The organism is Citrobacter sp. wls827 (assembly GCF_005280875.1).
In the GTDB taxonomy this organism is placed as follows: Bacteria; Pseudomonadota; Gammaproteobacteria; order Enterobacterales; family Enterobacteriaceae; genus Citrobacter; species Citrobacter youngae.
Map to the genome: position 1 here is coordinate 3,871 of NZ_SZWR01000024.1, position 57,671 is coordinate 61,541.

The 57,671-nt window shown below is 53.3% G+C and carries 52 protein-coding genes (1 of these 52 running past the window's edge); 29 read left to right on the plus strand and 23 right to left on the minus strand.

The features are described 5' to 3' along the window. Positions 1–1,856 (minus strand): molybdopterin-dependent oxidoreductase (locus FDX03_RS20435; protein ID WP_249357136.1); only part of this gene is annotated, 1,856 nt, incomplete at its 3' end. A 159-nt stretch (positions 1,857–2,015) separates the two neighbouring features. Here FDX03_RS20435 and FDX03_RS20440 point away from each other — a divergent pair. The 6 genes from FDX03_RS20440 (at position 2,016) to ghrB (ending at position 7,976) form a co-directional block, all read left to right on the plus strand. Continuing rightward, the gene (locus FDX03_RS20440; RefSeq protein WP_003024287.1) at positions 2,016–2,678 is read left to right on the plus strand and encodes an OmpA family lipoprotein; all 663 of its coding nucleotides are present in this window, start codon (positions 2,016–2,018) and stop codon (positions 2,676–2,678) included. Between the two features lie 141 nt (positions 2,679–2,819). Further along, positions 2,820–3,836 (plus strand): LacI family DNA-binding transcriptional regulator, encoded by a 1,017-nt coding sequence (locus FDX03_RS20445; protein ID WP_005133828.1) that lies wholly within the window; start codon positions 2,820–2,822, stop codon positions 3,834–3,836. Positions 3,837–3,936: 100 nt separating this feature from the next. Continuing rightward, positions 3,937–4,686 (plus strand): sugar phosphate isomerase/epimerase, encoded by a 750-nt coding sequence (locus tag FDX03_RS20450; RefSeq protein WP_137346500.1) that lies wholly within the window; start codon positions 3,937–3,939, stop codon positions 4,684–4,686. A gap of 3 nt (positions 4,687–4,689) precedes the next feature. After that, on the plus strand, positions 4,690–5,628 hold the full coding sequence (locus tag FDX03_RS20455; protein WP_048213660.1) for a sugar kinase: 939 nt from the start codon (positions 4,690–4,692) through the stop codon (positions 5,626–5,628). Positions 5,629–5,698: 70 nt separating this feature from the next. Next, entirely contained in the window at positions 5,699–6,979 is a 1,281-nt protein-coding gene (locus tag FDX03_RS20460) for an MFS transporter (RefSeq protein ID WP_040231622.1), read from the plus strand. Positions 6,980–7,001: 22 nt separating this feature from the next. Next, positions 7,002–7,976: a glyoxylate/hydroxypyruvate reductase GhrB gene (gene ghrB / locus FDX03_RS20465; RefSeq protein WP_048213662.1), complete on the plus strand. Its 975-nt coding sequence runs from the start codon at positions 7,002–7,004 to the stop codon at positions 7,974–7,976. 61 nt (positions 7,977–8,037) lie between these two features. Here the strand turns inward: ghrB and FDX03_RS20470 are convergent, their stop codons facing one another. Beyond that, positions 8,038–8,748, minus strand: coding sequence for a DUF3053 domain-containing protein (locus FDX03_RS20470; protein ID WP_048213663.1), 711 nt, complete (start codon positions 8,746–8,748; stop codon positions 8,038–8,040). A gap of 380 nt (positions 8,749–9,128) precedes the next feature. Between FDX03_RS20470 and FDX03_RS20475 the strand changes: the two genes are divergently transcribed. The 3 genes from FDX03_RS20475 (at position 9,129) to cueP (ending at position 10,637) form a co-directional block, all read left to right on the plus strand. Further along, entirely contained in the window at positions 9,129–9,419 is a 291-nt protein-coding gene (locus tag FDX03_RS20475; RefSeq protein ID WP_048213664.1) for an HTH-type transcriptional regulator, read from the plus strand. A 278-nt stretch (positions 9,420–9,697) separates the two neighbouring features. After that, positions 9,698–9,910 (plus strand): RNA chaperone/antiterminator CspA, encoded by a 213-nt coding sequence (gene cspA, locus FDX03_RS20480; protein ID WP_000014594.1) that lies wholly within the window; start codon positions 9,698–9,700, stop codon positions 9,908–9,910. A gap of 187 nt (positions 9,911–10,097) precedes the next feature. Next, complete coding sequence (gene cueP, locus FDX03_RS20485; protein WP_137346501.1) at positions 10,098–10,637, plus strand: copper-binding periplasmic metallochaperone CueP; 540 nt, start codon at positions 10,098–10,100, stop codon at positions 10,635–10,637. 66 nt (positions 10,638–10,703) lie between these two features. Here cueP and glyS read toward each other — a convergent pair whose 3' ends face one another. The 3 genes from glyS to FDX03_RS20500 all read right to left on the minus strand — a co-directional run bounded on the left by glyS (position 10,704) and on the right by FDX03_RS20500 (position 14,098). Beyond that, positions 10,704–12,773, minus strand: coding sequence for a glycine--tRNA ligase subunit beta (glyS, locus tag FDX03_RS20490; RefSeq protein ID WP_061066791.1), 2,070 nt, complete (start codon positions 12,771–12,773; stop codon positions 10,704–10,706). Positions 12,774–12,782: 9 nt separating this feature from the next. Continuing rightward, positions 12,783–13,694, minus strand: a complete 912-nt coding sequence (gene glyQ / locus FDX03_RS20495) for a glycine--tRNA ligase subunit alpha (protein WP_001168551.1) — start codon at positions 13,692–13,694, stop codon at positions 12,783–12,785. Positions 13,695–13,789: 95 nt separating this feature from the next. Continuing rightward, positions 13,790–14,098, minus strand: coding sequence for a YsaB family lipoprotein (locus FDX03_RS20500; RefSeq protein ID WP_048213667.1), 309 nt, complete (start codon positions 14,096–14,098; stop codon positions 13,790–13,792). Between the two features lie 171 nt (positions 14,099–14,269). Between FDX03_RS20500 and FDX03_RS20505 the strand changes: the two genes are divergently transcribed. Further along, a complete protein-coding gene (locus FDX03_RS20505) occupies positions 14,270–15,265 on the plus strand; it encodes an acyltransferase (RefSeq protein WP_137346502.1) in 996 nt (331 codons plus the stop codon). Here FDX03_RS20505 and yiaB read toward each other — a convergent pair. The 3 genes from yiaB to xylA all read right to left on the minus strand — a co-directional run bounded on the left by yiaB (position 15,262) and on the right by xylA (position 18,632). Next, on the minus strand, positions 15,262–15,615 hold the full coding sequence (yiaB, locus tag FDX03_RS20510; RefSeq protein WP_137346503.1) for an inner membrane protein YiaB: 354 nt from the start codon (positions 15,613–15,615) through the stop codon (positions 15,262–15,264). The two genes, FDX03_RS20505 and yiaB, sit on opposite strands and share 4 nt — an antisense overlap. A gap of 167 nt (positions 15,616–15,782) precedes the next feature. Next, the gene (gene xylB / locus FDX03_RS20515) at positions 15,783–17,237 is read right to left on the minus strand and encodes a xylulokinase (RefSeq protein ID WP_137346504.1); all 1,455 of its coding nucleotides are present in this window, start codon (positions 17,235–17,237) and stop codon (positions 15,783–15,785) included. A gap of 72 nt (positions 17,238–17,309) precedes the next feature. Beyond that, on the minus strand, positions 17,310–18,632 hold the full coding sequence (xylA, locus tag FDX03_RS20520; protein WP_137346505.1) for a xylose isomerase: 1,323 nt from the start codon (positions 18,630–18,632) through the stop codon (positions 17,310–17,312). A gap of 359 nt (positions 18,633–18,991) precedes the next feature. Here xylA and xylR point away from each other — a divergent pair, with 359 nt between their 5' ends. Continuing rightward, positions 18,992–20,170, plus strand: a complete 1,179-nt coding sequence (gene xylR / locus FDX03_RS20525; RefSeq protein ID WP_048213671.1) for a D-xylose utilization transcriptional activator XylR — start codon at positions 18,992–18,994, stop codon at positions 20,168–20,170. An 89-nt stretch (positions 20,171–20,259) separates the two neighbouring features. Here the strand turns inward: xylR and FDX03_RS20530 are convergent, their stop codons facing one another. After that, positions 20,260–21,084: a protein bax gene (locus FDX03_RS20530; RefSeq protein WP_086523491.1), complete on the minus strand. Its 825-nt coding sequence runs from the start codon at positions 21,082–21,084 to the stop codon at positions 20,260–20,262. Positions 21,085–21,400: 316 nt separating this feature from the next. On the opposite strand from FDX03_RS20530, the gene malS reads away from it, so the two are divergent. Further along, positions 21,401–23,431, plus strand: coding sequence for an alpha-amylase (gene malS / locus FDX03_RS20535; protein ID WP_048213673.1), 2,031 nt, complete (start codon positions 21,401–21,403; stop codon positions 23,429–23,431). 176 nt (positions 23,432–23,607) lie between these two features. Continuing rightward, positions 23,608–24,858: a valine--pyruvate transaminase gene (avtA, locus tag FDX03_RS20540; protein ID WP_048213674.1), complete on the plus strand. Its 1,251-nt coding sequence runs from the start codon at positions 23,608–23,610 to the stop codon at positions 24,856–24,858. Positions 24,859–24,893: 35 nt separating this feature from the next. Here avtA and FDX03_RS20545 read toward each other — a convergent pair whose 3' ends face one another. Then, a complete protein-coding gene (locus FDX03_RS20545) occupies positions 24,894–25,367 on the minus strand; it encodes a 4Fe-4S dicluster domain-containing protein (RefSeq protein ID WP_116360383.1) in 474 nt (157 codons plus the stop codon). Between the two features lie 117 nt (positions 25,368–25,484). After that, positions 25,485–26,300, minus strand: a complete 816-nt coding sequence (gene yiaJ / locus FDX03_RS20550; protein WP_048213806.1) for an IclR family transcriptional regulator YiaJ — start codon at positions 26,298–26,300, stop codon at positions 25,485–25,487. A gap of 217 nt (positions 26,301–26,517) precedes the next feature. Between yiaJ and yiaK the strand changes: the two genes are divergently transcribed. The 8 genes from yiaK (at position 26,518) to araD (ending at position 34,093) form a co-directional block, all read left to right on the plus strand. Beyond that, positions 26,518–27,516, plus strand: coding sequence for a 3-dehydro-L-gulonate 2-dehydrogenase (yiaK, locus tag FDX03_RS20555; RefSeq protein ID WP_137346506.1), 999 nt, complete (start codon positions 26,518–26,520; stop codon positions 27,514–27,516). A gap of 11 nt (positions 27,517–27,527) precedes the next feature. Beyond that, a complete protein-coding gene (locus FDX03_RS20560) occupies positions 27,528–27,992 on the plus strand; it encodes a YhcH/YjgK/YiaL family protein (RefSeq protein WP_137346507.1) in 465 nt (154 codons plus the stop codon). A 13-nt stretch (positions 27,993–28,005) separates the two neighbouring features. Next, the gene (locus FDX03_RS20565) at positions 28,006–28,938 is read left to right on the plus strand and encodes a DUF4862 family protein (protein ID WP_137346508.1); all 933 of its coding nucleotides are present in this window, start codon (positions 28,006–28,008) and stop codon (positions 28,936–28,938) included. 31 nt (positions 28,939–28,969) lie between these two features. After that, positions 28,970–30,289 carry an MFS transporter gene (locus FDX03_RS20570; RefSeq protein ID WP_005120509.1) on the plus strand — a complete coding sequence of 440 codons (1,320 nt, stop codon included), beginning with the start codon at positions 28,970–28,972 and terminating at the stop codon, positions 30,287–30,289. 97 nt (positions 30,290–30,386) lie between these two features. Next, positions 30,387–31,889 (plus strand): FGGY-family carbohydrate kinase, encoded by a 1,503-nt coding sequence (locus FDX03_RS20575; RefSeq protein WP_137346509.1) that lies wholly within the window; start codon positions 30,387–30,389, stop codon positions 31,887–31,889. Further along, entirely contained in the window at positions 31,889–32,551 is a 663-nt protein-coding gene (gene ulaD, locus FDX03_RS20580; protein WP_137346539.1) for a 3-keto-L-gulonate-6-phosphate decarboxylase UlaD, read from the plus strand. Before FDX03_RS20575 ends, ulaD begins: the two co-directional genes overlap by 1 nt. Next, complete coding sequence (locus FDX03_RS20585; RefSeq protein ID WP_048213680.1) at positions 32,544–33,404, plus strand: L-ribulose-5-phosphate 3-epimerase; 861 nt, start codon at positions 32,544–32,546, stop codon at positions 33,402–33,404. The genes ulaD and FDX03_RS20585 overlap by 8 nt, the downstream gene beginning before the upstream one ends. After that, on the plus strand, positions 33,398–34,093 hold the full coding sequence (gene araD, locus FDX03_RS20590; protein WP_061066807.1) for an L-ribulose-5-phosphate 4-epimerase: 696 nt from the start codon (positions 33,398–33,400) through the stop codon (positions 34,091–34,093). The genes FDX03_RS20585 and araD overlap by 7 nt, the downstream gene beginning before the upstream one ends. A gap of 4 nt (positions 34,094–34,097) precedes the next feature. Here the strand turns inward: araD and FDX03_RS20595 are convergent, their stop codons facing one another. After that, positions 34,098–34,913 carry a helix-turn-helix domain-containing protein gene (locus FDX03_RS20595; protein ID WP_137346510.1) on the minus strand — a complete coding sequence of 272 codons (816 nt, stop codon included), beginning with the start codon at positions 34,911–34,913 and terminating at the stop codon, positions 34,098–34,100. Between the two features lie 251 nt (positions 34,914–35,164). Here FDX03_RS20595 and FDX03_RS20600 point away from each other — a divergent pair, with 251 nt between their 5' ends. After that, the gene (locus tag FDX03_RS20600; protein ID WP_137346511.1) at positions 35,165–36,565 is read left to right on the plus strand and encodes an MFS transporter; all 1,401 of its coding nucleotides are present in this window, start codon (positions 35,165–35,167) and stop codon (positions 36,563–36,565) included. A 10-nt stretch (positions 36,566–36,575) separates the two neighbouring features. Further along, on the plus strand, positions 36,576–38,531 hold the full coding sequence (locus tag FDX03_RS20605) for a glycoside hydrolase family 127 protein (RefSeq protein ID WP_137346512.1): 1,956 nt from the start codon (positions 36,576–36,578) through the stop codon (positions 38,529–38,531). 92 nt (positions 38,532–38,623) lie between these two features. On the opposite strand, the gene FDX03_RS20610 is transcribed toward FDX03_RS20605, so the two are convergent. Next, a complete protein-coding gene (locus tag FDX03_RS20610) occupies positions 38,624–39,364 on the minus strand; it encodes a MipA/OmpV family protein (protein ID WP_101743231.1) in 741 nt (246 codons plus the stop codon). 121 nt (positions 39,365–39,485) lie between these two features. Between FDX03_RS20610 and FDX03_RS20615 the strand changes: the two genes are divergently transcribed. Beyond that, positions 39,486–40,430, plus strand: coding sequence for a LysR family transcriptional regulator (locus tag FDX03_RS20615; protein WP_048213686.1), 945 nt, complete (start codon positions 39,486–39,488; stop codon positions 40,428–40,430). Between the two features lie 25 nt (positions 40,431–40,455). Here FDX03_RS20615 and FDX03_RS20620 read toward each other — a convergent pair whose 3' ends face one another. From FDX03_RS20620 to FDX03_RS20660, 9 genes are all read right to left on the minus strand, one after another. Further along, positions 40,456–41,592 (minus strand): HlyD family secretion protein, encoded by a 1,137-nt coding sequence (locus FDX03_RS20620; RefSeq protein ID WP_061066812.1) that lies wholly within the window; start codon positions 41,590–41,592, stop codon positions 40,456–40,458. 5 nt (positions 41,593–41,597) lie between these two features. After that, complete coding sequence (locus tag FDX03_RS20625) at positions 41,598–41,921, minus strand: DUF3302 domain-containing protein (protein ID WP_061066813.1); 324 nt, start codon at positions 41,919–41,921, stop codon at positions 41,598–41,600. A gap of 184 nt (positions 41,922–42,105) precedes the next feature. After that, on the minus strand, positions 42,106–43,644 hold the full coding sequence (gene aldB / locus FDX03_RS20630; protein ID WP_061066814.1) for an aldehyde dehydrogenase AldB: 1,539 nt from the start codon (positions 43,642–43,644) through the stop codon (positions 42,106–42,108). A gap of 92 nt (positions 43,645–43,736) precedes the next feature. Next, on the minus strand, positions 43,737–44,888 hold the full coding sequence (yiaY, locus tag FDX03_RS20635) for an L-threonine dehydrogenase (RefSeq protein WP_048213690.1): 1,152 nt from the start codon (positions 44,886–44,888) through the stop codon (positions 43,737–43,739). A 188-nt stretch (positions 44,889–45,076) separates the two neighbouring features. Beyond that, positions 45,077–46,921 carry a selenocysteine-specific translation elongation factor gene (gene selB / locus FDX03_RS20640; RefSeq protein ID WP_115601306.1) on the minus strand — a complete coding sequence of 615 codons (1,845 nt, stop codon included), beginning with the start codon at positions 46,919–46,921 and terminating at the stop codon, positions 45,077–45,079. Next, positions 46,918–48,309: an L-seryl-tRNA(Sec) selenium transferase gene (gene selA / locus FDX03_RS20645; protein ID WP_137346513.1), complete on the minus strand. Its 1,392-nt coding sequence runs from the start codon at positions 48,307–48,309 to the stop codon at positions 46,918–46,920. Before selA ends, selB begins: the two co-directional genes overlap by 4 nt. Before the next feature lie 98 nt (positions 48,310–48,407). After that, the gene (locus FDX03_RS20650; RefSeq protein ID WP_048213693.1) at positions 48,408–49,016 is read right to left on the minus strand and encodes a glutathione S-transferase; all 609 of its coding nucleotides are present in this window, start codon (positions 49,014–49,016) and stop codon (positions 48,408–48,410) included. A 98-nt stretch (positions 49,017–49,114) separates the two neighbouring features. Continuing rightward, a complete protein-coding gene (locus FDX03_RS20655; protein ID WP_048213694.1) occupies positions 49,115–50,251 on the minus strand; it encodes an HlyD family secretion protein in 1,137 nt (378 codons plus the stop codon). Positions 50,252–50,253: 2 nt separating this feature from the next. Then, on the minus strand, positions 50,254–50,616 hold the full coding sequence (locus FDX03_RS20660; protein WP_061066819.1) for a DUF3302 domain-containing protein: 363 nt from the start codon (positions 50,614–50,616) through the stop codon (positions 50,254–50,256). Between the two features lie 533 nt (positions 50,617–51,149). Here FDX03_RS20660 and mtlA point away from each other — a divergent pair. The 3 genes from mtlA to mtlR all read left to right on the plus strand — a co-directional run bounded on the left by mtlA (position 51,150) and on the right by mtlR (position 55,022). Further along, on the plus strand, positions 51,150–53,066 hold the full coding sequence (gene mtlA, locus FDX03_RS20665) for a PTS mannitol transporter subunit IICBA (RefSeq protein WP_101742500.1): 1,917 nt from the start codon (positions 51,150–51,152) through the stop codon (positions 53,064–53,066). Positions 53,067–53,286: 220 nt separating this feature from the next. Further along, positions 53,287–54,435: a mannitol-1-phosphate 5-dehydrogenase gene (mtlD, locus tag FDX03_RS20670; protein WP_048213697.1), complete on the plus strand. Its 1,149-nt coding sequence runs from the start codon at positions 53,287–53,289 to the stop codon at positions 54,433–54,435. After that, the gene (mtlR, locus tag FDX03_RS20675) at positions 54,432–55,022 is read left to right on the plus strand and encodes a mannitol operon repressor MtlR (protein ID WP_048213698.1); all 591 of its coding nucleotides are present in this window, start codon (positions 54,432–54,434) and stop codon (positions 55,020–55,022) included. Before mtlD ends, mtlR begins: the two co-directional genes overlap by 4 nt. Before the next feature lie 12 nt (positions 55,023–55,034). Here mtlR and FDX03_RS20680 read toward each other — a convergent pair whose 3' ends face one another. Then, positions 55,035–55,241 carry a hypothetical protein gene (locus FDX03_RS20680; RefSeq protein ID WP_048213699.1) on the minus strand — a complete coding sequence of 69 codons (207 nt, stop codon included), beginning with the start codon at positions 55,239–55,241 and terminating at the stop codon, positions 55,035–55,037. A 292-nt stretch (positions 55,242–55,533) separates the two neighbouring features. On the opposite strand from FDX03_RS20680, the gene FDX03_RS20685 reads away from it, so the two are divergent. Next, a complete protein-coding gene (locus tag FDX03_RS20685; RefSeq protein WP_137346514.1) occupies positions 55,534–55,896 on the plus strand; it encodes a YibL family ribosome-associated protein in 363 nt (120 codons plus the stop codon). Between the two features lie 262 nt (positions 55,897–56,158). After that, a protein-coding gene (gene lldP, locus FDX03_RS20690; RefSeq protein ID WP_003837651.1) for an L-lactate permease crosses the window boundary here: on the plus strand, positions 56,159–57,671 show its 5' portion. Its footprint extends 143 nt past the window's final position; 1,513 of the gene's 1,656 nt are visible here — the first part of the coding sequence; it begins with the start codon at positions 56,159–56,161; the stop codon falls past the right edge of the window.

Here is a 57,671-nt window from a genome sequence, read left to right on the forward strand (position 1 = left end):
GGGTGTCCTGCACAATCCACATAGCCGTAACCTGCAATTTTTGCAGAATAGATTTCAATTTTTCCACTGTCCGTTTTCAGCGGATGCGCCTGTGGATCACGGCGAAAATCAGCAAAACGGATAAACTGCGTATTGGCGGCGTTTTCCGGCATTTCGATCAGTGCATTCTTTTGCCAGAACTCAGCGAAGGGCGGCAGTGTAACCTGCTGGCTGGCACCACGCTGCGCGGCAATGTCGTAAAAAGTTTCCAGCCACGCCAGTTCGCTTTTACCTTCGGTGAATCGCTCGTAACCGCCCTGTTCCCAGCGCTCGCTAAGCTCGGCAAAAACATCAAAATCGTTGCGTGCTTCAGCCTGTGGCGGCACGACCTGCTTCATCGGCACCAGGTGCTGATTGCTGTAATCGCCGGTCATGGTCAGATCGTTACGTTCAAAAGAGGTTGTCGCAGGTAACACGATATCGGCATGCTTCGCCGCAGCGGTCCAGAAACACTCAGAGATAACCACCAACTCTGGCTTCTGCCAGGCGCGAATCAAACGATTGGTATCCTGGTGATGGGTGAAGTTGGCGCCGCCCGCCCACCACAGCATGCGGATGTCAGGGAAATGCCGATCCATACCGTTATGCTGATAGAAACCGCCGGGGTTTTCCAGCGCCTCAACGATACGCGCCACCGGGATTTTATCCACCGCGTCGGTGCCGCCTTTGAGGCTACCTTGCATCGAAGCCAGTACCGCTGCACGACGTGTCGGGTTCCCGCCGTTGGCAAAATGGTAAGACAGCCCAAAGCCACCGCCGGGCGTGCCAATTTGACCGAGCATGGCGGCCAGCGTGACGATCATCCAGTGTTTTTGCTCGCCATACTGCTGACGCTGCATCCCCCAGCCGGCCATCAGCATGGTGGTATTTTGGTGAAATATTGCCGCAAGTTCGCGTATTTTCGCTGCCGGAATACCACAAATTTCAGCAGCCCATTCTGCCGTTTTCGCTATCCCATCGGATTCACCCAGTAGGTAGTCGGCGAACGAATCATATCCGGTTGTACAACGGGCGAGAAAATCCTCGTCGTGCCAGTCGTTTTCCACCAGCGTATGCGCGATACCCAGCATCAACGCTACATCGGTTCCCATATGCGGGGCGATCCATTCCATTTTGTCGCCAAAGAACGCCACACTTTCCGATCGCATTGGATCGATGCAGATCAATCGCTTACCGCTATCGCGCAGCGCTTCAAAGTAAGCAATACCCTGTTCGTCAGAAGCATTCCAGGCAATTTTCAGTGTATTCAGTGGGTTAGCACTCCACAGCACCACCACATCGCTATGCTCCAGCACCATCGGCCAACTGGTCTGCTGCTGGTAAACTTCGTTGCCCCCCACCACATACGGCATGATGGCCTGTGCAGCCCCCGTAGAATAATCCCCCAGGTGTCCGGTATACCCCCCCGCCAGCGCCATATAACGCTGTAGCAGGGTTGCCGCTTTGTGTAACACGCCATTAGATCGCCAGCCGTAGGAACCGGCAAAAATCGAGGCCGGGCCGTAGCTGTCACGGATGCGTTTATGCTGCGTATGGATAAGATTCAGCGCGTCGTCCCAACTGACGCGAACAAACTCATCCTGCCCGCGCACGCCTTGCGGATTATCCGGCGAGGCAAGGAATCCTTTACGCACCATGGGAAAACGTACCCGCGTTTTACTGTGAACCTGGTCGCGCACCACGGTTTGCAAGGAGTTGGGATGGGAAGTGGGCAGCGCGCCACGCGAGGAGAAAACCGTCTCACCATCGGTGTCGACGAGAATTGGTCCCCAGTGGGCGGCGGTTAACACCGAGTAATGTGCGGGTGAATTAGCCAAGATGGCGCTCCTGAATGCGATGTGACGGCTTATTTATTATGCCGTTCAATGTTACTTACAAATTTCAGAGTCTTCCCTGGAATTTTCTTCATGTTCACACGTCATAATCAACCGCCACGGTCGCTGTGGCAAAGAAGAAAAAGTCATTAAGGAATTAAGATGAAGAAACGTGTTTTTGTTATTGCTGCCATCGTGAGCGGCGCCCTGGCGGTTTCTGGCTGCACAACAAACCCTTACACCGGCGAACGCGAAGCGGGTAAATCCGGCATTGGCGCGGGTATTGGCTCTCTGGTCGGCGCGGGCATTGGCGCACTCTCTTCTTCGAAGAAAGATCGCGGCAAAGGCGCGTTGATTGGTGCAGCGGCAGGTGCGGCTGTGGGTGGCGGTATCGGTTATTACATGGACGTGCAGGAAGCCAAACTGCGCGAAAAAATGCAGGGAACGGGCGTCAGCGTGACGCGTAGTGGCGATAACATCATTCTGAATATGCCGAATAACGTCACCTTCGACAGCAGCAGCGCCAACCTGAAACCTGCTGGTGCCAACACCCTGACCGGCGTGGCAATGGTACTGAAAGAGTACAATAAAACCGCCGTCAACGTGCTGGGCTTCACCGACAGCACCGGCAGCCAGGATCTGAATATGCGTCTGTCTCAACAACGCGCGGACTCCGTGGCCAGCGCCTTGATCACGCAAGGGGTTGCCGCTAATCGTATCCGCACTCAGGGCATGGGTCCGTCTAATCCGATCGCCAGCAATAGCACGGCGGAAGGTAAAGCGCAGAACCGTCGCGTAGAGATTACGTTGAGTCCTGTGCAGTAATCGTTGAGCCGGGTGGCGGCTTCGCCTTACCCGGCCTACGTTCGACATGTAGGCCCGGTAAGCGCAGCGCCACCGGGCAAATTACTTGCTTCGTCAGATTTTCCCGCTAAGGTATTCACACGAAATTCAGGGAAATCAGCGATGAGCAAATCAACACGGGCAACCATCAGCGATGTGGCAAAGGCCGCAAAAACCGGCAAGACCAGCATTTCACGCTACCTCAACGGTGAAAAGCATCTGCTTTCCGACGCGCTACTGGCCCGCATTGAACAAGCCATTGCCGATCTCGACTACCGTCCCAGCCTGATGGCCAGAGGCCTGAAGCATGGGCGTACCCGCCTGATTGGCCTGATTATCGCCGATATTACCAATCCCTACTCCGTCAACGTGTTAAGCGGCATTGAAGCCGCCTGTCGCGATAAAGGCTTTACTCCACTGGTGTGCAACACCAACAACGAAGTGGATCAGGAACTGCATTATCTCGACCTGCTGCGCAGCTACCAGGTCGAAGGGATTGTGGTCAACGCCGTCGGGATGCGCGAAGAGGGGCTGAACCGCCTGCAACAGTCTGCGCTGCCGATGGTGCTGATTGACCGTAAAATTCCCGATTTCGCCTGTGATATGGTCGGGCTGGATAACACTCAGGCGGCAACAGTTGCCACGGAACATCTGGTCGAACAAGGTTTTGAAGCCATCTTGTTCCTCAGCGAACCGCTGGGCATGGTGAATACCCGCCGCGAGCGCCTGAGCGCTTTTCGCGCCACCCTCGCACAGTACCCCGGCGTTATCGCGCAAAATGCCGAAGTCCCGCTCACGGACAATACGCAACTCGATGACACCCTGCGCCAGTTCCACCAGCAGCACCGGGGAATGCGCAAAGCCGTTATCTCAGCTAATGGCGCTCTCACACTGCAGGTTGCCCGCGCCCTGAAACGCATTGGCCTTAACTGGGGCAGCGACATCGGTCTGCTCGGGTTTGACGAACTGGAATGGGCCGAACTGGCGGGCGTTGGTATTACCACGTTGAAACAACCTACCTGGCAGATTGGCTATACCGCCGTTGAGCAGGTTGTACGCAGGATCGATGGCGGCTCTGCTGCCATTCAGGAACAGGTCTTCTCCGGCGAATTGATCGTTCGCGGCTCTACCGCCCGCTAAATTTCCTTCGTGATGGTGATCATAAATTCAACATCACAGCCTTTTCTTTGGAACCGGTTCCATCTAGCGTTATAGCAAGAACGCTAGTTTTGGAGTTTCCATGAAAAGAAAAATTATGGTGGTCACTGCCGCTTACGGCTACGACCAGGTACGCGCCGCAGGTGGGCAAACAGCCCTGCTGCCCATCATTGCCGAAGCCGGTGCTGACGGGGTTGAAATCCGTCGCGAGATGCTGACCGACGCCGAGCTAAAAACACTGCCAACCATGGCCTCTGCTGTCGAAATCTTCGGCCTGCTGGCCTGTTACTCAGCGCCTGAGCCGTTGTTCCTTGAGGACGGTAGCCTCAATCCCCGACTTCCTGCGCTACTTGAAGAAGCACAGGCCCTGCAGGCGCTGTGGCTAAAAGTCTCCCTCGGCCATTTCTCCCATACCGAACAGTTCAACGTGTTACGTGAATGGCTGGACAACAGCGGAATGGAACTGGTTGTCGAAAACGATCAGACCGCCTGCGGACGCCTGAAGCCGATGCAGCGCTTTAACGAAGCCTGCCAGACGCAAAATCTGCCGATATCTCTGACCTTCGATATGGGCAACTGGCTGTGGGTGGGCGACGTTCCGGAAGAGGCTGCACAGCAGTTGGGCTCAAGCGTTGGATACATCCATGTGAAAGCCGCCACATCACATCGCGACAGTTACCGTGCCGTGCCGCCTGATCACGCGGAACCACGCTGGCTGGCGCTGTTGGACACGTTGCCCGCAGATGTTCCACGCGGCATTGAGTTTCCCCTGGAAGGGCAGGATTTGGCGGCGGTTACCCGTCACTACGTCGCTCTGTTACGCAAGGAGTAACACATGAAAAATTCACTGGATGTGGTCACTATTGGTGAAGCGATGGCGATGTTTGTCGCCACGCAAACCGGTGATTTGGCGGACGTGGAGCAGTTTATTAAACGCGTTGCAGGCGCTGAACTTAATGTCGCAACCGGACTTGCTCGCCTGGGTCTGAACGTAGGCTGGGTAAGCCGCGTGGGTAACGACAGTTTTGGCCGTTTTATTATTAAGTCGCTGGAGAAAGAAGGGATTAATGCGCAGGGAGTTACTCTGGACGGGCGCTACGCTACCGGCTTTCAGCTTAAATCTAAGGTCGAAAATGGAACCGATCCCATTGTGGAATATTTCCGCAAAGGTTCTGCTGCCAGCCATCTCAGCGTTGAGGATTATCACGATGGGTATTTCTCCAGCGCACGCCACCTGCACCTGAGCGGCGTTGCAGCTGCGCTGTCTGCCAGTTCATATGAACTACTGGCGCACACCGCCCGCACGCTAAAAACACAAGGGAAGACCATCTCGTTCGATCCGAATTTGCGCCCGGTGCTGTGGAAAAGCGAAGGCGAGATGGTGGAAAAACTCAACCGACTGGCATTCCAGGCTGACTGGGTACTGCCGGGGTTAAAAGAGGGCATGATTTTAACCGGTCAGCAGACACCAGAAGCCATTGCCGACTTTTATCTGCGCCATGGCGTGAAGGCCGTGATTATCAAAACCGGGGCTGATGGGGCCTGGTACAAAGCAGCGAGCGGCGAGCAAGGCTGCGTCGCACCGGTGAAAGTCGACAATGTGGTCGATACCGTCGGTGCGGGTGATGGCTTTGCCGTCGGCGTTATCAGCGCCCTGCTGGAAGGGCGCTCGCTGCATCAGGCGGTGACCCGGGGCAATAAAATTGGCGCTCTGGCCATTCAGGTCCAGGGCGACAGCGAAGGATTACCCACACGTGAACAATTAGGGGAATAAATTCCCGGCCAACTCTGTCTCTGTACCCTACATTCAGAGGCGGCGTATCAGCATAACCAGAGGGCAGTCTATGAATAGCTCAACCAATGCAGCAAAACGCTGGTGGTACATCATGCCAATCGTGTTTATCACGTACAGCCTGGCGTACCTTGATCGCGCGAACTTCAGCTTCGCTTCCGCAGCCGGCATCAACGAGGATCTCGGTATTACCAAAGGGATCTCTTCCCTGTTGGGGGCTCTGTTTTTTCTTGGCTATTTCTTCTTCCAGATCCCAGGCGCAATTTACGCCGAACGCCGCAGCGTACGTAAACTGATTTTTATCTGCCTGATTCTGTGGGGCGCCTGCGCGTCACTGACCGGGATGGTCAGCAACATTCCAATGCTTGCCGCCATCCGATTTATTCTTGGCGTCGTTGAAGCCGCGGTCATGCCCGCAATGCTGATTTATATCAGTAACTGGTTTACGAAGTCCGAGCGTTCGCGTGCTAATACCTTCCTGATCCTCGGTAACCCCGTCACCGTCCTATGGATGTCCGTCGTGTCCGGATACCTGATTCAGGCGCTGGGCTGGCGTGAAATGTTCATCATTGAAGGTTTTCCGGCCATCATCTGGGCGTTCTGCTGGTGGGTACTGGTAAAAGATAAACCGTCGCAGGTAGGCTGGTTGTCAGAATCCGAAAAAGCCGCGCTGCAGGCCCAGTTAGAAAAAGAACAGCAGGGTATCAAAGCCGTGCGTAACTACGGCGAAGCGTTCCGTTCACGTAACGTTATTCTGCTGTGCATGCAGTACTTTGCCTGGAGTATTGGCGTCTACGGTTTTGTTCTGTGGTTGCCGTCAATTATCCGCAGCGGCGGCGCCAACCTGGGTATGGTAGAGGTCGGCTGGCTTTCGTCCGTTCCGTATCTGGCCGCAACGGCGGCGATGATCCTGGTTTCATGGGCTTCCGATAAACTGCAAAACCGTAAGCTGTTTGTCTGGCCACTGCTGCTGATTGCCGCTTTCGCCTTTATTGGCTCCTGGGCCGTTGGCGCAGACCATTTCTGGATTTCTTACACACTGCTGGTTATCGCCGGTGCGGCCATGTACGCTCCTTATGGCCCCTTCTTCGCCATCATTCCTGAGATGTTGCCGCGCAACGTCGCTGGGGGAGCAATGGCATTAATCAACAGCATGGGCGCATTAGGCTCATTCTTTGGTTCCTGGTTTGTCGGCTACCTCAATGGCACCACCGGCAGCCCGTCCGCCTCATACATTTTTATGGGGGTAGCGCTTTTTGTCTCAGTATGGCTAACTCTGATCGTTAAGCCTGCTAATAATCAACAGCTACCTATTGGCGCACGCCACGCTTAAATTTTAACTTACGGAGATTCGCATGAAGCCGTCCATTATTCTCTATAAAGCGTTACCTGACGATTTACTGCATCGCCTGGAAGAGCATTTTACTGTCACTCAGGTGCCTAACCTGCGTTCAGAAACCGTAGCACAGCACGCCGAAGCCTTTGCCAGCGCGGAAGGCCTGCTGGGCTCCAGTGAAGCCGTCAATACCGCCCTGCTGGAGAAAATGCCGAAACTGCGCGCGACCTCCACCATTTCCGTAGGCTATGACAACTTCGATGTCGATGCCCTTAACGCACGTAAGGTGCTGCTGATGCACACGCCAACGGTGCTGACAGAAACCGTGGCAGACACGGTAATGGCGCTGGTGTTAAGCACCGCTCGCCGCGTGGTGGAAGTCGCCGAGCGCGTGAAGGCAGGCGAATGGACAAAAAGCATCGGAGCCGACTGGTTTGGTACCGATGTTCACCACAAGACGCTGGGCATTGTCGGCATGGGACGCATTGGGCTGGCGCTGGCGCAACGCGCGCATTTCGGCTTTAGCATGCCGATTCTCTACAACGCGCGTCGTCACCATCAGGAAGCGGAAGAACGTTTCAACGCGCGCTACTGCGACCTGGATACGCTGCTGCAGGAAGCGGATTTTGTTTGCCTGATTCTGCCGTTAACGGACGAAACCCACCATCTGTTCAGTACCGAACAGTTTGCCAAAATGAAGTCTTCTGCCATTTTCATTAACGCCGGACGTGGGCCGGTGGTGGATGAAAACGCACTGATCGCCGCACTGCAAAGCGGGGAGATTCATGCCGCGGGCCTGGATGTGTTTGAACAAGAGCCGTTGCCGTCAGACTCACCGCTGCTGTCGTTGCCGAATGTGGTGGCGGTACCGCATATTGGTTCAGCCACGCATGAAACGCGCTATAACATGGCGGCTTGTGCTGTGGATAACTTAATTGACGCACTGCAGGGGAAAGTTGAGAAGAACTGCGTGAATCCGCAAGTGGCCAAATAACACAAAAGGCCGGGTAGCATTGATGCTCACCCGGCCTTTAATGTGTCTTACCGTACGACGATTACTGCGCGGCATTCACCGCAGCAGTCCATGCCTGATTAAATGCCTGATGCTGCGCCGCCAGCGGACCAATCAGCGTATTGTACTGACTGGCCTGTTGTGAGGTTGGGAACTGGATGCCGTTGGCGACAAAGCTCACCTGCGTATCCTGCTGCGCGATAAAATCGCCTACCTGCACCAACTGCTGCGTGAAAACTTGCGCGGCTGGGATCAGCGGCTGTAACGCCTCTGCCGGTGCGGTCACAACTTTGCTGTAAACCTGATCAAAGACAGGTTTCAGGTCATCACCCTGCTTCAGCGCGCCATGGGCAGCATCTGCCTGTAGCTTCGCATTCTGCAACTGTTGTCCTAACACACCCAGCGCGCCATTTGCCTGACGCAGCGGTTCACGCTGAGTCATATAATCCTGAGGAACACGGATTGCATTTACGCTATCAACAACCGGGCGCAGACCGGAGTCCATTGCCTGATTAACCTGCTGTGAATAGCCATAAAGAATCGCGTAATCGGACACAAACGGGCCAAACTGTTTTTTCTGATCGGCAGTCAGCGTCGGTAAACGCTCTCCGCTACGCATTGCAGTATTCTGCAGAAAATCGATAAACGCTTTGCGTTGATCGCCTTCTTTATCAAAACACCCACTCAGGCCAACTACCATTAAGAGCGCCAAAACAGGCGCAAACCAGCGAGAGCAGGACTTACCTGTCGCCATTTTAATACTCCTTTCACCCAAAAATGCGCACAACGACACCCGCGTGCCTGACGTTGACAAGGATAGTCCAGGTCAGCCCCGCAAGATACCCTTTCCGCGTAATCTTGTGGGGGAAAATAACGGTTTCCGCCGCCCTGTGTTTTGCTCAACAATGCTCCCTTCACATAGCGGCACTCTATTTTAGTCATCTTTACAATTGGAATGGTTCGATCGGAGATCCCGACCTTTATCAGTTCGTTAGCCAACTAAAGGTTGTCACCCGCGATTCGCTGAAACGAATCCACAACGCATACCTTAAATTCGCCTTCATTTTTTCCGACTACGCTTAATGAGCTTCGATGAAATTCACGATCCCGCTGTGTGATTTATAGGAGTTCTCAATGGAATACAAAGATCCTATGTTTGAACTGCTAAGCAGTCTGGAGCAGATTGTTTTTAAAGATGTATCGCAGACGGTTACCCAGACGCAAAAAACCAACCCTTTCGCTGAATTTGAACAACTACGACGAGGGACAGGTTTAAAAACAGATGATTTCGCCCGGGTGATGGGCGTAACGGTCGCGATGGTTCATGAATGGGAGTCTAAACGAGTGAAGCCATCCAGTACCGAATTGAAGTTGATGCGCCTGATTCAGGCAGACCCACGATTAAGTAAGCAGTTGATGGATTAAGTTATTTTCAAGTTTGACATAAGAGCGGTCCTGCAGAAGGGCCGTTCCTCCACTGCCAATATCCGCAAAAAAGAAAATAGTAGTTGCATCCACCTGCGTAAAATGAGTTAATGCCCTCAACGGTTTGACGTACAGACCATTACAGCAGTTAGTAAGGCAAGTCCCTTCAAGAGTTATCGTTGATACCCTCGTAGTGAGCATTTCCTTTACTGTTAAAAAATCTGTAAAGCACGCCATATCGCCGAAAGGCACACTTATTTTTTAAAAGGTAATACACTATGTCCGGTAAAATGACTGGTATCGTAAAATGGTTCAACGCTGACAAAGGCTTCGGCTTCATCACTCCTGACGATGGCTCTAAAGACGTGTTCGTACACTTCTCTGCTATCCAGAACGATGGCTACAAATCTCTGGACGAAGGTCAGAAAGTTTCCTTCACCATCGAAAGCGGCGCTAAAGGCCCGGCAGCTGGCAACGTAACCAGCCTGTAAGCTTAAAAAGCTCAAAATTCTGAATCCCTGCCCAACGGCGGGGATTTTTTTTATCTGTACTTCGAAAAACGCCTCGCCCACACGCGTCTTTGCATTACTTTACCCGCCGCCCCTTTGACCTTTCCCTAAGGGCAAGCTTTATAGTGAGCCAGTCTATATTCCACAACGTTCACAAGGAATTGAAGCTATGTCGAAATCCTCATTGCTGCTGGTTTTAGGTTTACTCACCACCGGTAGCGCGTTCGCCGCAACCCCTGAAGCCACTTTTTTGGCGGAACACGGGCTCAGCGGAAAATCCGTCGAGCAAATCGTCGAGGCCATTGACCAGTCTCCCCAGAGCCGCCCACTGCCCTACTCGGCATCCGTCACCAGTACCGAACTGAAGCTCTCTTCGGGCGATCAGATCTATACCCTGCCGCTCGGTGACAAGTTCTATCTGTCATTTGCCCCTTATGAATGGCAAACACATCCTTGCTTCAACCACAGCCTTTCTGGCTGCCAGGGCGAAATGCCGGAGAAGACATTCAATGTCAAAGTAACGGATAACAAGGGTGATGTAGTGCTACAAAAAGAGATGAAGAGCGGTCGAAATGGCTTCGTCGGGGTTTGGCTACCGCGCAATATGGCAGGCTCCATCGCAGTAAGCTACAACGGCAAAACGGCGGAATATCCCATTAAAACCATGGAAGACAGCCAGACCTGTCTGACTAAATTACAGCTGCGCTAACAACATAAAAAAATGCCGGATAAGGCGAAGCCGCCATCCGGCATTTTCTAAGTCAGCTCAGGACCGTTACTGCAGCAGCGAAATATCCGCCACGCGCAGGAACAGTTCACGCAGTTTTTCGAGCATAGACAGACGGTTAATACGCAGATCTTTATCTTCCACGTTAACCATCACTTTCTCGAAGAACGCATCGACCGGTTCACGTAGCGCAGATAGCTCAACCAGCGCTTCCTGGTAATGACCGGCAGCGAAGACAGGCTCCAGCTTATCGCGCAGCACCACAACCTGCATCGCCAGCGCAATTTCTTCCGGCTCTTTCAGCGTTGCCGCATTCACACGGTCATTCAGCGTTTCTTCAGACTTCGCCAGAATATTTGATACGCGCTTGTTCGCGGCAGCCAGTGCAGAAGCAGCTTCCAGCGTACGGAAGTGCGAAACCGCCTTCATACGTGCGTCGAAATCAGCCGGACGAGTCGGACGACGCGCCAGCACGGCCTGAATGGTATCGACGGTGTAACCTTCGTCCTGATACCAGGCGCGGAAGCGACCAAGCATAAAGTCGATAACGTCATCAACCACTTTCGCGTTGGTCAGCTTATCGCCATACAGACGAACAGCCTCTTCCGTCAGCGTTTGCAGATCCAGATTCAGGTTCTTCTCAACGATGATACGCAGCACGCCCAGCGCAGCACGACGCAGCGCAAACGGGTCTTTGTCGCCTTTCGGATGCTGACCAATACCGAAGATACCCGCCAGGGTGTCCATCTTGTCAGCAATCGCCACGGCACAAGCCACCGGGTTAGACGGCAGGTCATCACCGGCAAAGCGCGGCTGATACTGCTCGTTCAGCGCCACAGCAACATCTTCCGCTTCGCCATCGTGACGCGCGTAGTGCATACCCATCACGCCCTGGGTGTCGGTGAACTCGAAGACCATGTTGGTCATCAGGTCGCACTTGGACAGCAGGCCAGCACGCGTTGCGTGGTTAACGTCAGCGCCAATTTGACCAGCAATCCAGCCCGCCAGCGCCTGGATACGGTCAGTCTTGTCGCGCAGCGTACCCAGCTGCTGTTGGAACAGCACGGTTTGCAGACGCGGCAGATGATCTTCCAGTCGTTTTTTACGGTCGGTATTGAAGAAGAACTCAGCATCCGCCAGACGCGGACGAACGACTTTCTCGTTACCGGAGATAATCTGGGTCGGATCTTTCGATTCGATGTTGGCCACGAAGATAAAGTTCGGCAGCAGTTTGCCGTCGTTCGCGTATACCGGGAAGTACTTCTGGTCACCTTTCATGGTGTGTACCAGCGCTTCAGACGGAACAGCGAGGAATTTCTCTTCGAATTTCGCGGTAAGCACTACCGGCCATTCTACCAGCGAGGTGACTTCTTCCAGCAGGCTTTCGCTCAGGTCAGCGTTACCGCCAATCTTACGTGCCGCTTCTTCAGCATCGGCTTTGATTTTCGCTTTACGCTCAGCGTAATCCGCAATGACTTTGCCGCGCTCACGCAGGATTTCCGGGTACTGATCGGCAGTATCAATAGTAAATTCAGGCTCGCCCATAAAACGATGACCGCGGATCACGCGATCGGAGTGAATTCCCAGAATCGTTGCCGGAATGACTTTGTCGCCCAGCAGCAGGGTCACGGTGTGAACCGGACGCACGAAGTGAACGTCAGACGCGCCCCAGCGCATCAGTTTCGGGATCGGCAGCTTCGCCAGCGAAGTGGCGATCATGTTCGGCAGCAGCGTTTCAGCGCTTTCGCCTTTCACATGCGCGCGATACAGCAGCCACTCGCCTTTGTCGGTGGTCAGACGCTCAGCCTGATCAACCGTGATACCGCAACCGCGCGCCCAACCTTCTGCCGCTTTACTCGGTTTACCTTCAGCATCAAACGCCTGGGCAATGGCCGGCCCGCGTTTCTCAACTTCACGATCGGGTTGAGATTCTGCCAGGGCAGCGACTTTCAGCGCCAGACGGCGTGGAGCGGCAAACCACTCAACATTGCCGTGCGCGAGGCCAGCGTTGTCCAGCTCCGCGGTAACGTTCGCAGCAAAGGACTCAGCCAGGCTGCGCAGTGCTTTTGGTGGCAGCTCTTCAGTGCCGATTTCCACCAGAAAAGTTTTCTCAGACATGGCCGCCTCTTATTTGTCTTTGTTGCACATCGGGAAGCCAAGGGCTTCACGGGAAGCGTAGTAAGCTTCTGCCACTGCTTTGGTCAGGGTGCGAATGCGCAGGATGTAGCGCTGACGCTCGGTGACGGAGATGGCTTTACGCGCATCCAGCAGGTTGAAGCTATGGGCGGCTTTCAGAATACGTTCATACGCAGGCAGCGGCAGCGGGTTTTCCAGCGCCAGCAGCTGCTGCGCTTCTTTCTCGTACTGCTCGAAGCAGGTGAACAGGAAGTCCACATCGGCGTATTCGAAGTTGTAGGTGGATTGCTCCACTTCGTTCTGATGGAACACGTCGCCGTAGGTTGTTTTGCCCAGCGGACCGTCGCTCCAGACCAGGTCGTAAACGCTGTCTACGCCCTGAATGTACATGGCCAGACGTTCCAGACCGTAGGTGATTTCCCCGGTAACTGGCTTACATTCCAGACCACCAACCTGCTGGAAGTAGGTGAACTGCGTGACTTCCATGCCGTTCAGCCACACTTCCCAACCCAGACCCCAGGCGCCCAGTGTTGGGTTTTCCCAGTTATCTTCCACGAAACGGATATCGTGAATGGTCGGGTCCATACCCAGCTCTTTCAGAGAACCCAGGTACAATTCCTGAATATTGTCCGGTGACGGCTTAATCACCACCTGGAACTGATAGTAGTGCTGTAAGCGGTTCGGGTTTTCGCCATAGCGCCCGTCGGTCGGACGACGAGAAGGCTGCACATAAGCAGTCGCCATCGGTTCCGGCCCCAGTGCACGCAGGCAGGTCATTGGGTGAGATGTCCCCGCGCCGACTTCCATGTCCAATGGTTGAACGATGGTGCAGCCCTGGCGAGCCCAGTAATCCTGTAAGGTCAGGATCAAGCCCTGGAAGGTCCTGGTATCAAACTTTTGCATATTATTTCGTGCTGGATACGTGTGGATTTAAAGGAAGCGATCAGTATACCCGCTGGCTGCAAGATATACAGTACGAAACGGGAAAAAGGGGGAACTTAGCGCATGGAAAGGTGCAAAAACTGCCCGTCTGCGTCAAATGAGCAGACAAAACTCTCTTTGCGGAAGGTAGAACCGCGCATCTCATAGCTACCCTGAAATTGCTCAAGACCGGTGATAGCAATTTTCTGGGCACCCGTATTATAAAGCTCCGATGCTTCACTTTTGCACAATGACTCCATATCCAGCGAACGCGTGGCGGTAATTTTGCCCTTTTGCGCTTTCTGCACGGGTGCTGACGATTGTGGATCGGCGCACCCCACCAGCAGCAGCGTGAGGATTGCGGGAAAGAAATACTTCATCATCATTTTATTACCGCCTGGTTTGCTGGTCAGTCTTATTATTAGTGTCTGGGAACGGATCCTATTGTGAGAATCTCCCCAGGCCATCACAAGCTTTAGCGTAATAACTCGGATTAATCCAGTGAGCGATGTTCGCAAATACTGGTCAGACTTTTTTTAATGAAAACAGAGGAACTGATGCAGCCCAAAATTTACTGGATTGATAATCTGCGCGGGATCGCCTGTTTAATGGTTGTGATGATTCACACCACGACCTGGTACATCACCAATGCGCAAAGCGTCAGCCCGGTAAATTGGGATCTGGCCAACGTGCTCAATTCCGCCTCTCGCGTCAGCGTCCCGCTGTTTTTTATGATCTCGGGTTATCTCTTTTTCGGCGAACGCAGCGCCAAACCGCGCCATTTCACGCGCATCGCGCTCTGCATTCTGTTTTACAGTAGCGTGGCGCTGGCCTACATCCTGCTGTTTACCTCGATCAACGCTGAGCTGTCGCTGAAGAACCTGCTGCAAAAGCCGGTGTTCTACCACCTATGGTTTTTCTTCGCTATTGCCGTTATCTACCTGGTATCCCCGCTTATTCAGGTGAAAAATGTCAGCGGAAAAATGCTGCTGGCATTGATGGTGGTGATAGGCGTGATTGCCAATCCCAATACCGTCTCGCAAAAAATTGGCGGCTTTGAGTGGCTTCCCATCAACCTGTACATCAGCGGCGATACGTTCTACTACATTCTATACGGCATGCTGGGCCGGGCAATTGGTATGATGGAGACACAAAAGCGCTCACTCACCTGGCTCTGCGCAGCGTTGTGTATTGTCGCCGTGTTTGTTATTTCCCGCGGGACACTGCATGAGCTCCAGTGGCGAGGCAATTTTGCCGATACCTGGTATCTCTACTGCGGTCCGGCCGTGTTTATTTGCGCCGCCTCGCTCCTGACGCTGGTCAAAAATACGCTCAGCACGCGCACTCTGCCGGTACTGGGCCTTATTTCCCGCCACTCGCTGGGCATTTATGGCTTTCATGCGCTGATCATTCACGCGCTGCGCACCAACGGCCTTGAACTCAAAAACTGGCCACCGCTGGATATGCTGTGGATTTTCAGCGCCACGCTGGCAGGTAGTTTACTGTTGTCCATACTGTTGCAACGCATCGATACGCGCAGGCTGGTGAGTTAATCCCCCGTATTTTGCAGACGCAGCAATAAAGCTTGCCCCAGTAAACATACGATGAATGCCATCGGGTAAAGCCCCTTTTCAAGGGGCGATAATGGGGCGTTCCAGACGCCCACCAGCAGCAATCCTACTGTGATGAGTGCCACCATCTGACATACAGAGGCGAAGCGATCGTCGCTCTGATCGAGATTTTCACCACGCTGATAAACATATGTCACAAACATTCCCGCCATCAGCACGCCGAAAAAATAGCCTTTGCCACTCAATAACGGGCATGCCTGCCAAAAGCCAATAACGTAAATCAGCGCGCCAGAGAGGAATAATATCCAGGGCAACAGCCTTGTCGTCTTCATTGGGATCTCCTTATCCATCATGGATACAATATGAATAACCCGCTAAAGACAACACAGAAAAATGCCACTACGCCGGACTTTCAGAATAAATTCATGCACGCCAATTATTTATTAGATTGAAATATATATTTGATAAATCCCCTCTGTTTACCAGAGGGGATTTAGGGTCAGGACATCAGTGGTTGTAATTGCTGATAGATTCGGCGGAAGGTTTCTCGACGCTGTTGGTAAAGAGCATGACGCCCGGCGTCAGGATAATGCGCCTGCTCCAGCGTAAGCTGAGGCAACAGGTCAGATAATGGCCGTTGCGGATTGATGGCAATTTGCGCCAGGCGCGCCGCACCGAGTGCAGGGCCAACATCACCGCCGGTACGGTAATCCAGTTGCAATCCGCTGATGTCAGACAGCATTTGACGCCAGTATTCACTGCGCGCCCCACCGCCAATCAGTGTAATGCTGGCGGGCTGCACGCCACAGGCATGTACCACATCCATACCATCGGCTAAGGCAAATCCCACACCTTCCAGTACCGCTCGCGCCAGTTCTGCCGGACCATGCTGATGCGTCAGACCAAAAAAGACACCCTTCGCTTGCGGGTTGTTGTGCGGCGTACGTTCACCTGAGAGATAGGGTAAAAACCAGACCGGTTCAGCCTGCTCATTTGCCTGCTGTGCGGCATCAATCAGCGCAGATACACTTGCCATCCCGGTTAGTTTTGCCGCCCAGTCCAGGCAGGATGCCGCACTTAGCATCACGGACATCAGGTGCCACCGTTCAGGTAGAGCATGGCAAAAGCTATGGACTGCGCTTTCCGGTTTGCTGAGAAAACCGTCGCTTACCGCAAAATAGACCCCGGAAGTCCCCAGCGAGAGCATAGCCTGACCGGCATTCATCATGCCGACGCCAACCGCCCCCGCCGCGTTATCACCGCCACCCGCCACTACAGGAATCTCTGGCATGCCCCAGGATTGCGCGACACCAGGCAACAGCGTTCCAGTAATCGCACTGCCCTCGTACAAGGTCGGCATATGTGCGCGAGTCAGTTGACACGCAGACAACATGACGTCACTCCAGTCACGTTTCGCGACATCCAGCCACATCGTACCTGCGGCATCCGACATATCGCTGGCAAACTCTCCAGTCATACGCAGACGCAGGTAATCTTTCGGCAGCAGAACTTTATCAACCCGGCTGAAAATGTCCGGTTCGTGGCGCTGCACCCACAGCAATTTAGGGGCGGTAAAGCCAGGCATCATCAGGTTGCCGGTGATGGCACGCGATTGCGGAACCCGCTCCTCAAGCATGACGCACTCTTCAGCACAGCGACCATCGTTCCACAGGATTGCCGGACGCAGAACCTTCTGTTGCTCATCCAGTAGCGTCGCACCGTGCATCTGTCCGGCAATCCCCAGCGCTTTCACCTCGCGAAGCGAATGCTGCTGGCCCAACGTTTTCACAGCCCGATCCGTCGCCAGCCACCACTGTTCAGGATCCTGCTCCGACCATAACGGATGCGGGCGCGAGACGGTCAGTTTCTCCGTGTGCGAGGCCACCACATCGCCCTGCTCGTTGAGCAGAATAGCCTTTACGCCTGATGTACCAAGATCTATCCCGATATACATAGGGTATCGTTCCTTAAAGAAAGGCCCGGTAGCGAATCGCTATCCGGGCTTACGGACGTACTCAGCAGTCCGTTATTTGTCGAACAAATAATGGCTTACCAGATTTTCCAGCAATTCCTGATGACCGCTCTGGTGCACCGGTGCCAGGTTATGTTGTTCAGCGTACTGCGCAATTTCCGTCAGCGTCATCTGACCTTTCAGAATTTGTTGGCCCAGCTCACCATTCCAACCGGCATAACGTTTTGCCACGCGCTGATCCAGGCCACCGTCTTCAATCATACGGGCCGCAATTTTCAGCGACAGCGCCATGGTATCCATCGCACCAATATGACCATAGAACAGATCGTATTTATCAGTACTCTGACGACGGACTTTGGCATCAAAGTTCAGGCCACCAGTGGTAAAACCGCCCGCTTTCAGGATTTCGTACATGACCAGCGCATTCTCTTCTACGCTGTTCGGGAACTGGTCAGTGTCCCAGCCCAGTTGCGCGTCGCCACGGTTCGCATCGACGGAACCAAATAGCCCCAGAGCAATCGCCGTAGCGATTTCGTGGTGGAACGAATGGCCTGCCAGCGTGGCATGGTTTGCTTCAATATTCAGTTTGATCTCTTTTTCCAGACCGAACTGCTTCAGGAATCCGTAAACAGTCGCGGCATCGTAGTCATACTGATGTTTAGTGGGTTCTTGCGGCTTCGGTTCGATCAGTAAGGTGCCCTGAAAACCTGTTTTGTGTTTATGCTCGACCACCAGTTGCATAAAGCGGCCAATCTGCTCACGTTCCTGACGCAGGTCGGTATTAAGCAGCGTTTCATAACCTTCACGGCCGCCCCACAGGACGTAGTTTTCGCCACCTAACTTATGTGTGGCATCCATGGCAGTCACGACCTGCGTAGCCGCCCAGCTGAAGACTTCCGGATCCGGGTTAGTCGCCGCACCTGCGCCATAACGTGGGTTAGTAAAGCAGTTTGCCGTACCCCACAGCAGTTTCACGCCGCTCTGTTCCTGTTTTGCCGCCAGCACATCCACCATCTGGGCAAAGTTATTTTTATACTCTTTCAGTGACGCGCCTTCAGGCGAGACGTCAACATCATGGAAGCAGTAGTAAGGCACATTCAGCTTATGGAAAAACTCAAATGCCACATCCGCTTTACGTTTTGCCAGCGCCAATGCTTCACCCGGCTGTTGCCACGGACGGTCGAATGCCCCCATACCGAACATATCCGCGCCGTTCCAGCAGAAAGTGTGCCAGTAGCAGGCGGCAAAGCGCAGATGCTCTTCCATGCGCTTGCCCAGCACGATTTCATCAGGGTTGTAATGGCGAAATGCGAGTGGATTAGTGGATTTTGTACCTTCAAAACGAACGCGATCGAGTTGGTCAAAATAAGCCTGCATAATAAGCTCCATAATCAGGTAATACGGCAAGTAAACTGCGATACAGTCATACTGGAATTTCCTGATTTATTGCTCAATTACGTTATTTCACACCGCCATTAAGAGAATACCCAAATGTGCGCTGGCTCCCAAAAATGCACACTGAATAAGCAATTAAAAAAGCGATCGTGATCGGCTCTTCATCAATAAACAAAAAACCGTAATACACAGATAAGAAATGACAATTGTCTTCCTGGTCGGGGTGTGTGAATTTTGCGTAGCGTTACGCAAATAAGAAATTTGTCACGCTTCATCAAGTAGTCGCACCTGCGGTTTTGGTAGTATTGACAGGCCACGTTAACCTTTCAGGACAGGCTCTTATGTTTGATAAACGACACCGCATCACCCTATTATTTAATGCTAATAAAGCCTATGACCGTCAGGTGGTAGAGGGCGTAGGTGAATATTTACAGGCATCGCAATCCGAGTGGGATATATTCATTGAGGAAGATTTCCGTGCCCGTATTGATAATATCAAAGACTGGTTAGGCGACGGTGTTATTGCTGATTATGACGATGATGACATTGCGCAATTACTTGCCGATGTCGATGTTCCAATCATCGGCGTTGGGGGTTCCTACCATCTTGAAAGCGATTATCCACCCGTCCATTACATTGCGACCGATAACCATGCACTGGTGGAAAGCGCTTTTTTGCATCTGAAAGAAAAAGGTGTTAACCGTTTTGCGTTTTACGGCCTGCCTTCCTCAAGCGGTAAACGCTGGGCCGCAGAACGTGAATATGCCTTTTGCCAGTTGGTCGCCAAAGAGAAGTACCGCGGCGTCGTCTACCAGGGGCTGGAAACTGCGCCGGAAAACTGGCAGCACGCGCAAAATCGTCTGGCGGACTGGCTGCAAACTTTACCCCCGCAAACCGGTATTATCGCCGTGACCGACGCGCGTGCGCGGCATGTTCTGCAGGCCTGCGAGCATTTGCATATCCCGGTGCCGGAAAAACTGTGTGTTATTGGGATCGATAACGAAGAACTCACCCGTTACCTGTCCCGCGTCGCACTGTCATCCGTTGCTCAGGGCGCGCGACAAATGGGCTATCAGGCAGCAAAACTTCTGCACCGCTTACTGGCGAATGAAGAACTGCCGCTGCAACGTATTCTGGTGCCTCCGGTACGCGTCGTGAATCGTCGTTCAACCGACTATCGCTCACTGACCGATCCCGCTGTCATTCAGGCAATGCACTTTATCCGCAACCATGCCTGTAAAGGCATCAAAGTCGAGCAAGTGCTGGATGCAGTAGGGATTTCACGTTCGAATCTCGAGAAGCGCTTTAAAGACGAGGTCGGGGAAACCATCCACGCCGTGATTCATGCCGAAAAACTGGAAAAAGCGCGTAGCCTGTTGATCTCCACGACGCTCGCGATAAACGAAATTTCACAAATGTGCGGCTACCCGTCGTTGCAGTATTTCTATTCCGTTTTCAAGAAAGAATACGACACGACGCCAAAAGAGTACCGTGACATGAACAGTGAGGTGTTGCTGTAGGGGAATTGTGTCGGATGACGGTTTCGCCTTATCCGGCCTGCAGAGCGGCTCACAGGCCTGATAAGCGTCGTGCCATCAGGCCTGTGGAATTACATATGCGCGGCGATTAAACGCTGGTTATCCTGGTACATCGCGAACAGATAGTTATTGTAACTCTGTCCTTTGGTGGAGTACCCCTTCAGCTTATGGATCATCGCGGTCGCTGTCACTTCCTGATCGGCTTTACGCAACTGCGCGCGCGATTTACGGAAGGAAGAGTATGCCGGATGCGTGTTCAGGTTAATGACATAGGCATTCACCGACTCTTTTACCGATTCAAACTGTGAGTAGCCTTTCACCTTACCGGGTGCATTGTTGCAGCGGCCTTTGACACATTTCATGCCAAACAGGTTGTTATTGCTACGCGCCAGTTTCGATGTGCCCCAACCGCTTTCAGCCGCAGCCATAGTCGCCACCATACTGGTAGGAATGATGTCTACGCGTTCAAGCAGCGTATTCCATGGAATCTTACGCGTGTTGCCAGACCAGCTCACCTTGTAGCGTTTCGCGATGTCTTTCATACGCGAACGCTCAGTCGGTGACCAGCGATTCTGGTACTGCTTTGAGATCAGCCAGTTACGGTCCGCCGTAATGGCAGCATTTTGACTGGTAATATAAGGCATAACCGTCCGGAGAAACGCTTTTTTCCTTGGTGTTCCGGAAGGGTATTTTCGCAAATCAGGAAGTGAACTACTCTTTGCACTATTGCGAGAATACTCTTGTTTACTGCTTACCTGTGTATTACTTGCCTTGATTACCTGGGGCTTATGACTCGTTGTCGCCGTGTGTGTCTTTGCCAGCACCTCACCCGAAAATGCAATGGTGAGTAACATAAGAATCATTGCCCCATATCGTCGAATGGGAGTCAATATCATTAGGTCTCCTGGTCGGATTTAAACATTCCAACACCTTATATTTTTCACAAAAATGAGAGATGAATCTCAAATCATATCAAAAATAGCCGTCAAGAGCACCCAAAGGAATAGTCCAATTCTGAAACTATGTCACGTACAAACCGTTCCGGGTGCGGTTAATTCGAAGAAAATGTGGAGGTTATCGCAAAATTAGGTCGTTTTTTGCGCGTGATCGCTCACCCTCATCTCTCATCCGGGCGGAATCGACGCTAAGGATGAGTTTCCGCTCTGATTTCACTGGCAAACTGGCGTAAATCGCAGCATCAAGGACAGCATTATGAAACTTGCCGCCGTTGCGCTGGCGCTGATACCCGGCATTGCCATCGCCTCATCATGGACTTCTCCAGAACTTCCCACCTTCGAAGCGGAAGGTACGGGTAAATTCGTCAGCCATGCAGCGTTGACGAAGGGTACTCGCCCTTTAATCCTGAATTTTGACCAACAGTGCTGGCAGCCTGCTGATGCGATAAAACTCAACCAGATGCTGTCGCTAAAACCGTGTGAAGGCGTGCCGCCGCAGTGGCGTTTATTCAAAGACGGCGATTACACGCTGGAAGTCGATACCCGCTCCGGAACGCCAACGTTGATGCTCTCGGTAAAAAGCGACGCAGACCCTGTCACGACCCAGATTCGCCAGTGCCCGAAATGGGATGGTTCGCCGTTAACACTGGATGTGAGCCAGACTTTCCCGGAAGGTGCCGTGGTGCGCGATTACTACAGCAAACAAACGGCAACGGTAAAGAATGGGTCGATTACCCTACAGCCTGCCGCGGCCAGTAACGGGCTGTTGCTGCTGGAACGGGCAGAAACCGATGCCCCGGCTGCTTTCGACTGGCATAACGCTACGGTGTATTTCGTCCTGACGGACCGCTTTGTGAATGGTGATCCGAGCAACGACCACAGCTACGGACGTCGCAACGATGGCATGCAGGAAATTGGCACTTTCCACGGAGGCGATTTGCGCGGGCTCACCAGTAAACTCGACTACCTGCAACAGTTGGGCGTCAACGCCTTGTGGATCAGCGCACCGTTTGAGCAAATCCACGGCTGGGTTGGGGGTGGCGCCAAAGGCGATTTTCCCCACTACGCTTACCACGGCTACTACACCCAGGACTGGACAACGATTGATGCCAACATGGGTAACGAAGTGGATCTGCGTGCGCTGGTAGATGGCGCACACCAGCGCGGTATCCGTGTCCTGTTTGATGTGGTGATGAACCATACCGGCTACGCCACGTTGGCGGATATGCAGGAGTATCAGTTTGGGGCGCTGTACTTATCGGGCGATGAGCTGAAAAAAACGCTCGGTGAACGCTGGACGGACTGGAAACCCGCTGCCGGGCAGAGCTGGCACAGTTTTAATGATTACATCAATTTCAGTGATAAAGCCGGCTGGGAAAAATGGTGGGGGAAAAACTGGATCCGCACCGATATTGGCGATTACGACAATCCTGGCTTTGATGACCTGACCATGTCGCTGGCGTTCCTGCCCGATCTGAAAACCGAATCCACCACACCTTCCGGACTGCCAAACTTTTATCAGCACAAGCCGGATACGCACGCCAAAGCCATTGCTGGTTACACGCCCCGGGATTATCTGACGCACTGGCTCAGTCAGTGGGTACGTGATTACGGGATTGACGGTTTTCGGGTCGATACCGCCAAACACGTCGAGCTTCCCGCCTGGCAGCAGCTAAAAACACAGGCCAGCGCGGCGTTAGTCGAATGGAAGAAAGCCAACCCGGATAAAGCGCTGGATGATAAACCCTTCTGGATGACCGGCGAAGCCTGGGGTCACGGCGTCATGCAAAGCGATTATTACCATCACGGCTTCGACGCGATGATCAATTTCGACTATCAGGAGCAGGCGGCAAAGGCCGTCGATTGTCTGGCAAATATGGATCTCACCTGGCAGCAGATGGCGGATAAACTGCAGGACTTCAACGTCCTGAGCTATCTCTCCTCGCACGATACGCGTTTGTTCCGCGAAGGTGGAGATAAAGCCGCCGAGCTATTGCTGCTGGCGCCGGGCGCGGTACAACTCTTTTATGGCGACGAGTCGGCACGACCTTTCGGCCCAACCGGCTCAGACCCGTTACAGGGTACACGCTCGCAGATGAACTGGCAGGACGTTAGCGGAAAATCTGCCGCCAGCGTCGCTCACTGGCAGCGCATCAGTCAGTTCCGAGCCAGACATCCCGCCATTGGCGCCGGTAAACAGACCACGCTGACATTGAAGCAGGGATACGGATTTATCCGCGAACATGGCGACGATAAAGCCATGGTGGTGTGGGCCGGTCAACCCTGATCCCAACAGGCTTCTCATGCTCAACGGCACGGGAAGCCAGATTCAATATAAAAAACTATCCAGAAAAAAATCTGCAGCACAAAACATCAATTCTGCTCCGTGGGCCTGATTTGCACCCCGCCATAGGTAGCGCTATGGTTAGCCACTTTAATACTGAGTTCGACAGATCACCTGCTATGACATTCTCACTTTTTGGCAACAAATTTACCCGCCATTCAGGCATCACACGCCTGATGGAGGACCTCAACGACGGCTTACGCACCCCAGGCGCTATCATGCTCGGTGGCGGTAATCCGGCGCAAATACCAGAGATGCAAAATTACTTTCAGTCTCTGCTGGCAGAAATGCTGGAAAACGGCAAAGCCACTGATGCGCTTTGTAATTATGACGGTCCACAAGGTAAAACCGAGCTACTGTCTGAGCTGGCGAAATTACTACGTGAGAAGCTGGGCTGGGATATCGAACCACAAAATATTGCACTGACAAATGGCAGTCAGAGCGCGTTTTTCTACTTATTCAACCTCTTCGCCGGACGTCGCGCCGATGGAACCACCCGAAAAGTGTTGTTCCCGTTGGCCCCGGAATATATTGGCTATGCCGATTCCGGCCTGGAAGAAGATCTCTTTGTCTCAGCACGCCCAAACATCGAACTGTTACCGGAAGGTCAGTTTAAGTATCACGTTGATTTTGAACACCTGCACATCGGTGAAGAGACGGGCATGATCTGCGTATCACGTCCGACCAACCCAACAGGCAACGTGATCACCGATGAAGAGCTGATGAAGCTGGATCGGCTGGCCAACCAGCATGGGATCCCGTTGGTGATTGATAATGCCTATGGCGTACCGTTCCCCGGCATCATCTTTAGCGAAGCACGCCCGTTGTGGAACCCTAACATTGTGCTGTGCATGAGCCTTTCCAAGCTGGGTCTGCCAGGTTCCCGCTGCGGCATCATTATCGCCAATGAAAAAATCATCACCGCCATCACCAATATGAACGGCATTATCAGCCTTGCTCCTGGCGGGATGGGTCCGGCAATCATGTGCGAAATGATTAAGCGCAACGACCTGCTGCGTCTGTCTGAGACGGTTATCAAACCGTTTTATTATCAGCGTGTTCAGCAGACTATTGCGATCATTCGCCGCTATTTATCTGAAGATCGCTGCCTGATCCATAAACCAGAGGGCGCGATTTTCCTGTGGCTGTGGTTCAAAGATTTGCCCATCACGACTGAACTGCTGTATCAGCGCCTGAAAGCACGTGGCGTGCTGATGGTTCCCGGTGATTACTTCTTCCCAGGGCTGGATAAACCCTGGCCGCATACCCATCAGTGCATGCGGATGAATTACGTACCGGAACCGGAAAAAATCGAGGCTGGCGTGAAGATTCTGGCTGAAGAGATCGAACGCGCCTGGCTGGAAGGCTGATGATAAACCCGACCCAGACACGGGTCGGGCTATTTTCACAGCGGCTGGGAGCGTAGACGTTGTTTCTGGACGCTGACCGCATCTATACACTGCAACGCGCTGGTCGGGCAGGCTTCGACACACGCGGGTCCCGCCTCACGGTGCCAGCACAGATCGCATTTTATCGCCTGCACCCGAGACGAGCGGGAGACGACATTCATCGCCCCAAACGGGCAGGCCAGCATACAGCTTTTACAGCCAATGCAACGCGCCTGTTCAACGAAGATATGCCCATGTTCACGACGAATGGCGTGCGTTGGGCAAACATTCACGCAGGGAGCATCTTCGCATTGATGACAAGCGACCGCCGTCGTAAAGGCGTCGTCTTTGATCACGCGGATCCGCGGAGTAAACGCAGCAGAAGAGACCGACGCGCAGTCCTGGTTTTGCTGATGCGCGACGACACATGCCACTTCGCAGGTACGACACCCAATACATTTTTCCGCATCCGCCATAATAAACGCGTTCATTGCCCCCTCCCTCTGCGTGAAAACCACAGAGTGCCAGAGAGATTCCCCCCGTCGCTTTGATCGGACAGGGGAAACGGTTAAATAGTGTCAGGTGCCTGAACGACGTCAGGCATGCGCCTAATCGCGAACGGTAAAGCCCAGCTCATTGGAAATGGCCTGCGCGGTTTCGCGCAGCGGCTTGAGTAAATTCTTTTCTCCGACCTGCTTGAGGCGCGAGGTAGAGAGTGAAATCGATACCGAGTACGGCACCCGCCCATGAATATCAAACACCGGCACGGCGATGCAGGAAACACCCAGCTCGTTCTCTTCCCGATCCATCGCCATACTGCTTTCGCGGATCTGCGCCAACTCATCGTACATGGCCGGTAAACCAGTAATCGTATTGCGGGTCAGCGGCTGAATCAGATCCTGATGGCTCTGCCAGTAAGATTCCACATAGTCCGGATGACCAAACGCCATATAAATTTTGCCCATCGCCGAGCAATACAGCGGCATATGCTGACCGATATAAGCGCGGGTACGCAGCATGCCCGTCGTCGGCTCCAGCTTATAAATCAAAATCGCATGGTCGTCTTCACGACTGGAGAAGTTGATGGTTTCACCGGTGGCGATATTCAGCGCTTCAAGGTGCGGCGCAGCAACATGGATGATGTTCAGTGACGACAACGCCTTCTGACCCACGGCAATAAATTTGGTGGTCAGGCGATAACTCCCTGCCGCGGGCGCGGGGGTGACATATCCGCAGGATTGCAGCCCTTGCAGCAGTCGATGCACGGTACTTTTGTTCAGCCCTGCCAGTTCAGACAAATGCGCCAACGGGCAACCATTCGGATAGTTGCTCAAAATCTCAATCAACATCAAACCACGGAACAGGCTCTGACTTCCGGCTGGCCGCTCTTTGTCTTGCGTCATCTCACTCTCTTTTGTGCCCATCGTTTCCGCTCCCCTTTTCGTCGCGCTCTGATGGTAGCGCAAAGTGTGTTTCAGTTCACGATCTGAACCGAAAAAACACAACCATTTGATTTTCATGATTTTAAAAAACAGGGTGCCCCGTTGATCTGTCAAAATTTGATCGCTATATTTGAAATCAGATTTCGCATAGTGGAATTTAGAGATAAAAAAGCGATCAAATTTAAACAAGGAAACAGGAATGAAAGTCACTTTTGAGCAGTTGAAAGATGCGTTCAATCGGGTACTGCTGGCACGCGGTATCGCCGTTGAAACCGCCGATGCCTGTGCCGAAATGTTTGCCCGTACCACCGAATCAGGTGTGTATTCGCACGGTGTTAACCGTTTTCCCCGTTTCATTCAGCAACTGGATAACGGCGACATCATTCCTGAGGCCAAACCGCAGCGCATTACCAGCCTGGGTGCAATTGAGCAGTGGGATGCCCAACGTTCGATCGGCAATTTGACGGCGAAAAAGATGATGGACCGTGCCATCGAACTGGCCTCCGATCACGGTATTGGCCTGGTCGCGCTGCGTAACGCCAACCACTGGATGCGCGGCGGCAGCTATGGCTGGCAGGCGGCGGAGAAAGGCTACATCGGTATCTGCTGGACCAACTCCATTGCCGTGATGCCTGCATGGGGTTCTAAAGAGTGCTGCATCGGCACTAACCCGCTGATTGTTGCCATCCCCTCCACGCCAATCACCATGGTCGATATGTCGATGTCGATGTTCTCCTACGGCATGCTGGAAGTTAACCGTCTGGCGGGCCGTGAACTGCCGGTGGACGGCGGGTTCGACGATGAAGGTAACCTCACCAGAGAACCTGGCGTTATCGAGAAAAATCGCCGTATTTTGCCAATGGGATACTGGAAAGGTTCAGGTCTGTCGATTGTGCTGGATATGATCGCCACCCTGCTTTCAGACGGTTCTTCCGTGGCCGAGGTCACCCAGGACAACAGCGATGAATATGGCGTTTCGCAGATTTTTATCGCTATTGAAGTAGATAAGCTGATCGACGGCGCCACCCGCGACGCCAAACTGCAGCGGATTATGGATTTCATCACCTCCGCCGAACGCGCCGATGAAAATATACCTGTCCGCCTGCCGGGCCACGAGTTTACAAAGCTGCTGGAAGAAAACCGCCGCAACGGTATCACCGTTGATGACAGCGTCTGGGCCAAAATTCAGGCGTTGTAAGGAGTCAGAGTATGATTTTTGGACATATCGCTCAGCCTAACCCATGTCGTTTACCCGCGGCGATTGAAAGGGCGCTCGACTTTCTGCGTAGCACAGACTTCCGCAAACTGGAGCCGGGCGTGGTGGAAATCGACGGTAAAAATATCTTCGCGCAGGTTATCGATTTAACCACGCGTGATGCTGCCGAAAATCGCCCGGAAGTGCATCGCCGCTATCTGGATATTCAATTTCTGGCCTGGGGTGAAGAAAAAATCGGTATCGCCATTGATACCGGGAATAACCCAATCAGTGAATCGTTATTAGAACAGCGCGATATTATTTTTTATCGCACTAGCGAACATGAATCGTTCATCGAAATGATTCCGGGAAGCTACGCCATATTTTTCCCGCAGGATGTTCACCGCCCTGCATGTCATAAAACTGTCGCCACGCCGATCCGCAAAATAGTCGTGAAGGTCGCTATTTCAGTTTTATAAAAAGGAGCACAACATGAGCGTTAATAATGCCGGTTATATTATCGGTGCGTACCCCTGTGCGCCCTCATTTCACCAAAAGAGTGAAGAGGAAGAGAAGGAATTCTGGCGACAGCTCGCCGATACCCCGGATATTCGCGGTCTGGAGCAGCCCTGCCTTGAACATCTTCACCCGTTAGGCGACGAATGGTTATTACGTCATACGCCGGGCGACTGGCAAATCGTGGTCACCGCCATTATGGAAACCATGCGCCGTCGCGGCGCAAACAGCGCTTTTGGGCTGGCTTCCAGCGACGAAGATCAGCGTAAAGCCTGCGTGGCGTATTACCGTCATCTGCAGCAGAAAATCAACCATACCAATTCGGCCCACGCCGGAAAAGTGATTGCGCTGGAGCTGCATGCCGCCCCCAATGCCAGCAACCCAAATGTTGCACAGGCCACCGACGCGTTTGCCCGTTCGCTGAAAGAGATTACCTCCTGGGACTGGTCCTGCGATCTGGTGCTGGAACATTGCGACGCCATGACCGGCATTGCGCCGCGCAAAGGCTTTCTGCCGTTGGACAACGTGCTGGAAGTCATTGCCGGGTATGACATCAGCGTGTGCATTAACTGGGCGCGATCGGCCATTGAAGGACAGAACCCCGCCCTGGCGTTGACCCACACGCAGCAGGTCAAACGGGCTGGAAAACTGGGTGCGCTGATGTTCTCCGGTACCACTATCACAGGAGACTACGGTGAGTGGCAGGACTTACACGCCCCGTTTGCCCCATTCTGCCCACAAAGCCTGATGACCACCGACCATGCCCGCGAATTATTCGCCTGCGCAGAAGCCGAACCATTGCAATTTGCCGGTATTAAATTGCTGGAAATAAACGCCAATGCAGATGTGAACCATCGCGTAGCAATATTGCGCGACGGTATCGCGACGTTAAATAAAGCAAAAATATAAAAATAAAATACTACTCTACGAGAATATTAATATGAACATGACCTCTCGCCCTACACTCAAAGATATACCCCGTCAGCGCTGGCTGCGGATTATTCCACCTATTTTAATCGCCTGTATTATTTCTTATATGGACCGCGTCAATATCGCCTTCGCGATGCCGGGCGGAATGGATGCCGAATTAGGTATTTCCGCCACCATGGCGGGACTGGCTGGTGGTATTTTCTTTATCGGTTATCTGTTTTTACAAGTTCCCGGCGGAAAAATTGCCGTTCACGGCAGCGGCAAGAAATTTATTGGCTGGTCGCTGGTTGCCTGGGCGGTTATTTCCGTCCTCACGGGGTTAATCACTAATCAGTACCAACTGCTGGTTCTGCGCTTTTTACTCGGCGTTGCCGAAGGCGGCATGCTGCCGGTGGTGCTGACGATGATCAGTAACTGGTTCCCCGATGCCGAACGCGGTCGCGCCAATGCGATTGTGATTATGTTTGTGCCGATTGCCGGGATCATCACCGCTCCGCTCTCGGGTTGGATTATCACCGTTCTCGACTGGCGCTGGCTGTTCATCATCGAAGGTTTGCTTTCCGTCGTTGTACTGGTGTTGTGGGCCTATACCGTTTACGACCGTCCGCAGGAGGCGCGCTGGATCTCTGAGGCCGAGAAAAATTACCTGGTCGAAACGCTGGCCGCCGAGCAAAAAGCCATTGCCGGAACGGAAGTCAAAAATGCCTCTCTGGGCGCTGTGCTTTCCGATAAAACCATGTGGCAGCTCATCGCGTTGAACTTCTTCTATCAGACCGGGATTTACGGTTACACCCTGTGGCTGCCGACCATCCTCAAAGAGTTGACGCACAGCAGCATGGGACAGGTCGGTATGCTCGCCATTCTGCCGTACGTCGGGGCCATTGCCGGGATGTTCCTGTTCTCTTCTCTCTCTGACCGCACCGGCAAACGCAAGCTGTTCGTCTGCCTGCCGTTGATTGGCTTTGCCCTGTGTATGTTCCTTTCCGTGGCGCTGAAAAATAACGTCTGGCTGGCTTATGCCGCGCTGGTCGGCTGCGGCTTCTTCCTGCAATCGGCAGCGGGCGTGTTCTGGACCATTCCGGCGCGTTTGTTCAGTGCGGAAATGGCCGGTGGCGCGCGTGGGGTCATCAACGCGCTGGGCAACCTCGGCGGCTTCTGCGGTCCTTACGCAGTCGGCGTACTCATCACCCTGTACAGCAAAGATGCGGGGGTTTACTGCCTGGCTATCTCACTGGCTCTGGCCGCGCTGATGGCGCTGCTGCTGCCAGCCAAATGCGACGCTGGTGCGGCTCCACTAAAGACACTGAATCCACATAAACGTACCGCATAAAACGATGCCCGGTGGCGCTGAGCTTACCGGGCCTACAGGTAGCAATCGTCGTAGGCCGGATAAGCGCAGCGCCATCCGGCAAAAATGAGATAACAAGATGAGTGAGAAAGAGACCTTCTGGCTGGGTATTGATTGTGGCGGTACGTATCTGAAAGCCGGGTTGTATGACGCCAAAGGTCATGAACATGGCATTAACCGGCAATCGTTGCAGACCGCATCGCCATTGCCCGGTTACGCCGAACGCGATATGCACCAGCTGTGGCAACAGTGTGTCACCACGATCGCCGGGCTGTTAGCGCGCACCGGCGTCTGCGGCGATCAAATCAAAGGCGTCGGTATTTCCGCTCAGGGCAAAGGCCTGTTCCTCCTCGATAAGCAGGATAAACCGCTGGGCAATGCCATCCTTTCTTCCGACCGCCGGGCGATGGACATCGTTCAGCGCTGGCAGCAGGATGGGATCCCTGAGCAGCTCTACCCGGTCACCCGCCAGACGTTATGGACCGGGCACCCGGCATCATTGCTGCGCTGGGTGAAAGAGAATCAACCCCAACGTTACGCGCAAATTGGCTGCGTGATGATGGGCCATGACTATCTGCGCTGGTGCTTAACCGGTGTTAAAGGCTGCGAAGAAAGCAATATCTCCGAGTCGAACCTCTACAACATGACTACGGGTCAGTACGACCCGCGCCTGACCCAGTGGCTGGGCATCAGTGAGATCGACAATGCGCTGCCGCCGATTGTCGGCTCAGCAGAAATATGCGGGGAAATCACCGCTCAGACAGCCGCCATAACCGGTCTGGCGGCGGGCACGCCCGTCGTCGGCGGACTGTTTGATGTGGTTTCCACCGCACTCTGCGCCGGTATCGAAGATGAACACACCCTCAACGCGGTAATGGGGACCTGGGCGGTCACCAGCGGGATCGCGCACGGCCTGCGCGACCACGAGGCCCATCCCTATGTCTATGGGCGCTATGTCAACGACGGGCAGTACATCGTTCACGAAGCCAGCCCGACCTCTTCCGGCAATCTGGAATGGTTTACCGCCCAGTGGGGCGAACTCTCTTTTGCTGAGATCAATCAGGCTGTTGCCAGCTTACCTAAAGCCGGCAGCGATCTTTTCTTCCTGCCCTTTTTGTACGGCAGCAACGCCGGGCTGGAGATGACCAGCGGCTTTTATGGCATGCAGGCGATACACACTCGCGCCCACTTATTACAGGCCATCTACGAAGGCGTGGTTTTTAGCCACATGACCCACCTCAACCGCATGCGCGAACGTTTTACGCAGGCGCATACCCTGCGCGTCACCGGCGGCCCGGCGCACTCCGACATCTGGATGCAGATGCTGGCAGACGTCAGCGGTTTACGTATCGAATTGCCGCAGATTGAAGAGACCGGTTGCTTTGGCGCTGCGCTCGCCGCCCGCGTCGGCACCGGCGTTTATTCCAACTTCAGCGACGCCCAGCGCAGCCTGGAGCACCCGGTGCGCACGTTATTGCCGGACACCGCCGCGCAGGCGAGCTACCAGCGTAAATACCGCCAATACCTGGATTTAATTACCGCACTACAGGGCTACCACGCCCGCATTAAGGAGCACGAATGATGAGTCGACCATTACTGCAACTGGCGCTCGACCACACCAGCCTTGAAGCCGCACAACGCGACGTCGCGCTGCTACAAGAGAGCGTTGATATCGTTGAGGCGGGGACGATTCTCTGCTTAACCGAAGGGCTGAGCGCCGTGAAAGCCTTGCGCGCCCAGTGCCCGAATAAAATCATCGTCGCCGACTGGAAAGTGGCCGATGCGGGCGAAACCCTCGCTCAACAAGCGTTCGGCGCTGGCGCTAACTGGATGACCATCATCTGCGCCGCCCCGCTGGCGACGGTAGAGAAAGGCCATGGCGTCGCGCAGTCCTGCGGCGGCGAAATTCAGATGGAGCTGTTTGGTAACTGGACGCTGGATGATGCCCGCGACTGGTATCGCGTTGGCGTTCGCCAGGCGATTTACCATCGTGGCCGCGATGCGCAGGCCAGCGGACAACAGTGGGGAGAAGCGGATCTGGCGCGCATGAAGGCGCTTTCTGATATTGGTCTGGAACTGTCGATTACCGGTGGGATCACGCCCGCCGATATGCCGTTGTTCCGCGAAATTAACGTCAAAGCTTTTATTGCCGGGCGTGCGCTGGCGGGAGCGCAAAACCCAGCGCAGGTTGCTGGCGAATTCCATGCGCAAATCGACGCCATCTGGGGAACACAGCATGCGTAATCATCCATTAGGTATCTATGAAAAAGCACTGGCGAAAGACCTCTCCTGGCCGGAGCGTCTGGTGCTGGCGAAAAGCTGCGGTTTTGATTTCGTCGAGATGTCGGTGGATGAAACCGATGAGCGTCTGTCGCGTCTCGACTGGAGCCCGGCTCAGCGCGCCTCGCTGGTTAGCGCAATGCTGGAAACCGGCGTGGCAATCCCGTCAATGTGCCTGTCAGCCCACCGTCGGTTTCCTTTTGGCAGCCGCGATGAAGCCGTGCGTGAGCGGGCGCGAGAAATAATGAGCAAAGCCATTCGCCTGGCGCGCGATTTAGGCATTCGCACCATTCAACTGGCAGGCTACGACGTCTATTACGAAGAACATGACGCAGGCACGCAGCAGCGCTTTGCCGAAGGACTGGCATGGGCAGTGGAGCAGGCTGCCGCTGCGCAGGTGATGCTGGCGGTAGAAATCATGGATACCGCGTTTATGAACTCGATCAGCAAGTGGAAAAAGTGGGACCAGATGTTGTCCTCGCCGTGGTTCACCGTCTATCCGGACGTGGGCAATCTAAGCGCCTGGGGGAATGATGTCACTGCCGAATTGACGCTGGGCATTGACCGCATCGCTGCTATCCACCTGAAAGACACGCTGCCGGTAACCGAAACCCATCCGGGCCAGTTTCGCGATGTGCCGTTTGGCGAAGGGTGCGTGGACTTTGTTGGCATCTTCAAAACGCTGCATCAGCTGAACTATCGCGGGTCGTTTCTGATTGAAATGTGGACTGAAAAAGCGAAAGAGCCGGTACTGGAAATTATCCAGGCACGGCGCTGGATAGAAGCACGCATGCAGGAAGGAGGATTTCCATGTTAGAACAACTGAAAGCCGAGGTGCTGGCGGCCAATCTGGCGCTCCCGGCACATGGTTTAGTGACCTTTACCTGGGGCAACGTCAGCGCGGTCGATGAAACGCGTAAACTGATGGTGATTAAGCCATCCGGCGTGGAATATGAGGTGATGACCGCCGACGATATGGTGGTGGTGGATATTGCCAGCGGCAACGTGGTGGAAGGCAGTAAAAAACCGTCGTCCGACACGCCAACACATCTGGCGCTGTATCGTCGTTATCCCCAGATCGGCGGGATCGTCCATACCCATTCTCGCCACGCGACGATCTGGTCGCAGGCGGGTTTGGATCTCCCGGCATGGGGCACCACGCATGCCGATTATTTCTATGGTTCTATTCCGTGTACGCGTCTGATGACCGCTGAAGAGATCAACGGCGAATATGAATATCAAACCGGAGAGGTGATCGTTCAGACCTTCGAGCAGCGCGATCTCAATCCGCTGCAGGTTCCGGCGGTATTGGTGCACTCCCACGGACCATTCGCCTGGGGTAAAGACGCGGCAGACGCGGTGCATAACGCCGTGGTGCTTGAAGAGTGCGCCTACATGGGGTTGTTCTCTCGCCAGTTAGCCCCGCAGTTGCCGGATATGCAGTCTGAGCTGCTGGATAAACATTATCTGCGTAAACACGGAGCGAATGCCTATTACGGGCAATAACGGGTCAGGCGCTATTGATATGTTCTTTGCAATAGCGCCGTTTCCACGCCGCGGGCGTCAGGCTGGTGTGCTTGTGGAATATTTTGCGAAAATAACCCACGTCATTAAAACCACATTTCATTGCCACCTCGGTTAGCGACAGCGAATCGCTGATTAACAGTTTTTCTGCCGCCCTTACCCGCTGACGGTGCAACGCTTCGGTTAGCGTCAGCCGGAAAGCGCCACGGAAAACGCGCCCCAGATAGTCCGCATTGCAATGCAGTTCTTTCGCCAACGTTGAGGCGGAAATCGGCAGGTGAAACTGAGTATGTATAATTTGTTGGGCCTTCCATGCCAGCGCATTCCCGGGGCTGTCGGCGGGTTGCTCGCTGGCAGCCGCAGAGATTTGCTGCAAAATCAGCAGCAGGATCAGTTCCAGCGCGATACTGCGATGTATATTTTCCTGCTCGCGTAAGAACTGGCGAAACAGCGAAATAATATATTGTGACTCGCTCACCCGGGTATGTTGAGGGATAGCAAGTAACGGTTCCGTTATTGATGCGTCGCTTTCTGCCGTCACCTCAAAATGCAGCCAGTAAAATTTCAAATCAGCCGGAAATTGCCCAACGCCAATATGCAAGCGCTGCGGCCACAGCAGCAAACTTTCCCCAGCATTCACGCAAAAAACCGTATGGTCTTCGCGAATCGTTAATGTCCCTTTTTCAACAAAGATAATCTCCCAGGAGTGCAATTGCCGCGCCGGATGGCTACCCACGCCTCGGGAAATAAATAACCCACCATTTTGCACTTTAATCGGAAGAGACATGGACAATTCGAGCATATATATTCAAATTCCCACTTTTCGTATTATTAAAAATACCTTTATCATTGATTATTAATCATAAAATTACTTTTCACCGGATCGAAATCACATTTTCATTATAAAGTCGGAATTGTCATCTTTTTATACTTTTCCCTTCCCTTGTTGCGCTAAACATTTCGTGCAGAATAAATAACGTACTTTGCAAATTACCACTAAAAAACCCGCAATGTAGCGGGACACTTTCTGAACATCATCTCCGGGAGTTATTTATGACTTCGGCTCCGATTACAACATCTGATTTGGCACAGCGTGCCCAAGACGACAAATTATCCCTGCGTGAAAAAATTGGTTATGGGCTAGGCGATGCGGGCGGGACGGTAATTACCTGCCTGATCATGAACTTTCTGACATTTTTCTACACCGATGTCTTCGGGTTAACGCCTGCGCTGGTCGGCACATTATTTATTGCTTTGCGTGTATTTGACGCCATTTCCGACCCCATCATGGGCGTGCTGGCCGACCGTACGCAAAGCCGTTGGGGGCGCTTTCGCCCGTGGCAACTGTGGGTCGCGGTTCCCATTGGCATCATTGGCGTACTCACTTTTACCGTCCCGGACGCCAGCATGGGCATAAAAATCGCCTGGGCGTTCGGTACCTATCTGCTGCTCTCCGTCGGCTATACCGCCATCAACGTGCCGTACTGTGCGCTGATCAATACGATGACGACCCGCCATAACGAGGTGATCGCCTGTCAGTCCTGGCGCTTTGTGCTGTGCGGCGTGGCGGGATTCCTGGTTTCCGTTGGTCTGCCGTGGATGGTGGATATTCTGGGTCAGGGCAATGCCGCACAGGGTTATCAGTTTGGCGTGGGCATCCTGTGCACCATCGCGGTGGTGATGTTCCTGTGCTGCTTCTTCTGGGTACGCGAGCGTGTGCCACTGGCAATGATGGGAAAATTTACCCTGCGTGAGCACATTGGCGGGCTGCGCAAAAACGATCAGCTATTGTTGATGCTGGTAATGTCTTTCCTGTTGATCAACGTCTTCAATATTCGTGGCGGCGGGTACATGTATTTTATTACCTACGTGCTGGAAGGTAGCACCGCCTATACGTCGCTGTTTTTCACCATGGTGACCTTCGCGTCCATCATTGGTTCAGTGATCGTCAGCCCTCTGACCCGTCGCATCGATACCGTCAAACTCTATTACTACACCAACCTGGTACTGGCCGCGCTGGCGGTAATGATGTGGTTCCTGCCAACCGGCCCAGCTTATCAGACGCTGTGGCTGGCGGTGATCCTCGGTAATGGCATTATTTTAGGCTTCACGCTGCCGTTGCACTTCTCGCTGATGGCCTTCGCCGACGATTACGGCGAGTGGAAAACCGGCGTGCGTTCCTCCGGCATGAATTTCGCCTTTAACCTGTTTTTCATCAAGCTGGCCTGGGCCTCAAGTGCGGGGATCATCAGCCTGCTGTTTATTTTTGTCGCCTATCAGCCAGGCGCTGGTAATCAAACCGCCAGTTCGCTGCAAGGGATTACTGCGATGGAAACGCTGCTGCCCGCGCTGTTCCACCTGCTGCTGGCGCTATCTGTCCGCATCTGCAAACTCAATAACCCGATGATGTCGCGTATTTCCACCGATCTGCGTCAGCGTCATGTACAGCCTTAAGGAGCACGAAATGAACGTACTGGAAGTCGACCTGCATAAGCTCACCGTCAGCGATCCGTTCCTCGGACAATATCAGCAGTTGGTGCGTGACGTGGTGATCCCCTATCAATGGGATGCGCTCAATGACCGCATTGCAGAGGCGGAACCCAGCCATGCAATAGAAAATTTCCGTATCGCCGCGGGCCTGCAGGATGGCGAGTTTTACGGCATGGTTTTTCAGGATAGCGACGTAGCAAAGTGGCTGGAGGCCGTTGCCTGGTCCCTGTGCCAGAAACCCGATGCGGAACTTGAAAAAACGGCCGATGACGTCATTGAACTGGTGGCGGCTGCGCAGTGTGAAGATGGCTATCTCAATACTTACTTCACGGTGAAAGCCCCGAATGAACGCTGGACCAACCTCGCCGAATGTCATGAACTTTACTGCGCCGGTCATTTAATTGAAGCGGGCGTCGCGTTCTTCCAGGCGACGGGAAAACGCCGTTTGTTAGAGGTGGTGTGTCGCCTGGCGGATCACATCGACAGCGTGTTTGGACTCGGGGAGAATCAACTGCGCGGCTACCCCGGACACCCGGAAATCGAGCTGGCGCTGATGCGCTTGTACGAAGTGACCCAGCAACCTCGCTATATGGCGCTGGTAAATTACTTTGTTGAGCAGCGCGGCGCACAGCCTCATTTCTACGACGAAGAGTACGAAAAACGCGGAAAAACCTCTTACTGGCACACCTACGGCCCGGCGTGGATGGTGAAGGACAAGCCCTACAGCCAGGCACATCAGCCTATTTCAGAACAGCAAACGGCTATCGGTCATGCGGTACGCTTTGTCTACTTGATGACCGGCGTGGCGCATCTGGCACGCTTAAGCCAGGACGAAGGCAAGCGTCAGGATTGCCTGCGTCTGTGGAAAAACATGGCCCAGCGCCAGTTGTATATTACCGGCGGGATCGGCTCGCAAAGCAGTGGGGAGGCATTTAGCAGCGATTACGATCTGCCCAACGACTCCGTGTATGCGGAAAGCTGCGCCTCAATCGGCCTGATGATGTTCGCCCGCAGAATGCTGGAAATGGAGGCCGACAGTCAGTATGCCGACGTGATGGAGCGCGCCCTGTACAATACGGTACTTGGCGGTATGGCACTCGACGGCAAGCATTTCTTCTACGTTAACCCGCTGGAAGTGCACCCTAAATCATTAAAATTTAACCATATTTATGACCACGTGAAGCCCGTTCGTCAGCGCTGGTTCGGCTGCGCCTGTTGCCCGCCGAATATCGCCCGCGTGTTAACCTCAATTGGCCACTACATCTATACGCCACGTCAGGACGCGCTGTATATCAATATGTACGTGGGCAATAGCATGGAGGTCCCTGTTGCAAATGGCTCGCTTAAGCTACGTATTAGCGGGGATTACCCATGGCATGAACAGGTAAAAATCGCCATCGAATCACCGCAGTCGGTGTATCACACCCTCGCTCTGCGCCTGCCAGACTGGTGCTCCGCGCCACAGGTTTTGCTGAATGGTCAGCCGGTTGAGCAGGATATTCGCAAAGGCTACTTGCACATCAGCCGGACCTGGCAGGAAGGCGATACGCTCAGTCTGACCCTGCCGATGCCGGTGCGCCGGGTGTACGGAAATCCACTGGTGCGCCATGTGGCAGGGAAGGTCGCTATTCAACGTGGGCCGCTGGTGTATTGCCTGGAGCAGGCCGACAACGGCGAGGAGTTGCATAACTTGTGGCTACCAAAAGAGAGTGAGTTCAGAGTATTCGAGGGTAAGGGGCTGTTCAGCCATAAGATGTTAATTCAGGCTGAAGGTGTGAAGCAAAGTCGCGCCGACGCGACGCAGCAATCCTTGTGGCACTATGATGTTTCACCGGCTTCGCGTCAGGCGCATACCCTGACGTTTATTCCGTGGTTTAGCTGGGCGAACCGTGGTGAAGGCGAAATGCGTATCTGGGTAAATGAGCGGTAAGTGAAAACGTGCCGGATGGCGACGCTTCACGTCTTATCCGGCCTGCAACACTGAAAAAATTGCCCTCCTCCATGAGGACAAACGGGTGAGAATCAGAAGCGCCAGCTCACCCCTGACAGGAAAGTGAAGCTGTCGTCGCGATCGACCATCGGGCTATTTTTAATATCATCCGGCAACACGCTATAGTTAGCGCTGGCCAACAGCGTCAGGTTGCTGGTCAATGCATATTTAGCGGACAAGCCAACATACGGTGTCCAGCTATCGCCTGGGGAATAACTTGATAACCCGCTACGGCGGGATTCATTGCCAGAGATGCCGTAATAATATTGGTTAAAGTTTTCGTCATAGTAGAGCACGCCAACAGCCGGGGTCAGCGTCAGCTTGCCCATCGGCATTTGGCGGAACAGAGACGCTTCTCCTACCCAACCGTTGCTGTTATCCAGCACATCTGCCGCCGCGGAGACTTTCACGCTGCCCCATTTTTCATGGTGATACCATGCTGCACCCGCCATCGCGGTAGCGTCACGCTTGTCCAGCTTTTTCATCGCCTGGTCGTCGTTATCACCTGGATCAAACTCAAGCGGCATATATGAGGCAGTAATGCTAAATTCATTGCTTTCGTTTTTTGAAAGAATATAACCTAACGTTGTTTGCCTAAAATAAAATGATTCACTTTCATAACTGACAAGCGGTACTGCGTGAACATTATCATTATATCCACGATAAGGAGATTCATTATATACAGCGCCACCGCCAATAGAAAATTCTGCGGCTGTCGCACTCGCCATAAAAGAAAAGGCAAATAGTGCCACAATATTGCTTTTAATTAACATGCCAACATTCCATTTTAAAATAAGCTACAAAGCGCGTGCATAATAATGCTTACAATTTCATCGGTGCAACATCCATATTTATATAGTAATATATAAAAAATTATATATATCGGGCTTGGCGATGAATAAATTACAACTTAAACACCGGGAACTGAAGATTATTTCGGTAATCGCTGCCAGTGAAAACATCAGCCACGCAGCGACCATCCTCGGCATTGCGCAAGCCAACGTCAGTAAGTATCTTGCTGATTTTGAATCAAAGGTTGGATTAAAGGTGTTTGACCGCACCACCCGACAGTTGACCCTCACGCCGTTTGGTACTGCGCTGCTCCCTTACATCAATGACATGTTAGACCGAAACGATCAGTTGAATAATTTCATTGCTGATTATAAGCACGAAAAACGCGGCCGGGTAACGGTATATGCGCCAACCGGGATTATTGCTTACCTGTCGCAACATGTTATCGCAAAGATTCAGAATATCGGCGACATTAGCCTCTCACTGAAAACATGTAATCTTGAACGGAAAGCATTTTATGAAGGCGTCGACTTTCCTGATGATTGTGATGTTTTAATCACCTATGCGCATCCCAAAGACGAATCATTGGTCGCCAGTTTTATTACTAAATATGCAGTAACGGCCTTTGCCAGCCCGGAATATATTAGCACTCATCCTATAAGCGGCCCTGAAGATCTTGAACAGCACTCTTGTATTCTGATTGATTCCATGATGATCGACGATGCCAATATTTGGCGATTTACCTCCACCGGTGGCAAAGAGATGCACGACTACCGCGTGACGGGAAATTACGTCTGCGACAACACACAGTCTGCACTGGCGCTGGCTCGAAACCATCTGGGCATTGTTTTTGCGCCGAATACGAGCGTGCAAAAGGATGTTCAGGTCGGGTTGCTGGTCCCGTGTTTTTCTGAACAACATGAATGGTGGCTGGATCTGGTAGCGATTTTCCGCAAGCGTGAGTATCAGCCCTGGCGGGTGCAGTATATTCTTGATGAGATGTTGGCTGAGATTCGCCGGCAGCTTACTCAGTCGCTGGAGCAGTAGACTGAGCAAGCAAAACAGCCTGGGTTTAATGATCGAGATACAGGTAATGCACCCAACTGGTCATTCGCAACAAGACTTTGCGCATGACTGACACATGTTCGAAGTGGTCAGAATATACGGCGACCTGCGCGTAAATCCCGTCAGGTAACGCGCTAACCTCCGCATTATCATTCAGCTCAATCGTGGCGATCACCCCTTCAGAACCGGGCGTAGAGTTTAAGGATTGCAGCGCCCCGTTCGACTGGTATGTACCACCCGGTACGGCCGGACTGATAGCAGCCAGTTTACCGCTAAATACTTTACCCGGCAGGGCGTTAAACACCACTTCCGCTTCATCGCCTGGCTCCAGTCGCAGCAGCGAGTTTTGACGGAACTGGGCGATAATTTGCCGTTTTTGATCCGGGATAAACACCATCACCGGGCGCATAGGCAGTGCGGCGGCATAGGTTCCCGGACGCATCAGCACCTGCGTCACATAGCCATCGCTGGGCGCGCGAACCACGGTCTGGTCCAGATTGAACTCCGCTTCTGCTAACTGTGCTTTCAGGCTGGCAATTTGTGAATTTTCCCCCAGCACCAGGCTGTCTAACTGACTCTGGATTTGCTGTTGTTCCGCAATGGAGGACTTCACCGATGCTTCCTGCGCCAGATAGTTTTGCCGCGCCGCGTCGATATCGCGTTCAGAAAAAGGATTCACCTTCGCCTGGCTTCCCTGCGCATAGCGCTGATAATCTTTCGCCAGCTTGTCACGGGTAGCCTTTGCCCGTTGCGTGTTGGCTTGCATTTCATCCAGTTGCGCAGCAAGAGCCTGCTCTTTATGCTGTGCGGTGACAATATCGGCTTTCAGACGATCGACCCGCGCCTGATAACGCCCCGGATTAAGTTTGAATAGCACCTCGCCTTTTTTGATCAGTGTATTCTTCTTATCTGTCACTTCCGTCACGACACCCGTTACCTGCGGCACTACGGGAATAGAAATTACCGCCTTTTGCGCCTTAAAGGTATACGGATGATTATAATTCATCAGTAATATCAGTCCGCACACAATAAATATACCGCCCAATGCTGCGGTAGGTACTGTCCATTTGTTGACAGGAATTTTAAAAATCTTAAATATTGACCATGCACACGCTACATAGGTCAGAACAATCAGCAAATCCATCGATATTACTCCGCCGCAGAGGTCTTCACCTCACCCAATTTTTTTTCCAGATCGGCAACCCTTGCCTGCAGCTGGATCAGGGAAGAATCCGCGCTCTGCATGCCCCATCCGCGCTCCGGGCGATAAAGCGTTGCCCAGATCCATAAAAAGGGCCAAATAACATGTAAGGTAAACAAACTCACCCAACCCGCAACATGTATTGCGTCGGCATGAGGATGATTACGTTTTTTTGCAATCAGATAGGGAATATCATGCAGAATAATAACCCCATAAAAAATGACCAGGAATACAAAAATAAGCACTCCTAATGCAAAATAATTAAGGAACATATTTGCCTCAGAGATTGAAATAACAAATAAGAATTCTATTTGGATTTAAAAATAGATTGGAGGATAGTAGATGAATATGTACATGGAGTGCAATTATCTTGTTTATATAACGACATATGGGTTTTTATATAACTGCAGAATAAAGATATGCCCGGCGCAAAACCGGGCAATAAGTGACGAGAAATTAAAACAGTCCCAGTGGTTTATCCGAGTAGCTCACCAGCAGGCACTTGGTTTGCTGATAATGCTCGAGCATCATTTTGTGTGTCTCGCGCCCGATGCCCGACTGTTTATAGCCGCCGAACGCCGCATGTGCCGGGTAAGCGTGGTAACAGTTGGTCCAGACACGGCCAGCCTGAATACCGCGTCCCATCTTGTATGCCAGATTACCGTTACGACTCCAGACGCCGGCGCCTAGCCCATATTGCGTGTCATTGGCGATTTCCAGCGCCTCATCCATGGTTTTAAAGGTAGTGACCGCCAGTACCGGGCCAAAGATCTCCTCCTGGAAAACCCGCATGTTGTTCTTACCAAACAGAATGGTTGGTTCGAGGTAATAACCCTCTTTTAACTCACCATCCAGGTGCTTGCGCCGCCCGCCGGTAAGAACATCTGCACCTTCTTTCTTACCAATGTCGATGTAATTCAGAATAGTTTCCAGTTGACCATGCGACACCTGCGCGCCCATCTGCGTCACGCTGTCTAACGGATTACCGCTACGAATACTCTCCACGCGGCGAATGGCCCTTTCCATAAAACGTTCATAAATGGATTCCTGAACCAGCGCACGACTCGGACAGGTACACACTTCGCCCTGGTTGAAGGCAAACAATGCAAAACCTTCCAGCGCTTTGTCAAAGAACGCATCTTCTTCATCCATCACGTCCGCGAAGAAGATATTGGGTGACTTGCCGCCCAGTTCCAGCGTGACAGGAATAATGTTCTGCGTGGCGTACTGCATGATCTGCTGCCCAACTTCCGTTGAGCCGGTAAACGCCACTTTCGCAATACGTTTTGACGTCGCCAGATACTCACCAATTTCCCCACCCGCGCCGTTTACCACGTTCACCACGCCAGGCGGGAGCAGATCGCCGATGACTTCCATCAGCAACAGCACGGACAGCGGCGTCAGGCGCGCGGGTTTCAGCACCACGCAGTTACCCGCCGCCAGCGCGGGTGCCATCTTCCAGCTGGCCATCAGCAGCGGGAAGTTCCACGGGATAATTTGCCCTACCACACCAAGAGGTTCATGGAAGTGATAAGCCACGGTTTCGCTATCAACCTCGCTGATTCCCCCTTCCTGCGCACGAATACAGGAGGCAAAATAGCGGAAATGGTCAATTGCCAGCGGCACATCTGCCGCGCTGGTTTCGCGGATGGGTTTACCGTTATCCCAGGTTTCTGCCGTCGCCAGCAGCTCCAGATTTTGCTCCATACGATCGGCAATTTTGAACAGAATCGCCGCCCTGTCCTGCACGGATGTCTGCGCCCACTTGTCTTTTACTTTGTGCGCGGCATCCAGTGCCAGATCGATATCCTTTTTGCCGGAAGAGGCCACTTCGCACAGTAATTGCCCGGTAACTGGCGTCAGGTTCTGGTAATACTCACCGTCCACTGGTGCAACCCAGTCGCCGCCGATAAAGTTATCGTATCGGGCCTTTAACTTCAGAGGGTAACCATACTCGCCGGGATAAATACGCGTTGAAGGGGGGTTGTTGGTCATGACCGTCTCCTTGCTGTAGGGGTACTACAAGGGTAGACGGGGCTGGCGAATTATTCGCCAGCCTTTTACTGCTTTACGACAGGTATCACGAATTACATGGCAGCACGATAAATCGCCATGATTTCTTCATGTGTCGCCTGGATCGGGTTAGTAAAACCACAGGCATCTTTCAGAGCGTTGGTCGCCAGAACAGCAAAATCTTCTTCCTTAACGTTCAGCTCACGCAAACCTGCCGGAATATTCACTTTCTGCGCCAGTTCGCGGATTGCCGCGATACAGGCTTCGGCTCCTTGCGCATCGTTCAATCCAGCCACGTCGACGCCCATTGCCGCAGCACAATCGCGCAGACGAGCTGCGGCCACCTTGCTATTGAAGACCTGAACGTGCGGCAGCAGTACCGCATTGCAGACACCGTGCGGCAGGTCGTAGAAACCACCCAACTGATGCGCCATTGCGTGAACGTAACCCAGAGAGGCGTTGTTGAATGCCATACCTGCGAGGAACTGTGCGTAAGCCATCGCTTCACGTGCCTGAGCATTGGCGCCATCTTCCACGGCGATCGTCAGGTTCTCGGCAATCATCGTCACGGCTTTAAGCGCACATGCATCGGTGATCGGCGTTGCCGCAATGGAGACATACGCTTCAATCGCGTGAGTCAGCGCATCCATACCGGTTGCCGCTGTCAGGGACTTCGGCATACCGACCATCAGCGAAGAATCATTGACGGACAGCAGCGGTGTAACGTGCTTATCGACAATCGCCATTTTGATGTGGCGTACTTCGTCGGTAATGATGCAAAAACGGGTCATTTCAGATGCCGTTCCCGCCGTCGTGTTAATGGCAATCATCGGCAACTGCGGTTTTGCAGAACGGTCGACGCCTTCGTAATCACTAATATCGCCGCCGTTAGCCGCCACCAGCGCAATCCCCTTCGCACAATCGTGTGGGGAACCGCCACCGAGGGAAATTACGCTATCACAGGCATTTTCTTTCAGCATTTGCAGACCTGCGGCAACGTTGCTGGTTGTCGGATTAGGATGCGTACCATCATAAATTACGCTGAAAATATCACGTTCCTGCAGCGCTTTTTGAATTTCACTCGCCATACCTAATTTCGCCAGCATGGCATCCGTGACAATTAACGTACGACGAAAACCATATTCCGCCATTGTATTCATTGCATCTTTTAATGAACCAGCGCCAATTACATTCACGGAAGGAATAAAAAATGTTGAAGCAGCCATTGTACGATCCTTAATTACTCAAAAGAGGCAGGAAGCATACGAGTGATAATCCCAACAAAATATGATCGTGGTTGTTATTTTAATAACATTGAAAATTAAAAAGCACATTAGGTTCATAATCTAATGTGCTTATTTCAATCAATATCTATTTTGTATTAATTCATTTAATTTTTGAATTAATTGTTTCATTACTTTTCGGGAAACAGTAATGCATCGCGTAATAAATGATCATTTCCCCGACGACGCGTAAAACCAATACGGTCAAAATATTCCAGAATCTGAATAGCCAATTTACGCCCGACGTTAAGCCTGTCGCGGAAATCGGCAGCGCAGGTCGATCCTCTCTCCTGATCCAGTTCGCGGATCAGATTGGCAAAGGCCACAATCCGATCGTTACGGTAATAACGATCTTTGACGATCGCCGTAATAATGCCCTGCTGCGCCGCCTGCCGTAGCGCCAGACGCATCGCCTGCTCGTCCGTAGCCGTGGTTTTCGCCAGATCCCGCACCCACCACGGCTCATCACCAAACAGAGGTTCTACTTTTTGCCAGATAGCCCGCTGCTCATCGCTAAAACCGGCCTTATGATCCGGCAAATGTAGCCAGCCATGATGGCTATCAATAGCGCCGCTATCGCGCATCTTTTCAATCAGCAGCAGGACCAGCGCTTCATCTTCCATCGGCAGGGCCATACGACGCAGGCGTTCACGTCCAGGTCCCGGCTCATCACGGTGCTGTTCATGGTAGGTCGCCAGCGTATCCAGAATCTTACGCTGCCAGCGTGCAGCAACGGGCGCATTCAACAGACTATACCCGGCGCGAATAAATCCATGTTGCTCAATCAACGGACGCATGCCGTCGCCATTGAGCTGGCGTGCCCATGCGAAATCGGGAATATTCACCGCCCCGCGAGTCAGATGCAATGCCAGCGCTTCGCCGTCATTCTGCGCATTTTCCAGCGCCGACAGCCACTGTAAATACTCCGGCTTACGCTTCCCACGACGCGGTGGATTCAGCGTCACGACACGTGCGCCTGCCAGCGTCGTACGGGCAGAAATATCACGCAGCACCAGCCTGTCGTTATCAGCCAGCCACAGCGGCGTATCAAACACCAGTTCCGCCAGCGTCCCTTCGAGCAGTGAGATACGTCCGGTCACGTGGCTGGCCGCGTGGTGGATATGCAGCGGCTGCCACTGCATCAGCGGAGCCGAGTGTTCTAAAGAGACAATGACGCGTGAGAAGGCCTCTGGCGGTGCATCTGCAAGCAGCCAGTCACCACGGTTAATCTCTTCTTTTTGCGCATCACCGGCAATGTTCAGCGCAATTCGCTGTCCGGCGTGAGCGTATTCGGTCGGCTGATTTTGCGCATGCAGGCTACGTACGCGCATCGGTTTGTTGACGCCCGTAAGCCACAACGCATCCCCGACGTTCACTTCTCCGCTGAGCGCCGTTCCCGTTACGACCAGACCTGCGCCTTTTACCGTGAAAGCGCGGTCAATCGCCAGGCGGAAGGTGTGATCGCGAGCCAGTTCACGCGGCGTCAACTGCAGCAAGTGGTCACGCAGCGCTTCGATACCACGGCCTTCACCGGCGGCAGTTACGAACAGTATCGCATCGGCAAAACCATAGTTACCCAGCGTGGTTTGCACCTCGGCACGTACTTCGTCAATGCGTGCTTCATCGACGCGATCGGCTTTTGTGAGCGCCACGGTAAGCTGTGGGTTGCCCGTCAGTTGCAGGATTTGCAAGTGTTCACGCGTTTGCGCCATCACGCCGTCATCACACGCCACCACCAGCAGCGCGTGGTCGATACCACCGACACCCGCCAGCATGTTGGACAGAAACTTTTCGTGACCAGGGACATCGATAAATCCCAGTACCCGCCCGTCCGGCTGCGGCCAGTAGGCATAGCCGAGGTCGATAGTCATGCCGCGCTTTTTTTCTTCCGGCAGCCGGTCGGCATTCACGCCGGTAATCGCCTGTAATAACGTTGTTTTTCCGTGGTCAACGTGTCCGGCGGTTGCAATAATCATTTCAGCATCATCTCCATAAACCGGGTCTCGTCTTCAAGGCAGCGCAGATCCAGCCACAAGCGGCCATCATAAATTCGCCCAATGACCGGCACGGGCAGCAAACGCCAGCGGGCGGCCAGCGCTTCGAGGCGGCTTCCACGCCCGTCATGGGGGGTAAAGGTTAATGCCGCGCTCGGCAGCCTATCAACTGGTAGCGAGCCGCTGCCAATCTGCGACAGGCAAGGCATGACAGTCAACGCAAACTCGGCACCATAATGTTCTGTCAATTGTGCTTGTAATCGTAGCGCCTGCGCGTGGACAGCCTCTTTCGTGCGGGTGAGCTGGCGTAACGTCGGCAACTTCTCCGCCAGCGCTTCCGGGTGCAGATAGAGCCGCAGCGTTGCTTCCAGCGCTGCCAGCGTCATTTTATCAGCCCGTAACGCGCGTTTCAGCGGATGGCTCTGTAAGCGGGCGATCATCTCTTTTTTACCGACGATAATCCCGGCCTGCGGCCCGCCCAACAGTTTGTCACCAGAGAAACTCACCAGGCTCACACCTGCGGCAATGAGCTGCTGCGGCATCGGTTCCTGCGGCAAACCATACTGACTGAGATCGACCAGCGAGCCGCTACCCAGATCCGCCACTACCGGCACATCCAGTTCCTGACCAATGGCGGCCAGCTCAGCTTCATCAACCGAGCTGGTAAAGCCTTCAATGCTGTAATTACTGGTATGGACTTTCATCAGCAGACCGGTGTTTTCATTCACCGCCTGACGGTAATCTTTCGCATGGGTCCGGTTGGTGGTGCCAACCTCGCGCAGGATACATCCGGCCTGGCACATCACGTCGGGAATACGAAACGCGCCGCCAATTTCTACCAGCTCGCCGCGCGAAACGACCACCTCTTTGCCGTTGGCCGTGGCGGCCAGCATCAGCAGAGCCGCAGCGGCATTATTATTGACAATACAGGCATCTTCCGCGCCGGTCAGGCGGCAGAGTAGATCCGCCAGCGCCCGATCCCGATGTCCACGTCCGGCATCATCCAGGCTGTATTCCAGCGTCACCGGCGTACGCATCGCCTGCACCACCGCAGCAATCGCCTCCTCAGCTTGTGATGCACGCCCAAGATTGGTATGCAGCACAGTCCCCGTCAGATTAATCACCGGGCGCAGCGCGCTTTGCGATTCTCGTTCCAGCCGGGAGCTGGCCTCTTGCGCCCAGTCTTCCCCCCATGCTGGAAGCGCCTGCGTGTCGCGAATCGCCTCTCTGGCTTCATCGAGCATATGACGCAGCAGATCCACCACGCGGGTATGACCGTGGGACTCACGTAAGACCTGGAAAGCGCTATCGCGCAGTAAACGATCGATAGCAGGAAGCTGGCTGTAGAGTGAACGCATGTCGGTTGTCATGAAAGGGCCTGGCTGTTGGTGGCCCTCTCCACCGTGGAGAGGGATATCGATATAGGAAGGATTGTACCGTGACTTTGCTCAGGCGGGTATTATCTGCATCAAGCCTTTGGCGGTTCCGTACGGGCAAAACTTTCGCGTTGAAAGAGTGTTTCCACCAGTTTGACCAGACGTGGACGGTCCACACACCAGCCAGGCGCAACCCGACGGAAATTGAGATAGCCCACGGCACAGGCAATCGCAATCGTTGCCAGATTAACCGTATCCGTTTTCAGCGTACCGTCCGCCAGATAACCTTCCAGCACATCCAGGCTGCGGGTAATTTTTTCGCGCTGGCGTAGCAATTCAGTTTCTGACTGCTGCGCAGCGGGGCGAGCCTGTTCGCGCACCGAGACTAATCCCGCATCCATAATACCGTCGGCCAGCGCTTCCAGTTGACGAACTTTGAGTGCCGCCAGCGGCTCACGCGGCAGCATTGCGGGTGCAATATCCAACAACTCTATATATTCAGCAATGATCGGAGAATCAAACCAGTACTCTCCCTTATCGGTGACCAGCGCGGGCACTTTTCCCAATGGATTGTATCGCGCCACGCCGCTATCCGCGTTATAGGGGAGTTCATTAACGAATTCGAAGGTGATGCCCTTTTCCAGCAACAGAATAGAAATTTTACGCACAAAAGGGCTGGTATAGCTGCCAATGAGTTTCATGCCGTGTCCTTTTTGCCAACAAAAAAGCGATGTCCAACGAATATCTGGACACCGCTTAGTATGGCTCAGGCCACGACAAATGGCAGGTGATGCTGGTCTCAATGATCCAAATAAAGATAATGCATCCAGCTGGTCATGCGCAGCAGCACTTTACGCATCACCGAAACGTGGGCGAAATGGTCGGAATAGACCGCCACCTGGGCATAGATACCGTCCGGTAGTGCATCCACATCTGCATTGGGAGCCAGTTCAATCGTGGCCAGCACGCCATCGGTACCCGGCACCACCGTCAGAGACTGCAATGCTCCCTGGGCCTGATAAGAACCGCCCGGTACAACCGGCAGAATGCTGGTGAGCTTGCCGGGGAATACCTGGCCTGGCAGCGCGTTGAAGACCACTTCCGCTTCATCACCCGGTTTAAGACGCAGCAACGAGTTCTGGCGGAATTGCGCCACGATTTGCCGTTTTTGTTCCGGAATAAACACCATCACCGGGCGCAGAGGCAGCGCGGCGGCGTAGGTTCCGGGCCGAATAAGCACCTGCGTAACATAGCCGTTGCTGGGGGCTCGGACGATAGTCTGCTCAAGATTGTATTTGGCTTCAGCGAGCTGAGCGCGCAGGGACGCAACCTGAGATTGCTCCCCGTTGACCATACTGTCTAACTGAGTCTGAATCTGCGTCTGTTCGGCGACGGAGCCTTTTACCAGCGCGTCCTGGGCCAGATAGTTCTGCCGGGCGTTGTCGATATCGCTTTCAGAGAAGGGATTAACCTTCGCCTGGCTGCCCTTCAAATAGCGTTGATAATCTTTATACAGGCGGTCGCGTTCAGCGGAAACGCGGGTGGTATTGGCGACGGCTTCAGAAAGTTGGGCTTTCAGATTGTCGATATTGTGCGTGGCGGTCACCAGATCGGCTTGCAGTCGGTCCACTCGCGCCTGATAACGCACGGGATCGAGTTTAAATAACACCTCGCCTTTTTTAATCAGTTGATTATTTTTATCTGTCACTTCACTCACAATTCCAGTGACCTGCGGGGTAACAGGTATTGAAATAACCGCCTTTTGCGCCGTAAAGGTATACGGGTGGTTATAGTTCATTAATAAGATGAGTCCCGCCACAATAAACACCCCACCTAATGCGGCTGTGGCAAGCGTCCATTGGTTTACCGGAATACGGAATATTTTAAAGATGGCCCAGGCAAATGCCACGTAAGTCAGGACAATCAACAAATCCATGATCAAATCTCCGGAAAGGTGGAGTTATCGTCTTTTTTCTCCCCAGCCAGCCTTTTTTCTAACTGGGTAATGCGCGCTGCCAGCGCGGCAATTTCAGGGTCTTGTTCCTTTCCGGTCGGCGTAATGTGTGACTGCATCCCCCAGCCTCGTTCTGGCTGATAGAGCGTGGCCCAGATCCACAGGAACGGCCAGATAACGTGCAGCGTAAATAAGCTCACCCAACCTGCCGTATGGATGGCATCGGCATGGGGATGGTTGCGCTTCTTAGCCATGTTATAGGGAATATCATGGATGGCGATGATTCCGTAAAACAGAACCAGAAAAACGAAGATCAGCACACCTAACGCGAAATAGTTTAGAAACATACCCGCCTCGTATTCACGCTAATCAGAGCTTTCAATTGCAGGCAGCCGAAAGGAGTCATGGCTGGTAATTTGAACATAATTGCAGTTAGTCATTTCCGCCATACCACCAGGGTATAAATTTGCAGGTGAACGACTCGCGGGGTAGCAGCAAGAAATGGGAGATGAAACAGAATCCGCGTCAGATCACATCAGGAGAAATCCTGGCAAATATTTATTGCGAAGTAGATCACAAATACCCAACAAACAGCCAAAGCAAAAACGTGAACAACTTCACATTTAAGTGCCTTTTCCAGCCTATTTCCGCGTAATGATGTTTTTTTATACCGGTGTTTTGTGATCGAAATCACATTAAGTAATGCCGTAAACCCTATATTTACGTGACATTGATCACATTAAAAGTCATCGACTGGACAGTTGAACGATTCAGTGCCAGATTTCGCAGTATCTACAGGGTCCGGCTACCTCCTGCCGCTACATTAACAAACCTCGGGCTTTCAGCCTGCGCGATAGCAAACATAAGAAGGGGTGTTTTTATGTCATCCGATATTAAGATCAAGGTGCAAAGCTTTGGTCGATTCCTCAGCAACATGGTGATGCCAAATATCGGCGCGTTTATCGCGTGGGGTATTATCACCGCATTATTCATTCCGACAGGGTGGTTGCCGAACGAAACGCTGGCGAAGCTGGTCGGCCCGATGATCACCTATCTGCTGCCGCTGTTGATCGGTTATACCGGTGGTAAGCTGGTTGGCGGCGAACGCGGCGGCGTAGTGGGCGCGATTACCACCATGGGCGTGATCGTCGGTGCTGATATGCCGATGTTCCTCGGTGCGATGATCGCAGGTCCGCTGGGCGGCTGGGCTATCAAGCATTTCGACGGCTGGGTAGACGGTAAGATCAAGTCCGGTTTTGAGATGCTGGTGAATAACTTCTCCGCTGGCATCATCGGGATGATCCTCGCCATTCTGGCATTCCTTGGCATTGGCCCATTGGTTGAAGCACTGTCCAAAATCCTGGCGGCAGGCGTTAACTTCATGGTTGTCCATGACATGCTGCCGCTGGCGTCTATCTTCGTTGAACCGGCGAAAATCCTGTTCCTCAACAACGCCATCAACCACGGTATTTTCTCACCGCTGGGCATTCAGCAGTCCCATGAGATGGGTAAATCCATCTTCTTCCTGATTGAAGCTAACCCGGGTCCGGGTATGGGCGTTCTGCTGGCATACATGTTCTTCGGTCGCGGCAGCGCTAAGCAGTCTGCAGGCGGCGCGGCTATCATCCACTTCCTGGGTGGTATCCACGAAATTTACTTCCCGTACGTGCTGATGAACCCGCGTCTGATCCTGGCCGTTATCCTCGGCGGTATGACTGGCGTATTTACGCTGACTATCCTGAACGGTGGTCTGGTGTCTCCGGCCTCTCCGGGTTCTATCCTGGCCGTACTGGCAATGACGCCGAAGGGCGCTTACTTCGCCAACATCGCGGCAATTTGTGCGGCAATGGCGGTCTCCTTTGTGGTCTCGGCGATTCTGCTGAAAACCAGCAAAGTGAAAGAAGAAGATGACATTGAAGCCGCAACCCGTCGTATGAACGACATGAAAGCGGAATCCAAAGGCGCATCTCCGCTGGCAGCGGGCGACGTGACCAACGACCTGAGCCATGTGCGTAAAATCATCGTCGCCTGCGACGCCGGCATGGGTTCCAGTGCCATGGGTGCGGGCGTACTGCGTAAGAAAGTGCAGGATGCCGGTCTGTCGCAGATTTCCGTCACCAACAGCGCGATTAACAATCTGCCGCCGGATGTGGATCTGGTCATTACCCACCGTGACCTGACCGAACGCGCTATGCGCCAGGTTCCGCAGGCACAGCACATTTCGCTGACCAACTTCCTCGACAGCGGTCTGTACTCCAATCTGACCGAACGTCTGGTCGCTGCACAGCGCCACAACGTGAACGAAGAGAAAGTCCGCGACCACCTGAAAGACAGCTTTGAAGAGGGTGATACCCACCTGTTCAAACTGGGTGCGGAGAATATCTTCCTGGGCCGTAAAGCCACCAACAAAGAAGAAGCGATTCGCTTTGCCGGTGAGCAACTGGTGAAAGGCGGCTATGTTGAGCCAGAGTACGTCGAGGCGATGCTGGACCGCGAAAAACTGACCCCGACTTACCTCGGCGAGTCCATCGCTGTACCGCACGGTACGGTTGAAGCCAAAGACCGCGTGCTGAAAACCGGTGTGGTGTTCTGCCAGTACCCGGAAGGCGTACGCTTCGGCGAAGAAGAAGACGATATCGCCCGTCTGGTCATTGGCATCGCTGCACGTAACAACGAGCACATCCAGGTGATTACCAGCCTGACCAACGCGCTGGATGACGAATCCGTGATCGAACGTCTGGCCCATACCACCAGCGTGGATGAAGTTCTGGCGCTGCTGGCGGGTAAAAAAGCTTAACGGTTAAGTATCTCCAAAATAGTTTGAGCTGCAGGAAGGCGGCAACGCAGTGAATCCCCAGGAGCGTACATAAGTACGTGACTGGGGTGAGCGAGGAGAGCCAACGCATCTGCAGTTCGAAATATGAAGGCGATATCCTCTCCCTTGTGGAGAGGGTTAGGTTGAGGGAAAAGCCTCACCCCAGCCCTCTTGGGTAAAAACATTAATGAAGGTTAATACTATGAAAGCATTACATTTTGGCGCAGGTAATATCGGTCGTGGCTTTATCGGCAAACTGCTGGCGGACGCGGGGATACAACTGACGTTCGCGGATGTAAATCAGGTCGTGCTCGATGCCCTGAATGCCCGTCATAGCTATCAGGTTCATGTGGTCGGTGAAAACGAGCAGGTTGATACCGTTTCCGGCGTCAACGCGGTGAGCAGCATCGGCGATGATGTCGTTGAACTGATTGCCCACGTAGATTTAGTCACCACCGCCGTTGGTCCGGTCGTGCTTGAGCGCATCGCACCTGCCATCGCTAAAGGGCTGGTTAAACGCAAGGCGCAGGGCATCGCGACTCCGCTGAATATCATCGCCTGTGAGAACATGGTGCGCGGCACGACCCAGCTGAAAGGCCACGTCATGAACGCGCTGGCAGATGAAGACAAAGCCTGGGTTGAAGAACACGTTGGTTTTGTCGATTCCGCCGTAGACCGCATCGTTCCCCCTTCCGCTTCTGCGACCAACGATCCGCTGGAAGTCACCGTCGAAACCTTCAGCGAGTGGATTGTCGACAAGACGCAATTCAAAGGCGAACTGCCAAACATCCCGGGAATGGAATTAACTGATAACCTGATGGCATTTGTCGAACGTAAACTCTTCACGCTGAACACCGGGCATGCTATAACCGCGTACCTCGGAAAATTGACCGGTCATCAGACCATCCGTGACGCGATTCTCGACGAGAAAATCCGCGCAGTGGTAAAAGGTGCGATGGAAGAGAGCGGCGCGGTACTGATCAAACGCTATGGCTTTGATGCGGCAAAACATGCAGCATATATTCAGAAAATCCTCGGTCGCTTTGAAAACCCGTATCTGAAAGATGACGTTGAGCGCGTTGGCCGTCAGCCACTGCGTAAACTGAGCGCGGGCGACCGTCTGATTAAACCGCTGCTGGGCACGCTGGAGTACGGCCTGCCGCACACGAATCTGGTTATCGGTATTGCGGCAGCAATGCACTATCGCAGCGAAGAAGATCCGCAGGCACAGGAACTGGCCGCGCTGATTGACGAAAAAGGTCCGCAGGCCGCGCTGGCGCAGGTTTCCGGTCTGGATGCCAATAGTGATGTGGTGGCGGAGGCGGTTAACGCATATAACGCGACCAAATGATTGAGAATGTGGCGCAGGTCTGCCTGCGCCCAAATGACAGATTGTCAGATATGCAGGCAATAATGGAACAAACGCAGGCCTTTGAAAATCGTGTGCTTGAGCGTCTGAATGCTGGCAAAACCGTACGCAGCTTCCTCATCACCGCCGTAGAACTGCTCACCGAGGCGGTGAATATCCTTGTGCTTCAGGTATTTCGCAAAGATGACTATGCAGTAAAATATGCCGTAGAACCGTTGCTCGACGGCGACGGTCCGCTGGGCGATCTTTCCGTTCGTCTCAAGCTCATCTACGGTCTGGGCGTACTCAGCCGCCCGGAGTATGAAGATGCGGAACTACTGATGGCGCTGCGGGAAGAGTTAAACCATGACGGCAATGAATACGCGTTCACCGACGATGAGATTCTTGGTCCGTTTGGCGAACTTCACTGCGTAGCAGCACTCCCGCCGCCACCGCAGTTTGATACCTCAGACTCAGGTCTGCACGCCATGCAAATCCAGCGCTACCAGCAAATGGTACGCTCCACGATGGTACTTTCCCTGACCGAGCTGATTTCTAAAATCAGCTTAAAAAAAGCCTTTCAAAAATAAGACCCTGCAGGCTTACTTCTCTTCCTGCTGCGGTCGATACAGTTGCCGATAGTACGCCAGACGTTGCAGATACAGCTGCGCGTTCTCCTGTGGTATTTCAGAAGGGACTACGTCGCGCGGCGGTGTTTTATTCAGATATTCGCGAAAAGCCTGGCTGGAAGCCATAAAATCGACCGTCTTATCAATCAGAACCGAAACGTTCTCACCTATTTTCGCCATAATCTTCCCTCCTCCATGTATTAACCGCGCTCAGCCTGTGCGGTTGCTCATTTAAGTTTAGGATCGGTTGGGCGATTATATTGAGGAAAACGTGCTTCGCTATAAACCCGCCAATAAAAAGCGCCATGGCCAATCTTATCGCTTAAAGTTCCTTATTAATCAAAAAAGTAGCATTACCATTAGCTTAATAATACTTGCGGCATTTGATTATTTATCTTCGATTAGTTGTGAATAATCCCGCTCTGCGCGCATACTATAGGATATTCATCCTATTTTTATCAGAAGCTATCCTATGAAAGAAGTCGAAAAAAACGAAATTAAACGCCTGAGCGATCGTCTTGACGCTATCCGCCACCAGCAGGCTGACCTGTCCCTGGTTGAAGCCGCCGACAAATATGCCGAGCTGGAGCAAGAGAAAGAAACTCTGGAAACTGAGATCGCACGACTGCGTGAAGTACACGGCCAGAAGCTGAGCAAAGAAGCGCAAAAGCTCAGCAAACTCCCGTTCCATCGTGCCATCACCAAAAAAGAACAGGCCGACATGGGCAAGCTGAAGAAGAGCGTGCGCGGCCTGATCGTCGTTCACCCGATGACCGAGCTTGGCCGTGAAATGGGCCTGAAAGAGATGACGGGCTTCGCGAAAAGCGAGTTCTAATCTGTCACCGGGCAACACTCGCTTGCCCGGTCCTTCGCTTCCCCTCGCAATTGGCCCTACCAATTTCAGTAAGATCCTACCAATACCTCACATTTCATTAAAATGTGCGTACAATACCGTTGCCAATAAATAACATTTGATTAACCATTCATTGTCATTACCCCTACACAACAATATTGGCAGGGCCACTTTTACACATAGTGTGACGAAGAGATGAGCACAGACTCATTGCATTATGTCAGCGGCCCCCAGGAGACCTGCAATGAATCTCTGGCAACAAAACTACGACCCGGCCGGTAACATCTGGCTTTCCAGTCTGATCGCATCGCTCCCCATCCTGTTCTTTTTCTTCGCCCTGATTAAGCTCAAGCTGAAAGGCTACGTTGCGGCGTCATGGACGGTGGTGATCGCTTTGTCGGTCGCCCTGCTGTTTTACAAAATGCCGGTCGATCACGCGCTGGCCTCCGTGGTGTACGGTTTCTTCTATGGTCTGTGGCCGATAGCCTGGATCATCATTGCAGCGGTGTTTGTCTATAAAATCTCGGTTAAAACCGGGCAGTTCGACATCATCCGCTCATCCATTCTCTCAATTACCCCTGACCAGCGTCTGCAAATGCTGATTGTCGGTTTCTCCTTTGGGGCATTCCTCGAAGGGGCCGCGGGCTTCGGTGCGCCGGTGGCGATAACCGCCGCGCTGCTGGTTGGCCTTGGCTTTAACCCACTGTATGCAGCAGGTTTGTGCCTGATCGTAAACACCGCGCCAGTCGCTTTTGGGGCAATGGGCATCCCGATTCTGGTTGCCGGTCAGGTCACCGGGCTGGACAGCTTTGAGATTGGTCAGATGGTTGGCCGCCAACTACCGTTCCTGACGATTATCGTACTGTTCTGGATCATGGCGATTATGGACGGCTGGCGCGGCGTGAAAGAGACCTGGCCTGCGGTGATGGTCGCGGGCGGCTCGTTTGCTATCGCGCAGTACCTCAGCTCTAACTTTATCGGGCCGGAACTGCCGGACATCATCTCTTCTCTGGTTTCTCTGGTGTGTCTGACGCTGTTCCTGAAGCGCTGGCAGCCGGTACGCATCTTCCGTTTTGGCGATATGGGGGCTTCACAGGTCGATATGGACCTGTCGCGCACCCGCTACACCGCCGGGCAAATCATCCGCGCCTGGTCGCCGTTCCTGTTCCTGACCGCCACCGTCACACTGTGGAGCATCCCGCCGTTTAAAGCGCTGTTTGCCCCTGGCGGGGCGATGTACCACTGGGTCGTCAACATTCCGGTTCCGTTCCTCGATAAGCTGGTAGCCCGCATGCCGCCGGTGGTACACGAAGCCACAGCCTACGCGGCGGTGTACAAGTTCGACTGGTTCTCGGCAACCGGCACCGCCATCCTGTTTGCCGCGCTGCTGTCTATCGTCTGGCTGAAGATGAAACCCTCCGCCGCTCTGCAGACCTTTGGCAGTACGCTGAAAGATCTGGCGCTGCCTATCTACTCCATCGGGATGGTGCTGGCATTTGCGTTTATCTCTAACTACTCCGGGCTTTCATCCACCCTGGCATTGGCCCTGGCGCACACCGGCAGCGCGTTCACTTTCTTCTCGCCGTTCCTCGGCTGGCTGGGGGTATTCCTGACGGGCTCTGATACCTCGTCAAACGCCTTGTTCGCAGCGCTACAGGCAACGGCAGCGCAGCAAATCGGTGTTTCTGACGTATTGATGGTGGCTGCAAATACCACCGGCGGCGTAACCGGCAAGATGATCTCTCCGCAGTCTATCG

Excerpts from the sequence above, each read along its gene's own strand:
- FDX03_RS20625 (WP_061066813.1), bottom strand. The coding sequence starts at position 41,921 with ATGTTCCTTAATTATTTTGCATTAGGAGTGCTTATTTTTGTATTCCTG.
- selA (WP_137346513.1), bottom strand. The coding sequence starts at position 48,309 with ATGACAACCGACATGCGTTCACTCTACAGCCAGCTTCCTGCTATCGAT.
- FDX03_RS20445 (WP_005133828.1), top strand. The coding sequence starts at position 2,820 with ATGAGCAAATCAACACGGGCAACCATCAGCGATGTGGCAAAGGCCGCA.
- FDX03_RS20585 (WP_048213680.1), top strand. The coding sequence starts at position 32,544 with ATGCGTAATCATCCATTAGGTATCTATGAAAAAGCACTGGCGAAAGAC.
- FDX03_RS20565 (WP_137346508.1), top strand. The coding sequence starts at position 28,006 with ATGAGCGTTAATAATGCCGGTTATATTATCGGTGCGTACCCCTGTGCG.
- FDX03_RS20560 (WP_137346507.1), top strand. The coding sequence starts at position 27,528 with ATGATTTTTGGACATATCGCTCAGCCTAACCCATGTCGTTTACCCGCG.
- malS (WP_048213673.1), top strand. The coding sequence starts at position 21,401 with ATGAAACTTGCCGCCGTTGCGCTGGCGCTGATACCCGGCATTGCCATC.
- yiaY (WP_048213690.1), bottom strand. The coding sequence starts at position 44,888 with ATGGCTGCTTCAACATTTTTTATTCCTTCCGTGAATGTAATTGGCGCT.
- FDX03_RS20440 (WP_003024287.1), top strand. The coding sequence starts at position 2,016 with ATGAAGAAACGTGTTTTTGTTATTGCTGCCATCGTGAGCGGCGCCCTG.
- FDX03_RS20680 (WP_048213699.1), bottom strand. The coding sequence starts at position 55,241 with ATGGCGAAAATAGGTGAGAACGTTTCGGTTCTGATTGATAAGACGGTC.
- mtlR (WP_048213698.1), top strand. The coding sequence starts at position 54,432 with ATGATTGAGAATGTGGCGCAGGTCTGCCTGCGCCCAAATGACAGATTG.
- FDX03_RS20620 (WP_061066812.1), bottom strand. The coding sequence starts at position 41,592 with ATGGATTTGCTGATTGTTCTGACCTATGTAGCGTGTGCATGGTCAATA.
- FDX03_RS20605 (WP_137346512.1), top strand. The coding sequence starts at position 36,576 with ATGAACGTACTGGAAGTCGACCTGCATAAGCTCACCGTCAGCGATCCG.
- FDX03_RS20450 (WP_137346500.1), top strand. The coding sequence starts at position 3,937 with ATGAAAAGAAAAATTATGGTGGTCACTGCCGCTTACGGCTACGACCAG.
- yiaK (WP_137346506.1), top strand. The coding sequence starts at position 26,518 with ATGAAAGTCACTTTTGAGCAGTTGAAAGATGCGTTCAATCGGGTACTG.
- FDX03_RS20545 (WP_116360383.1), bottom strand. The coding sequence starts at position 25,367 with ATGAACGCGTTTATTATGGCGGATGCGGAAAAATGTATTGGGTGTCGT.
- FDX03_RS20595 (WP_137346510.1), bottom strand. The coding sequence starts at position 34,913 with ATGCTCGAATTGTCCATGTCTCTTCCGATTAAAGTGCAAAATGGTGGG.
- yiaJ (WP_048213806.1), bottom strand. The coding sequence starts at position 26,300 with ATGGGCACAAAAGAGAGTGAGATGACGCAAGACAAAGAGCGGCCAGCC.
- FDX03_RS20575 (WP_137346509.1), top strand. The coding sequence starts at position 30,387 with ATGAGTGAGAAAGAGACCTTCTGGCTGGGTATTGATTGTGGCGGTACG.
- xylR (WP_048213671.1), top strand. The coding sequence starts at position 18,992 with ATGTTTGATAAACGACACCGCATCACCCTATTATTTAATGCTAATAAA.
- FDX03_RS20530 (WP_086523491.1), bottom strand. The coding sequence starts at position 21,084 with ATGATATTGACTCCCATTCGACGATATGGGGCAATGATTCTTATGTTA.
- mtlD (WP_048213697.1), top strand. The coding sequence starts at position 53,287 with ATGAAAGCATTACATTTTGGCGCAGGTAATATCGGTCGTGGCTTTATC.
- FDX03_RS20455 (WP_048213660.1), top strand. The coding sequence starts at position 4,690 with ATGAAAAATTCACTGGATGTGGTCACTATTGGTGAAGCGATGGCGATG.
- xylA (WP_137346505.1), bottom strand. The coding sequence starts at position 18,632 with ATGCAGGCTTATTTTGACCAACTCGATCGCGTTCGTTTTGAAGGTACA.
- yiaB (WP_137346503.1), bottom strand. The coding sequence starts at position 15,615 with ATGAAGACGACAAGGCTGTTGCCCTGGATATTATTCCTCTCTGGCGCG.
- FDX03_RS20600 (WP_137346511.1), top strand. The coding sequence starts at position 35,165 with ATGACTTCGGCTCCGATTACAACATCTGATTTGGCACAGCGTGCCCAA.
- FDX03_RS20615 (WP_048213686.1), top strand. The coding sequence starts at position 39,486 with ATGAATAAATTACAACTTAAACACCGGGAACTGAAGATTATTTCGGTA.
- avtA (WP_048213674.1), top strand. The coding sequence starts at position 23,608 with ATGACATTCTCACTTTTTGGCAACAAATTTACCCGCCATTCAGGCATC.
- glyS (WP_061066791.1), bottom strand. The coding sequence starts at position 12,773 with ATGTCTGAGAAAACTTTTCTGGTGGAAATCGGCACTGAAGAGCTGCCA.
- FDX03_RS20660 (WP_061066819.1), bottom strand. The coding sequence starts at position 50,616 with ATGTTTCTAAACTATTTCGCGTTAGGTGTGCTGATCTTCGTTTTTCTG.
- FDX03_RS20570 (WP_005120509.1), top strand. The coding sequence starts at position 28,970 with ATGAACATGACCTCTCGCCCTACACTCAAAGATATACCCCGTCAGCGC.
- FDX03_RS20685 (WP_137346514.1), top strand. The coding sequence starts at position 55,534 with ATGAAAGAAGTCGAAAAAAACGAAATTAAACGCCTGAGCGATCGTCTT.
- FDX03_RS20650 (WP_048213693.1), bottom strand. The coding sequence starts at position 49,016 with ATGAAACTCATTGGCAGCTATACCAGCCCTTTTGTGCGTAAAATTTCT.
- glyQ (WP_001168551.1), bottom strand. The coding sequence starts at position 13,694 with ATGCAAAAGTTTGATACCAGGACCTTCCAGGGCTTGATCCTGACCTTA.
- FDX03_RS20475 (WP_048213664.1), top strand. The coding sequence starts at position 9,129 with ATGGAATACAAAGATCCTATGTTTGAACTGCTAAGCAGTCTGGAGCAG.
- cspA (WP_000014594.1), top strand. The coding sequence starts at position 9,698 with ATGTCCGGTAAAATGACTGGTATCGTAAAATGGTTCAACGCTGACAAA.
- FDX03_RS20470 (WP_048213663.1), bottom strand. The coding sequence starts at position 8,748 with ATGGCGACAGGTAAGTCCTGCTCTCGCTGGTTTGCGCCTGTTTTGGCG.
- FDX03_RS20655 (WP_048213694.1), bottom strand. The coding sequence starts at position 50,251 with ATGGATTTGTTGATTGTCCTGACTTACGTGGCATTTGCCTGGGCCATC.
- selB (WP_115601306.1), bottom strand. The coding sequence starts at position 46,921 with ATGATTATTGCAACCGCCGGACACGTTGACCACGGAAAAACAACGTTA.
- FDX03_RS20610 (WP_101743231.1), bottom strand. The coding sequence starts at position 39,364 with ATGTTAATTAAAAGCAATATTGTGGCACTATTTGCCTTTTCTTTTATG.
- mtlA (WP_101742500.1), top strand. The coding sequence starts at position 51,150 with ATGTCATCCGATATTAAGATCAAGGTGCAAAGCTTTGGTCGATTCCTC.
- xylB (WP_137346504.1), bottom strand. The coding sequence starts at position 17,237 with ATGTATATCGGGATAGATCTTGGTACATCAGGCGTAAAGGCTATTCTG.
- FDX03_RS20505 (WP_137346502.1), top strand. The coding sequence starts at position 14,270 with ATGCAGCCCAAAATTTACTGGATTGATAATCTGCGCGGGATCGCCTGT.
- ulaD (WP_137346539.1), top strand. The coding sequence starts at position 31,889 with ATGAGTCGACCATTACTGCAACTGGCGCTCGACCACACCAGCCTTGAA.
- FDX03_RS20460 (WP_040231622.1), top strand. The coding sequence starts at position 5,699 with ATGAATAGCTCAACCAATGCAGCAAAACGCTGGTGGTACATCATGCCA.
- araD (WP_061066807.1), top strand. The coding sequence starts at position 33,398 with ATGTTAGAACAACTGAAAGCCGAGGTGCTGGCGGCCAATCTGGCGCTC.
- FDX03_RS20500 (WP_048213667.1), bottom strand. The coding sequence starts at position 14,098 with ATGATGATGAAGTATTTCTTTCCCGCAATCCTCACGCTGCTGCTGGTG.
- aldB (WP_061066814.1), bottom strand. The coding sequence starts at position 43,644 with ATGACCAACAACCCCCCTTCAACGCGTATTTATCCCGGCGAGTATGGT.
- ghrB (WP_048213662.1), top strand. The coding sequence starts at position 7,002 with ATGAAGCCGTCCATTATTCTCTATAAAGCGTTACCTGACGATTTACTG.
- cueP (WP_137346501.1), top strand. The coding sequence starts at position 10,098 with ATGTCGAAATCCTCATTGCTGCTGGTTTTAGGTTTACTCACCACCGGT.